Annotated in this window: 57 protein-coding genes and 1 pseudogene (1 of these 58 only partly in view); 42 read left to right on the forward strand and 16 right to left on the reverse strand. The window is 67.7% G+C overall.

Annotation, left to right across the window (positions count from 1 at the left end):
* The 3 genes from AB0M46_RS22920 to AB0M46_RS22930 form a co-directional block, all read left to right on the forward strand.
* The coding region (locus AB0M46_RS22920) for a 6-phospho-beta-glucosidase (RefSeq protein WP_363338982.1) at positions 1-1,245 on the forward strand (1,245 nt) is incomplete at its 5' end.
* Entirely contained in the window at positions 1,242-2,222 is a 981-nt protein-coding gene (locus AB0M46_RS22925) for a BadF/BadG/BcrA/BcrD ATPase family protein (RefSeq protein WP_363338983.1), read from the forward strand. The genes AB0M46_RS22920 and AB0M46_RS22925, both read left to right, overlap by 4 nt.
* A gap of 81 nt (positions 2,223-2,303) precedes the next feature.
* Positions 2,304-2,510, forward strand: coding sequence for a hypothetical protein (locus AB0M46_RS22930; RefSeq protein WP_363338984.1), 207 nt, complete (start codon positions 2,304-2,306; stop codon positions 2,508-2,510).
* Positions 2,511-2,784: 274 nt separating this feature from the next.
* On the opposite strand, the gene AB0M46_RS22935 is transcribed toward AB0M46_RS22930, so the two are convergent.
* Positions 2,785-3,474, reverse strand: coding sequence for a TetR/AcrR family transcriptional regulator (locus tag AB0M46_RS22935; RefSeq protein ID WP_363338985.1), 690 nt, complete (start codon positions 3,472-3,474; stop codon positions 2,785-2,787).
* An 85-nt stretch (positions 3,475-3,559) separates the two neighbouring features.
* Between AB0M46_RS22935 and AB0M46_RS22940 the strand changes: the two genes are divergently transcribed.
* Positions 3,560-4,489 (forward strand): zinc-binding dehydrogenase, encoded by a 930-nt coding sequence (locus AB0M46_RS22940; RefSeq protein ID WP_363338986.1) that lies wholly within the window; start codon positions 3,560-3,562, stop codon positions 4,487-4,489.
* Between the two features lie 116 nt (positions 4,490-4,605).
* On the opposite strand, the gene AB0M46_RS22945 is transcribed toward AB0M46_RS22940, so the two are convergent.
* Positions 4,606-4,851: a hypothetical protein gene (locus tag AB0M46_RS22945; protein WP_363338987.1), complete on the reverse strand. Its 246-nt coding sequence runs from the start codon at positions 4,849-4,851 to the stop codon at positions 4,606-4,608.
* 328 nt (positions 4,852-5,179) lie between these two features.
* Between AB0M46_RS22945 and AB0M46_RS22950 the strand changes: the two genes are divergently transcribed.
* Both AB0M46_RS22950 and AB0M46_RS22955 read left to right on the forward strand, forming a co-directional pair.
* The gene (locus tag AB0M46_RS22950) at positions 5,180-5,971 is read left to right on the forward strand and encodes a hypothetical protein (RefSeq protein WP_363338988.1); all 792 of its coding nucleotides are present in this window, start codon (positions 5,180-5,182) and stop codon (positions 5,969-5,971) included.
* Between the two features lie 588 nt (positions 5,972-6,559).
* Entirely contained in the window at positions 6,560-6,751 is a 192-nt protein-coding gene (locus tag AB0M46_RS22955; RefSeq protein WP_363338989.1) for a CsbD family protein, read from the forward strand.
* Here the strand turns inward: AB0M46_RS22955 and AB0M46_RS22960 are convergent.
* A complete protein-coding gene (locus AB0M46_RS22960; protein WP_363338990.1) occupies positions 6,732-6,995 on the reverse strand; it encodes an alpha-amylase family glycosyl hydrolase in 264 nt (87 codons plus the stop codon). The two genes, AB0M46_RS22955 and AB0M46_RS22960, sit on opposite strands and share 20 nt — an antisense overlap.
* Before the next feature lie 257 nt (positions 6,996-7,252).
* Here AB0M46_RS22960 and AB0M46_RS22965 point away from each other — a divergent pair, with 257 nt between their 5' ends.
* On the forward strand, positions 7,253-7,612 hold the full coding sequence (locus AB0M46_RS22965; RefSeq protein WP_363338991.1) for an enolase C-terminal domain-like protein: 360 nt from the start codon (positions 7,253-7,255) through the stop codon (positions 7,610-7,612).
* 57 nt (positions 7,613-7,669) lie between these two features.
* Here AB0M46_RS22965 and AB0M46_RS22970 read toward each other — a convergent pair whose 3' ends face one another.
* Complete coding sequence (locus tag AB0M46_RS22970; protein WP_363338992.1) at positions 7,670-7,996, reverse strand: low affinity iron permease family protein; 327 nt, start codon at positions 7,994-7,996, stop codon at positions 7,670-7,672.
* Between the two features lie 223 nt (positions 7,997-8,219).
* On the opposite strand from AB0M46_RS22970, the gene AB0M46_RS22975 reads away from it, so the two are divergent.
* Both AB0M46_RS22975 and AB0M46_RS22980 read left to right on the forward strand, forming a co-directional pair.
* Positions 8,220-8,462 (forward strand): hypothetical protein, encoded by a 243-nt coding sequence (locus tag AB0M46_RS22975; protein WP_363338993.1) that lies wholly within the window; start codon positions 8,220-8,222, stop codon positions 8,460-8,462.
* A gap of 351 nt (positions 8,463-8,813) precedes the next feature.
* On the forward strand, positions 8,814-9,575 hold the full coding sequence (locus AB0M46_RS22980; protein ID WP_363338994.1) for an SDR family NAD(P)-dependent oxidoreductase: 762 nt from the start codon (positions 8,814-8,816) through the stop codon (positions 9,573-9,575).
* A gap of 339 nt (positions 9,576-9,914) precedes the next feature.
* On the opposite strand, the gene AB0M46_RS22985 is transcribed toward AB0M46_RS22980, so the two are convergent.
* Together AB0M46_RS22985 and AB0M46_RS22990 are read right to left on the reverse strand one after the other, a co-directional pair.
* Entirely contained in the window at positions 9,915-10,748 is an 834-nt protein-coding gene (locus AB0M46_RS22985) for an SDR family oxidoreductase (RefSeq protein ID WP_363338995.1), read from the reverse strand.
* Positions 10,749-10,892: 144 nt separating this feature from the next.
* Positions 10,893-12,089: an ABC transporter substrate-binding protein gene (locus AB0M46_RS22990; protein ID WP_363338996.1), complete on the reverse strand. Its 1,197-nt coding sequence runs from the start codon at positions 12,087-12,089 to the stop codon at positions 10,893-10,895.
* A 494-nt stretch (positions 12,090-12,583) separates the two neighbouring features.
* On the opposite strand from AB0M46_RS22990, the gene AB0M46_RS22995 reads away from it, so the two are divergent.
* The 12 genes from AB0M46_RS22995 (at position 12,584) to AB0M46_RS23050 (ending at position 26,855) form a co-directional block, all read left to right on the forward strand.
* Entirely contained in the window at positions 12,584-15,304 is a 2,721-nt protein-coding gene (locus AB0M46_RS22995; RefSeq protein WP_363338997.1) for a branched-chain amino acid ABC transporter permease/ATP-binding protein, read from the forward strand.
* Positions 15,301-16,086 (forward strand): ABC transporter ATP-binding protein, encoded by a 786-nt coding sequence (locus AB0M46_RS23000; RefSeq protein ID WP_363338998.1) that lies wholly within the window; start codon positions 15,301-15,303, stop codon positions 16,084-16,086. Before AB0M46_RS22995 ends, AB0M46_RS23000 begins: the two co-directional genes overlap by 4 nt.
* A 4-nt stretch (positions 16,087-16,090) precedes the next feature.
* Entirely contained in the window at positions 16,091-17,146 is a 1,056-nt protein-coding gene (locus AB0M46_RS23005) for a hypothetical protein (protein WP_363338999.1), read from the forward strand.
* A 59-nt stretch (positions 17,147-17,205) separates the two neighbouring features.
* On the forward strand, positions 17,206-18,252 hold the full coding sequence (locus AB0M46_RS23010; RefSeq protein WP_363339000.1) for a phosphotransferase family protein: 1,047 nt from the start codon (positions 17,206-17,208) through the stop codon (positions 18,250-18,252).
* A 48-nt stretch (positions 18,253-18,300) separates the two neighbouring features.
* On the forward strand, positions 18,301-19,605 hold the full coding sequence (locus AB0M46_RS23015) for an amidohydrolase family protein (protein ID WP_363339001.1): 1,305 nt from the start codon (positions 18,301-18,303) through the stop codon (positions 19,603-19,605).
* Between the two features lie 110 nt (positions 19,606-19,715).
* A complete protein-coding gene (locus AB0M46_RS23020; protein WP_363339003.1) occupies positions 19,716-20,516 on the forward strand; it encodes an SDR family oxidoreductase in 801 nt (266 codons plus the stop codon).
* A gap of 145 nt (positions 20,517-20,661) precedes the next feature.
* Positions 20,662-21,171 carry a VOC family protein gene (locus AB0M46_RS23025; protein WP_363339004.1) on the forward strand — a complete coding sequence of 170 codons (510 nt, stop codon included), beginning with the start codon at positions 20,662-20,664 and terminating at the stop codon, positions 21,169-21,171.
* A gap of 12 nt (positions 21,172-21,183) precedes the next feature.
* A complete protein-coding gene (locus tag AB0M46_RS23030) occupies positions 21,184-22,020 on the forward strand; it encodes an SDR family oxidoreductase (protein ID WP_363339005.1) in 837 nt (278 codons plus the stop codon).
* A gap of 95 nt (positions 22,021-22,115) precedes the next feature.
* The gene (locus tag AB0M46_RS23035) at positions 22,116-22,340 is read left to right on the forward strand and encodes a hypothetical protein (RefSeq protein ID WP_363339006.1); all 225 of its coding nucleotides are present in this window, start codon (positions 22,116-22,118) and stop codon (positions 22,338-22,340) included.
* Positions 22,341-22,561: 221 nt separating this feature from the next.
* The gene (locus AB0M46_RS23040; RefSeq protein WP_363339007.1) at positions 22,562-24,220 is read left to right on the forward strand and encodes a thiamine pyrophosphate-requiring protein; all 1,659 of its coding nucleotides are present in this window, start codon (positions 22,562-22,564) and stop codon (positions 24,218-24,220) included.
* Between the two features lie 26 nt (positions 24,221-24,246).
* The gene (locus AB0M46_RS23045; RefSeq protein ID WP_363339008.1) at positions 24,247-26,430 is read left to right on the forward strand and encodes a malate synthase G; all 2,184 of its coding nucleotides are present in this window, start codon (positions 24,247-24,249) and stop codon (positions 26,428-26,430) included.
* On the forward strand, positions 26,427-26,855 hold the full coding sequence (locus AB0M46_RS23050) for a heme-binding protein (RefSeq protein ID WP_363339009.1): 429 nt from the start codon (positions 26,427-26,429) through the stop codon (positions 26,853-26,855). The genes AB0M46_RS23045 and AB0M46_RS23050 overlap by 4 nt, the downstream gene beginning before the upstream one ends.
* 147 nt (positions 26,856-27,002) lie before the next feature.
* Here the strand turns inward: AB0M46_RS23050 and AB0M46_RS23055 are convergent, their stop codons facing one another.
* Both AB0M46_RS23055 and AB0M46_RS23060 read right to left on the reverse strand, forming a co-directional pair.
* On the reverse strand, positions 27,003-27,254 hold the full coding sequence (locus tag AB0M46_RS23055; RefSeq protein WP_363339010.1) for a hypothetical protein: 252 nt from the start codon (positions 27,252-27,254) through the stop codon (positions 27,003-27,005).
* Entirely contained in the window at positions 27,254-27,766 is a 513-nt protein-coding gene (locus tag AB0M46_RS23060; protein WP_363339011.1) for a transposase, read from the reverse strand. Before AB0M46_RS23060 ends, AB0M46_RS23055 begins: the two co-directional genes overlap by 1 nt.
* A 166-nt stretch (positions 27,767-27,932) precedes the next feature.
* On the opposite strand from AB0M46_RS23060, the gene AB0M46_RS23065 reads away from it, so the two are divergent.
* From AB0M46_RS23065 to AB0M46_RS23075, 3 genes are all read left to right on the forward strand, one after another.
* Positions 27,933-29,255: an amidohydrolase family protein gene (locus AB0M46_RS23065; protein WP_363339012.1), complete on the forward strand. Its 1,323-nt coding sequence runs from the start codon at positions 27,933-27,935 to the stop codon at positions 29,253-29,255.
* Positions 29,256-29,364: 109 nt separating this feature from the next.
* Complete coding sequence (locus AB0M46_RS23070; RefSeq protein ID WP_363339013.1) at positions 29,365-29,754, forward strand: nuclear transport factor 2 family protein; 390 nt, start codon at positions 29,365-29,367, stop codon at positions 29,752-29,754.
* A 234-nt stretch (positions 29,755-29,988) separates the two neighbouring features.
* Positions 29,989-32,214 carry an acyl-CoA dehydrogenase family protein gene (locus AB0M46_RS23075; protein WP_363339014.1) on the forward strand — a complete coding sequence of 742 codons (2,226 nt, stop codon included), beginning with the start codon at positions 29,989-29,991 and terminating at the stop codon, positions 32,212-32,214.
* A 160-nt stretch (positions 32,215-32,374) separates the two neighbouring features.
* Here the strand turns inward: AB0M46_RS23075 and AB0M46_RS23080 are convergent, their stop codons facing one another.
* Positions 32,375-32,965, reverse strand: coding sequence for a cysteine hydrolase (locus tag AB0M46_RS23080; protein WP_363339015.1), 591 nt, complete (start codon positions 32,963-32,965; stop codon positions 32,375-32,377).
* A gap of 200 nt (positions 32,966-33,165) precedes the next feature.
* Here AB0M46_RS23080 and AB0M46_RS23085 point away from each other — a divergent pair, with 200 nt between their 5' ends.
* A complete protein-coding gene (locus AB0M46_RS23085; RefSeq protein ID WP_363339016.1) occupies positions 33,166-33,372 on the forward strand; it encodes a hypothetical protein in 207 nt (68 codons plus the stop codon).
* 56 nt (positions 33,373-33,428) lie between these two features.
* On the opposite strand, the gene AB0M46_RS23090 is transcribed toward AB0M46_RS23085, so the two are convergent.
* A complete protein-coding gene (locus AB0M46_RS23090; RefSeq protein WP_363339017.1) occupies positions 33,429-34,964 on the reverse strand; it encodes an aldo/keto reductase in 1,536 nt (511 codons plus the stop codon).
* Between the two features lie 115 nt (positions 34,965-35,079).
* Here AB0M46_RS23090 and AB0M46_RS23095 point away from each other — a divergent pair, with 115 nt between their 5' ends.
* From AB0M46_RS23095 to AB0M46_RS23110, 4 genes are all read left to right on the forward strand, one after another.
* Positions 35,080-35,532, forward strand: coding sequence for a DoxX family protein (locus tag AB0M46_RS23095; RefSeq protein ID WP_363339018.1), 453 nt, complete (start codon positions 35,080-35,082; stop codon positions 35,530-35,532).
* The gene (locus AB0M46_RS23100) at positions 35,533-36,756 is read left to right on the forward strand and encodes a CoA transferase (RefSeq protein ID WP_363339019.1); all 1,224 of its coding nucleotides are present in this window, start codon (positions 35,533-35,535) and stop codon (positions 36,754-36,756) included.
* Complete coding sequence (locus AB0M46_RS23105) at positions 36,756-36,968, forward strand: ferredoxin (RefSeq protein WP_363339020.1); 213 nt, start codon at positions 36,756-36,758, stop codon at positions 36,966-36,968. Before AB0M46_RS23100 ends, AB0M46_RS23105 begins: the two co-directional genes overlap by 1 nt.
* A 182-nt stretch (positions 36,969-37,150) precedes the next feature.
* The gene (locus AB0M46_RS23110; RefSeq protein ID WP_363339021.1) at positions 37,151-37,807 is read left to right on the forward strand and encodes a GntR family transcriptional regulator; all 657 of its coding nucleotides are present in this window, start codon (positions 37,151-37,153) and stop codon (positions 37,805-37,807) included.
* A gap of 181 nt (positions 37,808-37,988) precedes the next feature.
* Here the strand turns inward: AB0M46_RS23110 and AB0M46_RS23115 are convergent, their stop codons facing one another.
* Complete coding sequence (locus AB0M46_RS23115; protein ID WP_363339022.1) at positions 37,989-38,315, reverse strand: CoA transferase; 327 nt, start codon at positions 38,313-38,315, stop codon at positions 37,989-37,991.
* A 67-nt stretch (positions 38,316-38,382) separates the two neighbouring features.
* On the opposite strand from AB0M46_RS23115, the gene AB0M46_RS23120 reads away from it, so the two are divergent.
* From AB0M46_RS23120 to AB0M46_RS23130, 3 genes are all read left to right on the forward strand, one after another.
* Positions 38,383-38,541, forward strand: coding sequence for a hypothetical protein (locus AB0M46_RS23120; RefSeq protein WP_363339024.1), 159 nt, complete (start codon positions 38,383-38,385; stop codon positions 38,539-38,541).
* Between the two features lie 76 nt (positions 38,542-38,617).
* Positions 38,618-38,944: a ferredoxin gene (gene fdxA / locus AB0M46_RS23125; RefSeq protein WP_363339025.1), complete on the forward strand. Its 327-nt coding sequence runs from the start codon at positions 38,618-38,620 to the stop codon at positions 38,942-38,944.
* 11 nt (positions 38,945-38,955) lie between these two features.
* A complete protein-coding gene (locus tag AB0M46_RS23130; RefSeq protein ID WP_363339026.1) occupies positions 38,956-40,254 on the forward strand; it encodes an FAD-dependent oxidoreductase in 1,299 nt (432 codons plus the stop codon).
* A gap of 52 nt (positions 40,255-40,306) precedes the next feature.
* On the opposite strand, the gene AB0M46_RS23135 is transcribed toward AB0M46_RS23130, so the two are convergent.
* Positions 40,307-41,068, reverse strand: coding sequence for an aldolase/citrate lyase family protein (locus AB0M46_RS23135; RefSeq protein ID WP_363339027.1), 762 nt, complete (start codon positions 41,066-41,068; stop codon positions 40,307-40,309).
* Between the two features lie 149 nt (positions 41,069-41,217).
* On the opposite strand from AB0M46_RS23135, the gene AB0M46_RS23140 reads away from it, so the two are divergent.
* The 6 genes and pseudogenes from AB0M46_RS23140 to AB0M46_RS23165 all read left to right on the forward strand — a co-directional run bounded on the left by AB0M46_RS23140 (position 41,218) and on the right by AB0M46_RS23165 (position 46,924).
* Positions 41,218-41,958, forward strand: a complete 741-nt coding sequence (locus AB0M46_RS23140; protein ID WP_363339028.1) for an SDR family oxidoreductase — start codon at positions 41,218-41,220, stop codon at positions 41,956-41,958.
* Positions 41,959-41,998: 40 nt separating this feature from the next.
* Entirely contained in the window at positions 41,999-43,222 is a 1,224-nt protein-coding gene (locus AB0M46_RS23145) for a cytochrome P450 (RefSeq protein ID WP_363339029.1), read from the forward strand.
* Between the two features lie 23 nt (positions 43,223-43,245).
* A complete protein-coding gene (locus AB0M46_RS23150) occupies positions 43,246-44,124 on the forward strand; it encodes a hypothetical protein (RefSeq protein WP_363339031.1) in 879 nt (292 codons plus the stop codon).
* A gap of 40 nt (positions 44,125-44,164) precedes the next feature.
* Positions 44,165-45,232: pseudogene (locus AB0M46_RS23155) on the forward strand (aldehyde dehydrogenase family protein); the annotation flags it as partial.
* A gap of 55 nt (positions 45,233-45,287) precedes the next feature.
* The gene (locus tag AB0M46_RS23160; protein WP_363339060.1) at positions 45,288-45,650 is read left to right on the forward strand and encodes an aldehyde dehydrogenase family protein; all 363 of its coding nucleotides are present in this window, start codon (positions 45,288-45,290) and stop codon (positions 45,648-45,650) included.
* Positions 45,651-45,679: 29 nt separating this feature from the next.
* The gene (locus AB0M46_RS23165; protein WP_363339032.1) at positions 45,680-46,924 is read left to right on the forward strand and encodes an FAD-dependent oxidoreductase; all 1,245 of its coding nucleotides are present in this window, start codon (positions 45,680-45,682) and stop codon (positions 46,922-46,924) included.
* Between the two features lie 401 nt (positions 46,925-47,325).
* Here the strand turns inward: AB0M46_RS23165 and AB0M46_RS23170 are convergent, their stop codons facing one another.
* Positions 47,326-47,694 carry an SDR family oxidoreductase gene (locus AB0M46_RS23170; protein ID WP_363339033.1) on the reverse strand — a complete coding sequence of 123 codons (369 nt, stop codon included), beginning with the start codon at positions 47,692-47,694 and terminating at the stop codon, positions 47,326-47,328.
* A 235-nt stretch (positions 47,695-47,929) separates the two neighbouring features.
* Here AB0M46_RS23170 and AB0M46_RS23175 point away from each other — a divergent pair, with 235 nt between their 5' ends.
* Positions 47,930-48,631 (forward strand): GntR family transcriptional regulator, encoded by a 702-nt coding sequence (locus AB0M46_RS23175; protein ID WP_363339034.1) that lies wholly within the window; start codon positions 47,930-47,932, stop codon positions 48,629-48,631.
* Positions 48,628-48,795, forward strand: coding sequence for a hypothetical protein (locus tag AB0M46_RS23180; protein ID WP_363339035.1), 168 nt, complete (start codon positions 48,628-48,630; stop codon positions 48,793-48,795). The genes AB0M46_RS23175 and AB0M46_RS23180 overlap by 4 nt, the downstream gene beginning before the upstream one ends.
* Here AB0M46_RS23180 and AB0M46_RS23185 read toward each other — a convergent pair.
* Positions 48,767-50,863 (reverse strand): tetratricopeptide repeat protein, encoded by a 2,097-nt coding sequence (locus tag AB0M46_RS23185; protein ID WP_363339036.1) that lies wholly within the window; start codon positions 50,861-50,863, stop codon positions 48,767-48,769. The genes AB0M46_RS23180 and AB0M46_RS23185 overlap by 29 nt on opposite strands.
* 91 nt (positions 50,864-50,954) lie before the next feature.
* Between AB0M46_RS23185 and AB0M46_RS23190 the strand changes: the two genes are divergently transcribed.
* A complete protein-coding gene (locus AB0M46_RS23190; protein ID WP_363339037.1) occupies positions 50,955-52,526 on the forward strand; it encodes a recombinase family protein in 1,572 nt (523 codons plus the stop codon).
* A gap of 98 nt (positions 52,527-52,624) precedes the next feature.
* Here the strand turns inward: AB0M46_RS23190 and AB0M46_RS23195 are convergent, their stop codons facing one another.
* The gene (locus AB0M46_RS23195) at positions 52,625-52,870 is read right to left on the reverse strand and encodes a hypothetical protein (protein ID WP_363339038.1); all 246 of its coding nucleotides are present in this window, start codon (positions 52,868-52,870) and stop codon (positions 52,625-52,627) included.
* Between the two features lie 283 nt (positions 52,871-53,153).
* Between AB0M46_RS23195 and AB0M46_RS23200 the strand changes: the two genes are divergently transcribed.
* Positions 53,154-54,359, forward strand: a complete 1,206-nt coding sequence (locus tag AB0M46_RS23200) for an IS110 family transposase (protein WP_363339061.1) — start codon at positions 53,154-53,156, stop codon at positions 54,357-54,359.
* A 363-nt stretch (positions 54,360-54,722) separates the two neighbouring features.
* On the opposite strand, the gene AB0M46_RS23205 is transcribed toward AB0M46_RS23200, so the two are convergent.
* On the reverse strand, positions 54,723-55,665 hold the 3' portion of the coding sequence (locus AB0M46_RS23205; RefSeq protein ID WP_363339039.1) for a replication-relaxation family protein. 47 nt of this gene lie beyond the right edge of the window; the window shows 943 of its 990 coding nt (coding positions 48-990); its start codon lies beyond the right edge, outside the window; its stop codon occupies positions 54,723-54,725.

Consider the following 55,665-nt stretch of genomic DNA (forward strand, 5'->3'; position numbering starts at 1 on the left):
AGGTTGAAAATCGCCGTCGTCGGGGGCGGATCCACCTACACCCCAGAACTCATCGACGGGTTCGCACGACTCGCACCATTCGCCTCGGAGATCGTCCTGCTGGACCCAGCGCTCGACCGGCTGTCCCTCGTGGGCGCCTTCGCACAGCGGATCCTGGCCCACCACGGCTCACCCGCCAAGCTGCGCTGGACGTCCGATGTGGACGACGCGCTCGCCGGGGCGTCCACAGTAGTCATCCAGCTACGCGTCGGCGGGCAGCGGGCCCGGATCAGCGACGAGACGTTCCCGCTGGCGTGCGGCTGTGTGGGTCAGGAGACGACCGGCGCGGGCGGCTTCGCCAAGGCGCTACGCACAGTCCCCGAAGTGCTCGACATCGCCCGCCGCGCCGACCCCGGCGCGTGGATCGTCAACTTCACCAACCCGGTCGGCATCGTCACCCGCGCGCTGCTCGACGCCGGCCACCGCGCCGCCGGACTGTGCAACGTCGCGATCGGGTTCCAACGCCGGTGGGCCGCGGCCCTGGGCATCGAGCCGTCCGCCGTCACCCTCGACCACGTCGGACTCAACCACCTCACCTGGGAACGAGCCGCCTACGTCGACGGCGTCGACCGCCTGCCGCACATCCTCGAACAGGGCCTGGCCGACCTCGCCGCCGGCGTGCAGATCCCGGCCGAGATCATCACCGCTCTCGCCTGCGTGCCCTCGTACTACCTGCGCTACTTCTACTGCCACGACGAGGTCGTCGCCGAGGAGCGCGGCCGGCCCACCCGCGGCGAGCGGGTCGCCGAACTCGAGGAGCAGCTCCTGCGCATGTACGCCGACCCCGCACTCACCGAGAAGCCCGCACTCCTCGGCGAGCGCGGCGGCGCCTTCTACTCCGAGGCCGCCGTCGGCCTGATCGCCTCCCTGCACCACGACGACGGCGGCATCCACGCCGTCAACGTCCGCAACCGCGGCTTCCTGCCCTTCCTGTCCGACGACGCCGTCATCGAGGCCACCTGCCGCGTCGGCGCCGACGGCGCCCACCCGCTGCCCGCGCCCCCGCTTCGCCCCGAGTTCGCGGGCCTGGTCGCCGGCGTGTCGGCCTACGAGGAACTCGCCGTGGACGCCGCCCTGCACGGCGGCCGCGACCGCGTCTACCGCGCCCTGCTCACCCACCCCCTCGTCGCCCAGCACGACAAAGCCACCAGACTCACCAACGACCTCCTGGCAGCCAACCGCGACCACCTGGCCTGGCTGTCGTGACCGCACGGCTCTACGCCGCAGTCGACGGTGGCAACTCCAAAACCGACGTCGTACTCGGCGACTTCGACGGCCGCATCCTCGCCCGAGTCACCGGCCCGACCACCTCACCGCACGTCCTCGGCCTACCCGGCGCCGTCACCCAGCTGGTCACCCTCATTGCCCAGGCCCGCGCCGCGGCCGCCCTACCACCAGATATCGAACTGTCACAGCTGTCCGTCTACATCGCCGGCGCCGACCTGCCGATCGAGGTCGAACGCCTCAACACCGCCGTGACCAGCCTCGCCCTCGCCACCACCAGCACCGTCGACAACGACCTGTTCGCCCTGCTCCGCGCCGGCACCTCGACCCCCGACGCAGTCGGCGTGGTCTGCGGTGCCGGTATCAACGCCGTAGGCCGCCGCCGCGACGGCACCACGTCCCGCTTCCCGGCCCTGGGTCAGTTGTCCGGCGACTGGGGCGGCGGCCACCTTCTCGCCGCCCTCACCCTCTACCACGCCTGCCGTGCCGAAGACGGCCGCGGCCCCGCCACCACCCTCACCGAAGCGGTACGCAACCACTTCGCCCTACCCACCGTCGAGGCCGTCAGCATCGCCCTGCACCTCGGCGACCTTCCACAGTCCCGACTCGACGAACTATGCGAACTGCTGTTCGAGGTGGCCGCAGCGGGTGACGCCGTGGCGGGCCGCGTCGTTCGCCGCCTGACCGACGAGATCGAGGCCCTCGTCCGCGTGTCGGCGTCGAGGCTGGACCTGCTCGCGGCTCCGTACACGGTGGTCCTCGGCGGCGGCGTCCTGACCGCACGACACCCCCAGCTACACGAGGGCCTCCTGTCCCGTATCGCGGCCTTGTCGCCCCGGGCGACGGTCACGGTACTGTCCACGCCTCCGGTGGCAGGCGCGGCGCTGCTCGCCCTGGACACCCTGCACGACGGCGCCTGCCCGCCGAAGGTGGAGGCCGCCGTCCGCGCCGCCCTGTGACCGCGCCGCGTTGATGACCATCTGGCCCGCGGCTTCCGCCGCAGCGGAAGCCGCGGGTATCGACGAACTCGGAGGGCGCCCGTGACCGCGGCCGAAGCCGCAGACGCACGCGCGACGATGAGCCGTCGGGATGCCCGCCGGCTCGTGGCTGTGGCCGGGGATCTGTACCACGACGTGATGGCGCTCGGCAGAGTCCCGGATGAGCGCCGCACGACCCGCCGCTCGTCGCCGGTGTCGATCCGGCGCAGCGTGCGCGGCAGGGTGCGGGCGGCGTCGGCAGTCATGTAGGCGTCGCTGAGAACGCGACCGTTACCCGGCCACGCGCCGTTTCGGGCACGGCTCCAGCAACGTGGGTCGCGACGGCCGCGTGCAGGGCGTCCGTGTCGACAAGCGTGCCGTCCGTCAACGAATATCGCCGGTGGCATGAGCAGAGCGTCGCCGAACAGCAACGCCCGGACCGCCGGTCGGCCGGCCGGCGAAGCGGATCGTCGGCTCTGCCACCCCGAGACGGGGCCGGTGTCTCTGCGCTGTGGCGATGCGGCGGCTGAACCAACTCAGCAGGTCAGTCGTCCGTCCGGGGCGTGCCGGGGAACTCTTGGCGGGGTGAGCGTGTGACGGGCTGCGGGACCGTCATGGTGATGATGCCCGGAACCGCGCAGAAGGCTTCCCGTAAGCGGATGGCCAGGCCGTCGCGGCCTGCCGGCCCGGACTGGAACGTCCATCCTTCCAGCGCGCAGTGGAAGGCCGCTACCACCACGTCGAGCGCCAGCCGCGGTCGCAGGTCATGCGGATCGAACCCGAAACGTTCCTCCAGGATCTTGATCGCGGTACGCGTGGTGCGGTCACAGAAGTCCAGGCCGTGCGCGTTCATCGATGGCGTGTCCGCGGCCAGTCGGCGACTTCGCAGGACGCGGTCCGCCCAGCCCTCGGCGGACATCCGGTCCAGCGCTGCGAGCAGCGCGTCCTGGAGCAGTCCCAGCAGTGGGCTGCCGTTCGGCTCCCGCGTCTCAAGATCGGCCAGGAAAGCCGCCCACAGGTCCTGCGTCGGCGCCATCGCGACGTCTTCCTTGGTGGTGAAGTAGCGGAAGAACGTGCGCTTGGAGACCTCGACGTCAGCGCACAGTTCGTCGAGCGTCGTGCCGTCAAAGCCCTGCCCGGTGAATCGCCGCAGCGCGGTGTCGATCAGCGCCTGGCGGGTGCGCAGCTTCTTGCGCTCACGCAGCGTCGGCTCGGTAGGGGCCATGGCGTCCATCGAGCCTCACTGTACCCCGTGAGCGAACGCCACTCGTGGTAATATGCCACTCGGTGGCATAAGTTCCTCGGTGAAAGGTGAGACAATGCGCGCGCTGCTCGTCGACCGCTCTGCACCCGGTGGCCTGCGGCTCGGGGAGGCACCCGATCCCGTGCAGGCCCCGAATCAGGCGCTGGTACGGGTGACCGCAACCTCCCTCAATTACGGCGAGGTCGCGTTCGGCATCGACAACGCCCCGGAGGGGACCGTGCTCGGCTGGGACGCCGCCGGGATCGTCGAGCGGGCTGCCGCCGACGGGTCCGGCCCCGCCATCGGTACTCCCGCCGTCACCCTCGCCCCGGACGGCGCGTGGGCCGAGTATCGCGTCGTGGACACCGACTTGATGGGTGTCGTCCCGCAGGGTGCCGACCCGGGTGCCATCAGCACCGTTCCGGTGGCGGGTGCCAGCGCGCTGCGCGCGCTACACCGAATCGGGCCGATCCTCGGCAGGCGCGTGCTGGTCACCGGCGCCACCGGCGGGGTCGGCCGGTACGCCGTACAGCTCGCGCACTTGGGCGGTGCGCACGTCGTGGCTTCCACCGGCGATCCAGCAGCCCACGGTGAGAGCCTGCGTGCGCTTGGCGCGGACGAGGTGGTGTCCGGTCCTGCCGAGGCCAACGAGCCGGTCGACGGCGTGGTCGACATGGTGGGTGGTGAGCAACTCGTAGCCGCCTACGACCGCCTCGCCGAGAGCGGCACGCTGGTCTCCGTCGGACACGGGACCGGCGGGGCAGAGACGTTCCCGTTCGGCGCCTTCTTCGGCGACCAGGGCCGCCACGATCGCTCGATCGTGACCTTCTTCCTGCTCGCCTGCCGCGGCCTGTCGCCCGATCTGACCTGGCTGGCCGGTGCCGTCGCCGGCGGGAGACTGGATCCTCAGATCTCATGGCGCGGCGCATGGGATGCGGCCGGCCAAGCGATCGAGGCCCTGCGCGGCCGCCGTCTGCACGGCAAGGCAGTCCTCGACATCGCCTGACCGTCGCGGTACTCAGGGATCGCCCACACCGGGAACGCAGTAGCCCCGCGTCCATAACCGAGGTGGGTACGACGAACGCAGGAATCTCCTGTGCTACGTCGAGGGGCCGCGCGGCGTCACGGCTGGCCGGTCGGTCTGGTTGTCGAGTGCAGCGTCAGTGCTTCGTGGTAGTCGTTGAGGGCGTCGGGGTAGCGGTATCCGGCGGTGAGGATCATCGCCCGGTCGGTCAGCGCGTGGATGAGCGACGGCCGGCCGGTTGCAGCGGTTTGGGTGTGGAGGCGGCGAGCGACGTCGACGCTGTCGTTGAAGGCGGGGAGGGCTGGTTCGAGGAAGCGGTGGCCGTGGCGCCACAGCCAGTACACGCCGGTGCGGATGGCCAGCCGGCGTCGCAGCGCGGCGAGTTCGGGCAGGCGGTACTCGCGGCGGGCCGTGTCGCGTAGGGTGCCGGGCCGGTCGGAGGCGGGGGCCTCGCGCCGGGCGATTCCGGCTTCGTCGAAGTAGCGCTCCCGCAGGTCGGGCGACCAGTGGCCGGGGTCGACGCCGAAGGGGGGGCCGGGACTGGCCGGCGGTGTGCGGCTCGGCGTTGCTGGCCCGAACGGCCAGTAGCACGCCGGCGTAGGAGAACTGGTACCCGCTCCAGTTTTTGGGTTCTCCGGTGGCGGCCAGTCGGCGGAGCAGGTCGAGTGCCTCGTGGCGGGCCGCGTCGGCGTCCTCGGCGCGGCCCACGCGGTCGAGGAGCAGTGCGTGCCAGATCAGGGTGTGGAACACGCCGCTGAGGGAGGTCCCGTCTGCGGCCAGTTTGGCGCGGTCCTCGTCGAGGATCGCGCTCAGTGTCGTGACCGCGGCGTCTGTGCGGCCGGCAGCGTCCAGTTCGGCGGTCAGGCTCAGCCGATCCCAGGTGCAGGTGCCCCAGGCGTCCTCCGGCAGGGTGACGTCGAGGAGTTCGGTGAGGGCGGCCGCCGCGTCGGCGTGCCGGCCCTCCTCGGCCAGCCCGTGTGCCCAGGCACGCAGACCCCATTCGACCCAGCCGCGTTCCCCGGCCGCGAACGCCAGGCGGTTCGCCGTGGCCATTTCCTCGCGGACCGCGAGCCCTTCAGCGCGGCGGCCCAGCTCATACAGGGCGCGCTGGTACGAGTCGAGGATCCGCACGACAAGTTTGCCGCGTCGTGGCTCGTCGCGTCGCACGTTTCGGGCGGCGTCGGCTGCCTCCTCCAGCAACGCCAGCCGGGTCTGCGGCGAGGCATGGTGGCCGCCCTGGTAGCTGAGGTCGAGCAGCGCCTCTGCCAGGTGGGCCTGGTAGATGTGGTGGTTGGCCCGGTTCAAGATCCGGTACGCCTTGACCTTCTCGTAGGGGCTGGGCCCGCGCGATCCAATCAGGATCGTGCGTGCCCACGTCTCGAGTTCGTAGCCCACGGTGTCCTGGCCGCCAACGGTCATCCGTTCTCCTTCCGCCCTGGTGGCCCGGCGAGTTTAGGCGGATGAAACCGCAGGTCAACAGGCCTGAATGACCGAATGACCGGTGACGATGTCCGCGGTATGCTGTTGACAGCACCAACCTCGGCGCGTCACCGGGTACACCGCAGCGGATGCCGTCGCGCGGAACAGCGCCAGCCACGTTCGACGACCGGTCGGCATCATGGACCGCGAGGAGTGTGGCGGTCGCCGCCCCGCATGGGGACCCGTGGACAAGACGACCCCGGACCCGGTCGCGCTGGCGCGTTCACCGGATACCTCATCGCCCGGGTGGTCGGCGGTGGCGACGCATGACCCGGGCGTCGGACGCGTCATGCGGCTATTGGAACAGTTCTTCCTTCAGCGGGCCCCGAGCCGTCGCAACCTGCGTCGGGGTCTACCCAGTGACGCGCTGGCCAAGCCGGACCTACGGCGGACACCGCAAGGCTTTCATGTCCCCGGCAGCCCCTGACTGGAAAGACGCCGGACGCGTGACGACCGAGCGGTGGGGTATGGGAACTGGGGTCGGTTCGAGCCGGTTTGGCGCCGGCCAGTCTGGGCACGGAGTACGGGTGCGTCACCCCCGCACCGCCCGAACTCACCGCTACGGGAGGCGTGATGAGCTTCAAAGATAAAATCAAGCACAAGAGCGAAGAGGCCAAGGGCGCGGCCAAGGAGCAATACGGCGAGGCCACAGATGACGAGCGTCTGGAGGCCGAGGGGCGGACCGAGCGCGGCGCTGCGAACGTCAAGCACGCCGGGGACAAGGTCAAAGATGCCGCCCACGACATCAAGGACGCCCTGGACTGACCGGTAGTGAAGCGTGCCCGCTGCGGCACTGCTCAAACGGGTTCGGTTCGCCGCCGCCGAACGGTTCGAGCAGGTGTGCCATCAACCAGCCGTCATGCGGCCGCCTCGGATGGATGGGGCTGAGCCACAGCGTGTTGATGCCAAGCCGGCTCAGGTAGTCGATTCGGCTGGTCACGCCCTGCAGGTCGCCGATACCGTCGTCGTTGGAGTCCTGGAAGGTCCGCACGTCAAGGCTGTAGATCACTGCATTGCGGTACCATCGCTCGCTCAACGCTGCCCTCCCAGGTTGACTCTCGTCAATCCTCAGGTGGTACCCCCGTTGGGTCGCGCCTACGCGTCGGCGCGCGATGGGTGAAAGGGATCTCAGCGCCCTCAGGGGATGCGGGCGATGAGGTGCTTGCGGCTCGAAGATGACCAAGTCCGAGCTTGAGCGGGCGTTGCGGTAGCGCATACCGCAAGCAGAGGGGGCCGGCGGTGATCCGCTGGTCCCCTCTGCGCTGTATGGCAGTGGTTCAGGCCCGGACCGCGTCGAGCGCCTTCTTGAGGGCGGCGGGCCGGCTGGGCTTCGTCGGCGCCTTCGGCTTGAGCGCGAGCATGCGCGTCGCCGCGCTCGCCGCCGTCGGCCTCGAGCTGTCCGGGCACTGCGCCCCGGCGCTGCACCTCGACGTCGCCGCGGCGGTGCCGAACCTGCGCCACCTCGAGTACTTCCACGACCACGTCCGCATCGAATCCATGCTGTTCGACGGCGTCGCCTCGCCTACGGCCGGCGGCGTCCTGCGCCCAGACCGATCAGCACCCGGCCACGGACTGACCTTCAAGACCGCCGACGCCAACCCATACCTCGTCGCCGCGGGCGGCTGAGCGTCGACCGGGCGGCCACCTGCGGTTTCGTCGCGCCACTTCGTCCGCCCTAAGGGTTCAGGAGCTCTCGCGGTTCTCCAGCCCGACCGCATCGCGTAGCTCGGCTACCGCCTCAGTCAGGGCGTTGAGCTTGTCCTGGGTCGACTGGTCGTTGCGGGTTTGGGTGTTCTGCAGGAGCGCGACCAGCAGAAAGGTCACGATGGTGGTCGCGGTGTTGATGATGAGCTGCCAGGTGTCGACATTCTGGATCACCAGGATCGACGGCGCCCAGATCAGCACCAGCAGCAGGCAGGCCGCGAAGAACCAGGCCCGTGACACGAACTCCGCAGCTCGGGTCGCGAACTTGTCGAACAACGACAGCTGGGGCGTGACGTCGCTCGGCATGTGGGGTTCCTGCCGTTGACCGGCCGCGACAGGTTGGCTGGTACTCATGCGCATGCTGATACCCGCAGGTGAGCCGCCGCGAAACGGGGCCGACCCATTCGAGTGCGGCGATCTCCAGCCGGTCGAGGTGTGCCAGGGGCCTTGTCAGAACGTGAATCGACAGGGCAGCAACCTCTTGCCCGCTGATCGGAGCTCGTGGCGGCAGCTTTGGATCAACCGCTCCATGATTGACGGGATCGCGATGCCGGCGAAGTACCGTCTCGGGGCGGACCAGCAGCCGCACCTGATGCAGTACGTGCCGGGGGAGCCGGTGCAGCAGCGCTGCCAGGAGGACGCGGTCAGGCGGGTGGAACCGGAACCGGACCTTCGTGCCGCCCAGTGCGCAAGCATGGTCGTCAAGGGCTTTCGGCCGACTGGTAGCCGTCGTCGCTGGCGGGGTGTCGCGATGCTCGCCCGGCGACATTGACACCGAGTGGGCCAGGATTAATACTGCTTCTCGCGGATTGCATGCACAAATGCAGGCAAACGCTCGGGGTCGGCAGCGGACGATCCCGCTGCGGGCGGGGGAGGGTTTGCCTATGGGGCCTCCGAATGCTCTTCTCCAGGCCGGCGCCCGCGACGGGCCATGGGGTGGCATCTGAGCGGGGAGTTCGCTTGCCTCATCCCAGTATCCGAGGAACGCCGATGCCCGTCGCACTCGTCACAGGATCCTCATCCGGCTTGGGCCGTGAGCTCGCCCGCGAGTACGACGCGTGGGAGTCCGTCACCACAGCCACGGACTGATTTCCCTTCACACATCGCGCAAAAGGATGCATCCATGAGCTCAAGCACTGAACCAACGCAGCGTTTCTTCGGGCGTCGCGTCGTCGTCGCCGGTGCGGCTTCCGGGATCGGGAAGGTGACCGCGGAGAGGTTGGTAGCCGAGGGCGCCGAGGTCATCGCGGTCGACATCGATGCAGCCGGCTTGGACGTCCTGTCGGCGGTGTCCGGGGCGATCACGCCGGTTGTCGGCGACCTGACCAACGCGACCCACATCGAGCAGATCATCCAGGTGGTCGGCTCGGACGTCGACGGCGTTGTCAGCGTCGCAGGCATCCATGACGGCTGGCTCCCTCCCGCGGAGATCGACGACGAGACCTGGCAACGGGTCTTCGCGCTCAACGTGGAGGCTCCGATGAGGCTGACCCGGGCGCTGCTCCCCGCGATGATCGCGCGGGGGAGAGGCTCCTTCGTCTACATCTCCTCAGAGGCGGGCCTCCGGGCGTCCCTCGGCGGCGCCGCTTACACGGCATCTAAGAATGCCCTGCAGGGATTCGCGAAGTCTGTCGCCTTCTACTACGGCCGGGCTGGGGTGCGCTCGAACTGTGTGGCTCCCGGTGGGGTCACCACCGACATGGATACTCGCTATCGGTCGGAGTACGCGCGGGAGATGACCGTGCCAAGGCTCAAGCCAGAGCTCAGGCCCGCGGCAGTCGCGCCCTCCGTCATCGTCCGCCCTATTCTCTGGTTGCTGTCCGATGAGGCTGCCCACATCAACGGAGTGGTCCTGCCGGCCGACGCGGGCTGGAGCGTGATCTAACGGGGCTAGTGCGGCGGCCCGGGTTCGCGGCGATCGCGGGGCGGTTCGCGCGGGTGGAGCCGCGCTGGCAGGCCCGCGCGTTTCTGCTCGGGTTGTTGTCCGATGTGGACACCCGGTCGGGCTGGCAGTTGGTGGCCGGCACTCTGCGCCGTGATCTGCAGGCTCAGGGTACCGGCTTCGTCCTGGCCGTCGCCAGGAGCCATCGGGTCACCGCCCGGCCGGTCGACGGACCGATCCGCGCGGACCGCCCCGCCGCCGGCCTGCCCGCCCGCGCGTGGAGGTTGTGGACACGGGCAGCCATGGCCTGGCCGGGAGCCAGGACCACCACCGCCTCCGGCTTCAACGACCCAGTGGGTGCAATCGGGCGGCGACAGCGCCCCCGTCTACCAAGAGGTCGCTTCCATAGATGAACGATGCCGAGGAGCTCAGGAGGAAGGCCACTGCCTCGGCGATCTCCTCCGCGGCCGCCACCCGGCCGACTGGGCTTTCGGAAATGAGCCGCTCAACGTTCTGGTTCCCGGCGGCGCGTTCGCTTCTGCCCATGGGGGTGGCTGTCACACCGGGACTCACCGAGTTCACCCGACACCCCCCTGTGGACCATGGGACGGCGGCGGCTTGCACGCGGAGCTGAACAACCCGCTTGGCGAACCGATAGGCCGCGCTACTGGACTCGAATCGCTCCTCCGAGAGGAGCGGCAGGTGCATGAGCTCCGCTGCGGGGGTGCCCGTCAAGGCTGTGCGATCATCCGGGGACAGACATCGATCATCCATGTGGCCGGCATTGCTTGCGATGACCACGGCGGACCCTCCCGGCATCATGACTCCAGCGAAGGTCTCCAGCATGTGGGCTGGGCCCAGGACATTGACGGCCAGGATGTCCGCGAGGGACCCCTGTGCGGGAGACAGTCCCGCAGTGTGGACGACATGCGCCACCGGACCCAGAGAATGCGCCAACTGGCTGAGCTGCTCCATTGACCTTGCGGACGTGACATCCGCGACCGTCGCCTCTACGAGCAGACCCTCCTCACGCATCCCGACCGCCAGTGCCTCGATGCTCTCCTCGTCACGATCCGCAATTAACAGGGTTCTTCCGTGACCGATCCGCCTGGCAATGGCTCGGCCCATGCCGCCCATCCCGATGATCACACACACCTGGCGCTCCGAAACCGCCACCGCACCTCTCCTCTGCCTCATTGTGCTCCGGGCCCGCTGATGTCGACTTGACGAGGGGAGAAATCGAGCTGGGTGCTCCGTGCCGACAATCGCACGGAGCACCCAGTCGTTGTCTTTGCGTTTGTTACCGACTAGGTCGAGGTCCTACTCTGCGACGGAGTAGTAGCCCTTGCCTGCGAGCTCGGAGCCATCACCCACTCGCTTATAGAGGTAGGCTCCTGGGTGGACGAGGTGCGGGTAGCCCTGAGGTGCCTTTGACGCATCCAGGACGGGGCCCATGAACTGCTGGACATTGATTTCCGACAGGAGTTTCGGCATATTCGCGGCAGTGATCTGGTCGCCACCAACCTTCTTGGCCAAGCGCTGGAGCGTCATCAGGTTGGAGAAGCTCATGACTGCGAAGCCGGACTTCCCGGCCGGAGAGTCCGGCGCATACTTGTTCATCACAGCCCTGAACAGTGCTGCTTCCTTGTCGTTGGGTTCCTGTGCATCCTTCAGGTCGGCCCACTCGATCATGCCTTCACCTGCCTTGCCCACGGCCTTCCAGAAGTCGGGGCGCTGGACGGAAGAGATCCATTGCGGTTTGTAGCCGAGCTGGGCTGACGAGAGCACCGTCGACTGAACCATCTTCTCGCCGCCGATGACCCACACGGTCTTGGCGTTGGTCCCCTTGATCCTGGTGGCGTACTGCGCCAGGTCGTTGGCCGTCGTCGGCACGGGAATGGTCTCTGACTCGACACCTGCCTTCTTGGCGAAGTCGCTGAAGAACTTCACGCACCGTTCCTGGAAGGCGGCAACCTCCTGGTAGACGCACGCCGCCTTGCCGCCGTTCTCCTTGGCGTACGAGACCACCGCCGCCGCACCGGTAAGGGCCGCGCCCAGCCAGGGGTAGGCGTTCTCAGCCGTCAGCTCGGGACCCGAGATGGGCATGGTCTGGTTGACGATGCCTGCCTTGCCGATGATGGAGACGCCCACTCCACCCCAGGTGCCATCCAGTCCGTATACGGTGACGACCTTGTTGTCGACGAACTCGTTGGCGCATCGCGCGGCGCTTTGGGGGTTGTTGGCGCCGTTGCAGGCGACGATCTCGAGCTTCCTGCCGTCCATCCCACCCTGGCTGTTGATGAACTCGGCTGCGGCCTTGGCTGCGTCCTTGATCTCCGGGGTGACCCCGACCGGGTTGGTGTCCGTGTAGAGCACCCCCACCTTCACCGGGTTCGCGTCGGAAGGAGCTGGTCCGGTGTAGGCGGGTATCGCCCCGGCATCTGCCGAAGCGGGGGTGTTGTTGGGTGGCTTGCTCGCGCCGTCGGCGCTACTGGAGCCACAGGCTCCGGCCGCCATGACGACAGTGGCAGCGAGAGCGACCACGGCCAGGCCGCGGCTCCTCCGCGATGAGGGTCTCCGCATCGTTGTGTGCCCTTTCGCGCGTCAGTTGGACCGACATCCAGTGCGTTTGCGTCGGCAGAAGTGCATACACTGGTGGATGCGGAAACTACAGGTGCGACCCAAGCCGGTCAAGAGTCCGGGGGAGGTCGAACATCCTCGTCGCCGGGCTTCTTGGGGCTCTGGCGACGGCTGGTGGCGCCGGCGCCTGCAAGCCCAACGAGCTCGAGCAGGTGCCCTGCGCGCGGGGCGGCGCGAGGGGTCCCGGGAGGACGCCCTGGGCCACGTCGTCCGGGTGCACCCTTGTCTTAGCCGCCGAGAGTGCATACATTCATGCATACTCGACGGAGCGGCCTGACGATTACCAACACATGGTGCTGATGGGGGTGACGGTGACCATGTCAGCGCGCTCGGCAATGGGGCCAACTCGCGACACCGAAGGATGACAGCTGATGAACGACGTGGTGCTCTTTGCCATTCTTGGGCTTGGGGCCGGGGCTGCATATGCCTTGGTCGCACAGGGCATGATCCTGGTGTACCGGGCCACGGGCGTGGTGAACTTCGCCCAAGGTGCAATCGCTTTGACGGGCGCCTCGACCTATACCTGGCTGACGAATCATGTAGAGCTCGCGCCTGTGTGGGCGACTGCCATCACCCTTCCGGCCACGGGTGCGCTCGGCTGGTTGGTCCAACGCCTCGTGATGCGTCCGTTGGGGAGGGCACCCATGTTGGCGAAGTTGGCGTCAGTCCTGGGTCTCATCGTCCTGCTCCAGGGACTGGTTTTGTTTGCGTTCGGGTCGGATGCCCAAAGCGTCACGCCGCTGTTACCAACGGACAGCATCGAGGTTCTCGGGCTGACGTTCGGGCGTGACCGTGCCTACCTTCTTGCCCTTGGTCTCTTGCTCGCAGCTGCCGTGAGCTGGTTCAGTCGGAGAACTACCCAGGGTGCTCTCTTCCGTGCAGCGGCTGATTCTGAACAGGGCGTTTCGATCCTTGGGTACTCCTTGAATGGGATCGCCACGAGCGCTTGGGTCATGGGCTCAATGCTGGCTGGCTTCGCGGGTATCGTTGTTGCGCCGATCACCGGGCTGGTCTCCACCACCATTGTGCTGCTAGTGATTCCTGCAGTGGCTGTCGCGTTGCTCTCGGGCTTCGAGTCCATCTGGATCGCCACCGGGGCAGCACTCCTGCTGGGTGTCGTTCAGTCGGAGATCGCGCGCTTCTGGACGGTGTCGTCACCCAACATCCAGGGAATGCAGCAGGCGCTGCCCTTCCTGGTGATCATCTTCGTGATGGTTCTTCGCGGTCGTGCACTCCCCGGACGAGGCGCGATCACGCTGGGCCGGCCCCCCCTTGCTCCTCAGGTGAAAGTGAATCCTGTCGTGATCACGACCGTGATCGTTGCTGTTGTCGCGGTCACTTATGCGATGAGCCGGTCGTACCAGTTCGCCATGGCCACCGGTTTCATCTCGGCCATCGTTGCACTTTCACTGGTCGTGCTGACGGGCTATGTGGGCCAGATCTCCCTCGCTCAGATGAGTTTCGCGGGACTGGGAGCCTGGCTTACCTCGTGGTTCGCCAACAGCCTGGGCTTGCCCTTCCCGTTGCCGATCATCGCGGCCGGGCTCGCAGTCGTCCCGTTTGGGATCCTGTTGGGAATCCCAGCCTTGAGGGTCCGGGGTGTCAGCCTGGCTGTTGTCACGCTTGGCGCAGCCGTGTCGATCGATGCCTTGGTCTTCAGTGACGTGCAACTCACCGGGGGAACCGATGGGATCAGCCTGCCGTCGCCCTCCTTGTTCGGGCTCTCGATCGACAGCGTCAATCACCCCTTCAGGTACGCCATGTTCGTTCTCTTCGTGCTGGCTCTCTGCCTCGTGGGCGTCGGCTGGCTCAGGAGGTCACGACTGGGCCTGAAGATGTTGGCGACCCGTGACAACGAGCGGGCAGCTGCTGCTGAGGGCGTCTCCACGATGCAGACGAAGCTCATCGCCTTCGGGATTGCATCGTTCTTGGCTGGTGTCGCTGGTTCCCTCTTCGGGTACCTCTACGGACATTTGGCCTTCGAGTCGTTCGGTCCGATGGCGTCAATTGTGTTCGTCACGACCGCGTACATCGGGGGTATCGCCAGCATCTGGGGAGCGGTCATCGCGGGCTTCATCTCCGCGGGGGGACCCCTCTTCCAGCTGCTCTCGAGCAGCCACGCTGTGGACAAGTTCCAACTCGTCATCGCTGGCCTCGGGGTCATCCTCACCGCCATCCTGAACCCGGACGGTATCGCGCCCAAGATGGGCGCCGACTTCCGCCGCCTTCGACAGCGGCTCACGCGGACGGCGGCGCCGGCAGCTGCGCCACCCGCATCGGACAGCGATGCTACGCCGGCCGTGGCCGTGGAGTCGTTGGACCGGCCCCCCGTCGGTGCGCCCCTGCTTGATGTCAAGGACGTCAAGGTCCGGTTCGGCGCTGTAACAGCCGTCGACGGGGTCGACCTCACCGTGCGCCAAGGCACCATCCTCGGCCTCATCGGGCCGAACGGTGCCGGTAAGACCACGCTCATCGACGCTGTCTGCGGATTCGTCCCATCGACCGGCACGGTCACCTTCGACGGTGAGGTCATCGATGGCATGCCGGTGCACCGTCGGTCGAGGCAAGGCCTTCGTCGTTCCTTCCAGAGCGTTGAGCTGTTCGAGGACCTGACCGTCCACGAGAACCTGGTGGTGCCGGAGCACGGGGCCGACCAGGAACGGCAGGAGTCAGGCACGTGGCCGGTGGACGATGTCCTCGACTTCTTCGGTCTCCAGGGCAAGGGCGAGCTGTATCCGCGTGAGCTGTCGACCGGTGAGACCAAGCTCGTCGGTCTCGCGCGAGCGGTGCGCGGGAAGCCCAAGCTCCTCCTTCTCGACGAGCCCGCGGCCGGACTTGACTCGTCCGAGAGCCAGCGGCTCGGAGAACGCCTCGTCCGGCTCGCAGCGAAGGGCTTCACGATCGTCCTTGTCGACCACGACCTCGAGCTGGTCATGAACGTGTGCGACGAGGTGGTCGTCCTCGACCGCGGGCGAGTCCTTGCGGTTGGCCTCCCGAAGGACGTTCGCAGCAACCCCGAGGTCCGTGCGGCCTACATCGGCTCTGACATTGCGACCGAAGACCACCCGACCGAGTTGGAGTCAGCCCGATGAGTGCCGAGAGCCAAGAGACACTGCTCCGCATCGAGGGCCTGTTCGCGGGCCACGGCGGACTGGCCGTGGTCCGGGACCTGGACCTCGAGGTCCGGTCCGGAAGAGTCGTCGCGTTGCTCGGGCCCAACGGAGCCGGCAAGACCACCGTCCTGGAGACCGTCGCGGGGCTGCTGCCCTCCTTGCAGGGGACCATCGACCTGTTGGGACAGGCGCCCAACGTCAAGCGACCGCACCTGGCGCCCCGGCGCGGCCTCGCCTTCGTACCGGACAACAGATGCCTCTTCCAGAGCCTGACCACCAGGCAGAACCTGACGCTCGCTGCACGCAGGCACCGGGTACCGCTTGACCTGGTCTTCGGCTACATGCCGGAGCTGGTCGAACTGCAGGATCGCCCGGCCGGTCTGCTCTCCGGAGGCCAGCAGCAGATGCTGGCGATCGGGCGCGCGCTGCTGATGAAGCCACGCCTTCTGATGATCGACGAGCTGAGCATGGGCCTCGCCCCGATCATTGTCGAGCGGCTCCTGCACGTCGTCCGTAATGCTGCCGATGACCTCAACCTGGGCGTGCTGCTCGTCGAACAGCACGTCCGCCTCGCCCTCGACGTCGCCGACGACGCCTATGTCATCAGTCATGGCGTCGTGACCGCGTCAGGCCACGCTCGCGACGTGGCCGCGCAGGTCGCCGAGATCGAGGCCTCGTACCTGGGGCAGGCGCACGAAGCTGCACCCGCCACTGACACCGCAGAAAAGCCCGACCTCTCTGTCGCCACGCAAGGAGCCTGACAACGTGTCCACCAACTTTCAGCACCGGGTCGCGGCCGTCGATGACGACCTTCACGATGTGCCTGCCGACGTGCCGCTCTGGAGCGAGAGCGCGCTCATCACGTGTCACGACCCCGCTACCGGAATCTCCGTCTATGGCCACCTCGTGCTCCTCGGCAACGAGGTCTGGGAGTCGATCTTCTCGGTGTACCTACCGAATGGCGAGATCCTCACCGACCGGTCGTACAGCCGGCACGACCCCAAGGACCGCAGGACCGGCCAGATGGTCATCCGCCCCGTCGTCCCTCTCGAGCGTTGGCAACTCGCCTTCGACGGGGTCGCGCGACGCGTGCTCATGACCGATCTCGCGCGTGGCCCGCTCGGCGGTGGGCCCGTGACGAGGCTCGAGGTCGACCTCGACTGCGTCGGCACGTCCCCCACCTGGGGACGAGGCATGCGGACGGATCCGTCCACGATGAGTGCAGACGACTCCAACCCGGCCGTGAGCGGCAGCGGATTGCATCTGGAGCAGTCCCTCAAGGTCCGAGGCACAGTTCGCTTCGACAACCACACCGTGGAACTCGATGCGGTCGGCCATCGGGACCATTCGTGCGGCCCTCGGGCGCGGAGCAACCAGTGGCGGGTCTCGTGGGTCAACGGTTCCTTCCCGAGCGGTCGGACGTTCCACGGGCTCAACGTGTGGGTCGTCGGACGCCCGACCTACGCGAGGGGCTACGTGTGGGACGGAACGACGATGGAAGACATGACCGACTTCGACGGTCCTGCACTCATCGGGGCGACGGGCGAGCCACGGGACTTCGAGGCCCGGTTCAGCGTGCCGTCAGGTGACCATGTGCTCAAGGGCCAGCTTCTCGGCAGCATGCCCACCACGGGCTACATGCCCCAGGGTGCAACGGTCGGTGCCGAGGCCACCGGCCACGTCGCCGTCGACGGTCCGGGGCGTTGGGAGTGGGACGGCGAGGTCGGCTACGGCTGGGTCCAGCGCACGTGGATCCGTGGTGGCTGGGACGAGGTCCGCGAAGCCGACCGACCCAGTGTCCTGGCCAGCCGGCGGGCATGATGCCTGCTCCGGGATCGAACGCGTTGCTGGACACCTCGTGGCGCCCGGAGGTCGCCCCGATGGTCGAGGCCCTCACGCAATGGGCCAAGCAGCACGCGACCTGGCTGGGGAACATCCAATCGGCACGATTTCCCGGAGAGGGGGGTTCGAGCTACAACCTCCTGTTCAAGACGGACGGGCCATCAGGCAACAACGAGTTCGTCGCCAAGCTCGGAGCCCTCGCACCTCATCTGGTGACCTTCCCAGACGAGGACCTCGAAAGGCAGCGAAGGGTGATGGGGTTGACGCGCGATCGTGCGCACGTGCCCGCACCGGAGGTGCTCTGTCACGAGGACGACGCCAGCTGGCTCGGGGCGCCCTTCTTCGTCATGCCCCGCTACGAAGGCCGGCCGTGGCCGAGCGATCCGCCGTACAACTACTCCGGGTGGGTCATCGACTCCTCTGCCGAGGAACGGCAGGAGATGGAGGATGCCTTTGTCGACGTGCTGGTCAAGATTCACAGCATTGACGTCGATGGAGCAGATCTCGACTTCCTCGCGACACCGGAACGCGGTTCTGGTTCGTCGGCACTCGCCGGTCAGGTCCGCTACCTCGAGCACTACTACGCGTGGAGTCGGGGGAAATGGACGTTCCCGCTCCTCGAGCGTGCACTGACCTGGCTCCGGGGCAACATCCCGTCCCGGCAGGATTCGGCATGCGTCACCTGGGGTGACTCACGCGTGGGCAACCTGCTGTTCGTCGGCACATCCGTCACCGCCGTGCTCGACTGGGAGTGTGCCGGTCTGGGATACCCGGAGGTCGATCTTGCCTTCGCCGAGGTAATGCACGCCTACTACCAGGACCGTGCCGTCAGTGATGGCCGTGCCGGGCTCCCCCGCCAGTTCGAGGGGGCCACGATGGCGCAGACGTACATGGACCGTGGCGGCCGATCCATCGGTGACCTGCACTGGTACCGAGTTCTCGCTGCAGCGCGAGCCGCGGCCATCCAGGTGCGCTTCATCTGCCGACCAGTTCCCGGGCAGCAGCCCGTCGGGGACATCGGCGACTCGCGAATCACCATCCGCCCGCTTCTTACTCGGCTCCTTGACGGATCCGACACGCCCTGACCAGCCACTCACCAACGATTCACGAAGGTAAGACCCAGGAGAGCCGTCATGACCCTGAACGACAGCACACCCCCCGATTCCAGCGATGACTACCGCTATCCGGTCATCTCGTCGGACAGTCACGCAGGCGCAGATCTGCGAGACTACAAGCCATTCCTGGAGAAGAAGTGGCACGACGACTTCGACGTGTGGGTTGACGCCTACACCAACCCGTGGGACTTTGTCGACCCTCGGCTGGAGAAGGACGGCTTCGACTTCGGCGACGAGGAGATCCTCACCGGCGCTGCATCATGGCACAGTGCTCTCAGCTGGGACTCCGAGCGCCGCATCTCCCACATGGACCAGGACGGCATCGCCGGCGAGGTGATCTTCCCGAACACTGCCCCGCCCTTCATGCCGGGCTCGGTCTTCGCCGGCACCGGCCCCGCATCACGGACCGAGTACGAACAGCGGTTCGCGGGTCTGCGTGCCCACAACCGTTGGCTGGCGGACTTCTGCGCGAAGGCGCCGGAACGGCGAGCGGGAATCGGGCAAGTCCTGTTGGACGACATCGACGAAGCCCTGGCGGAGATCCGCCAGATCAAGGCGCTCGGGCTTCGCGGGGGAGTCCTGCTGCCCATGGACAGCCCGTCCAGCGACGCCCCCCCGATCTACGTCTCCGACCTTGACCCGGTCTGGGCGCTCTGCGAGGAACTCGACCTCCCGGTCCACAAGCACGCGCCTGCACCGCCACAGCTCAGGGGAGCCGAGCGTGGTGGGCCCGGCATGGTGGCCATCAGCATGCTGGAGAACCACTTCTACCACCGTCGCGGCATCGCCCACTTCATCTTCTCGGGCGTGCTCGAGCGGCACCCCGGTCTCAAGGTCATTCTCACCGAGGGCGGGGCTGGATGGATTCCAGACCACATCAAGGGCCTGGACCAGATGTACGAGGCCGGCCTCGACAGCTCGGGCTTCCGTCGCTTCCTGCACCCGGCGAGCGAACAGCTGTCGATGAAGCCGAGCGAGTACTTCGCTCGCAACTTCTACCTCGGCGCCAGCCTCTTCCTTCCCTCCGAGGCCAAGCAGCGCCACGAGATCGGCGTGAAGAACATCATGTGGGGCGTTGACTACCCCCACTCAGAGGGCACCTTCCCCTACTCACGGGAAGCCATCGCCGTGACCTTCCACGACACGCCGCCGGCCGAGGTGTACGAGATGCTGTGCGGCACGGCGGCGAAGGTCTTCGACTTCGACGTCAAGGCGATTCAAGCCGTCGCCGACCGCATCGGGCCCTCGGTCCGCGACGTCCGCACCGTGCCCAGCGAACTCCCCCGCGTTCCGGAGCAGACCATGAGCCCGGTCTTCGCCTGAGGCGCTCGACAGGTGGCGGGCTCGTGAAGCGTGTATGCCGTGGGCCCGCCACCTGCGGTCGATGTGGCGACCATGCCATGACTCTGACAACTACTGACACATTCAGGAGGATGAAGCTCGTGCTCGACAACAAGGTGATCCTGGTCACCGGCGCCGGCCGTGGACTGGGACGCGAGATCAGTCGTCTGGCCGCGCGCTCAGGGGCGAAGGTCATCGGTGGCAGCCGGACGCGGTCGGACCTGGAGTCGCTGGAGGCCGAGCTGGCTGCCGATACCGCGGCGGTCGAGGCCGGGGGCATCTTCGTCGGGGTGCCGCTGGACGTCACGGATCTCGCGAGCATCGACTCTTTCGTCGGGTCGGCTCGGCAGCGGTTCGGCCGAGTCGATGGACTGGTCAACAACACGGGGGCCGGAGTCAGCGTTTCCTCCCTGGAGCTGACGACCGACGAATTCCGCCAGACCTTCGACTTCAATGCCCAGGCGATGTTCTTCTGTTCTCAGCGTGCGGCGCGGGTCATGGTGGAGCAGGGGGAGGGCGGTGCCATCGTCAACATCAGCTCGAACTTTGCCGTTGCGGGTGTCGGGATCCGGTCGGCCTACTGCGCCGCCAAGGCAGCCGTCGACAGCCTGACCAAGTCCTTCGCCGTGGAGTGGGCCCCCTTGGGCATCCGGGTGAATGCCGTTGCTCCCGGCACGATGAACACGCCCGGCTACCAACGCGCGCGAACCAGTGCGCCACGGATGGTCGAGGATCTCATCGCCCTCACGCCATCAGGCCGGATCGCCGAGCCCGAGGAGGTGGCCGCCCTGACCGTCTTCCTGCTGAGCAACCAGTGCGGCGCCATGACCGGTCAGGTGATGGCCGTCGACGGTGGACAGTCGATCCCCCTCGCAGCGCTCTCCAAAGGGTGACGACCGGCTCGAGGTCAGCCACTTGCGAATGCCCGTGCTTGAGAACTCCAACGTTAAAACCTTTCGAGTATCCGGCCAATCACTGTGTGGCGCATGAGGGCGGGTCTCGGGCCCCAGCGGAACATTCGAGAGAACGGAAACCGGCATGGAACCCGGCAACGACAACTTGACGAGCCCCGATCGCGTTGAAGGAGGCGCGCCTCCAGCCGATGTGGTCGCGCGCCTCAGCCACTTCGGTATCTGCGTGGCGGACCTCGACAGGAGCAAGCGCTTCTACACCGGAGCCTTCGGGTTCCAGGAGACGTACAGTCGCGTTGTCGGCAACGACTTCGCCCGACTGATGCAGCGACTCACCTATGACGTCGAGATCTGCATCATGTCCCTGGACGGGCGTCTTATCGAGCTCATTCACCACCGCACCCCGCCGGCCTCGGTGGAGCCGCTTCGTCCGACCAACACGGTGGGCCTTACGCATGTGGCCATCTACGTTCCTGAGGTGAAGCCGGCCATGCGTCGCGTCGACGAGTTCGGGGGCCGGGCCCTGCCGGACACCTTCACCCGGTTGGTGGTCAACGGTGAAGAGCGCGAGTACGTCTGTGTCCTCGATCCGGACGAGGTCCGGATCGAGCTCATTCAAGGTATGCCGCTTGGCTGACAAGGAGCCTTCATGACCGTCTCCGACACGACCCTCGTCCCACGTTTCGTCACGCGCCTTGGGCTCGACGGGGCCTATCTCGTCATCGGTGCCGGACAGGGAATCGGACGTCAAGCGGCCCATGCCCTCGTCCAGCAGGGAGCTGACGTCATCTGCGTCGATGTGGATCAGGCGCGCATCGACAGCGTCCTCGGCGAGCTCGGTGCAGCTGCCCGGGGGTGGATCGGTGATGTGACCAAGGCCGAGGAGGTGCGTCGTCTCGGTCGGTTCGTCGAGGAACGGTACGGGACGCTCAGCGGTGTCGTGGACATCGTGGGTATGGCGGCTCCGCGTGCCATCGCTGACCTGACCGAGGACCTGTGGGACCAACAGTTCGACATCTCGCTCCGGCACGTGATGTTGACGCTCCGTCATCTCAACCAGCTGGTCTCCGGCGACAACCCCTCGTTCACCTTCGTGTCCTCCGTCGCCGCGATCCGCGGCTCTGCCTACAACGCCGCCTATGGGGCAGCAAAGGCCGCCCTTGACTCGCTCGTCCGCTCTGCGGCGGTCGAGTTCGGGCCCCGCGGCATCCGGGTCAACGCGGTCGCTCCGGGAATCGTCTGGACTCCGAGGTTCGCTGAGATTCTCGGAGAGCGGGGAAGGCAAGCCAACGTCGACAACACACCGCTCGGCCGAATCGCGGAGCCGGCCGACATCGCCAGCGCCCTGCTCTACCTCGCCTCGCCGATGGCCCTACAAGTGTCTGGACACGTCCTGGTCGTCGACGGGGGAGTGAACGCGAAGTTCCCATACCCGACCCTGAACTATGGCAAAGCGGACCCGGCTCGTGCCGATAGCGCCCCGTGACTCGGTTGGCGAGACGTAGGGCGTGGGAGTCTCGCCGACCCTTTGACGCCTGACGGCTGGAGCGTCATCGACGCAAGACCACGGTCGTTGTCCTCGTGTTCATCGACGCCGACCTGATCCAGCGCAGCACGCAGTTCGTGACCGGTCTTCTTGGACCGCTCCTCGCCGATGAGCAGGTCAGGCTGGTGAAGGGCTTCTACGATCGAGTCCTCGACCTCGGGGCCTGCGCCGAGGGAGGGCGTGTCACTGAACTTGTCGCGTCCGCTGCTCGCCATCCACCGACCCTCGCTGTCGAGGGCCGTGCAGCCGCTCGCGGGTGAGTGGCCGGTGTGCCGCTCCCTCTTCGAGTCGGGCGCGCAGGCGAGTCGACGACAGCGTGGTCGGTGCGTCGGATCAGGGTCTCCCATTCCACAAAAATGTATGCAAAGATGGAGCCAGTCTAGAGCTGGCACCGAGCTGGTCCGGCTGAGGTCAGACGCGCGCCCGTGAGCGCCGTATCGCGGACGCCTGACATCTGATTCCGCGAACGAAAGGACCTGTGATGCGAGCGAGTCTGGCTGTGGCCGAGGTGCTGCGACGAGAAGGAATCGAGGTTGCCTTCTGCATTCCCTCGAACAAGATGATCGACGCCGTCGCCGAGGTCGGCATCAAGCCGGTCGTCGGACGTCACGAGCGCGCGATCGTCAACATGGCTGACGCCTACAGCCGCACCACCAACGGTGAGAAGATCGGCGTCGTGCTCGTCCAGCAGGGCCCGGGCGCCGAGCATGCGTTCGGCAGCATCGCGCAAGCGTACTCCGACTCCGTGCCGCTGCTGTTCATTCCCCAGGGGGACCCACTCGCCGCACGTGGCCTGCGGACAAGCTTCGATGCCGTTGAGGCATACAAGCCCATCACCAAGTGGTCTGCGCGCCTCGACAACCCCGCGACCATTCACCACCAGCTTCGTCGTGCCTTCCAGCTGATGCGGTCTGGTCGACCGGGTCCGGTGCTCCTCGAGCTTCCGATCGACGTCGCTGACAGGGAGGTCGACGACTCGATTTTCGAGTACGAGCCCCCACGTAAGCACCGCAGCGCCGGCGATCCCGCCGACATCGCCCAGGCTGTCGACCTGCTCCTGAAGGCAGAGCGGCCACTCATCCGCGCCGGCCACGGCGTCCTGTGGGCCGACGCCACCGAGGAGCTGGTGCGGTTCGCGGAACTCCTCAACGCGCCGGTTGCAACCACCTACGTCGCGAAGAGCGCCTTCCCGGAGCACCACCCGCTGTCGATTGGCACCGGCGGCACCGGCGTCAGCGCGGGCATCAAGGCTTTCGTTCCCGAGGCTGACACGATCTTCAGCATCGGTGCCAGCCTGCTCAACACCCTTGCCTCCTTCCACCTGCCCGCGGGGCGCACCATCATCCAGTCGACCAATGATCCGAACGACCTCTCGCTGCAGTACCCGATCGCGAGCGGCATCGTGGGTGACGCCAAGCTCGTCCTCGAGCAGATGACTGAGGAGCTCGGCAAACGCCTCGCCACGAAGAAGCCGGTCAGTGCATCCCGAGACACCAAGTCCGAGGTCGCGGCAGTCGCGGCGCAGACCGCCGCCGATTGGGCCGAGCGATTCGCCTCCGACGAGGTTCCGATCAGCCCGGTGCGCCTGGTGAAGGAAATGATCGACGCGATCGACCCGGACACCAGCATCGTCACTCACGACTCCGGCTACCCGCGCGACCACCTCGCTCCGCACTACGTGGCCACGAAGCCGCGCGGCTACCTCGGCTGGGGCAACTCGACCCCGCTCGGGTCGTCGCTGGGCCTGGCCATCGGGGCAGCCGCAGCCGCTCCGGACAAGCTGTCTGTGTGCTACCTCGGTGACGCCGGTTTCGGGCAGTGCGGGCTCGAACTCGAGACCGCCGTCCGGAACAATATTCCGGTCCTGGTCGTGCTGACCAACAACTCCCAGATGACCGGCTATGACCACCACCATCCGGTGGCCCAGGAGAGGTTCGGACACAAGGAGCTGTCCGGGAACTACGCGGAGATCGCCACCGCTCTTGGCGCCACCGCGTACAAGGTTAAGGACCCAGCTGAGCTGGGCTTGACGCTCAGCAAGGCCATTGCCGAGGTTCGTGACGGCAGCGTCGTCCTGCTGGAGGTCATCACGTCTGCACTACGTCACCGGTACCCGGCGGTCGAGGTGATTCCGTTCTGAACTGGAAACGTGGCGAGGAGCAGACCATGTACGTAACCGTTCGTGGCCTCCGGGTCGATGCCGACCTGCATCGATTCCTTACCGAGGAGGCCTTCCCCGGATCGGGTGCCGAGCCGGACGAGTTCTGGGACGGTCTGTCCGTCGCTGTCGCGAGGCTGGAGCCGCGCCGCCAGGCGCTGCTCCGGCGCCGCGAGGAGCTGCAGGCGCAGATCGACCAGTTCCATCGGGACCGTCCGGGCCCGCTGGACCGGGACGCCTACGAGAAGTTCCTACGTGAGATCGACTACCTCGTCGATGTACCGCAGCCGTTCGAGGTCACGACCTCCGACGTGGACCCCGAGATCGCGACCCTGGCTGGGCCACAGCTCGTGGTGCCTATCGACAACGCCAGATTCGCGACGAATGCTGCGAACGCGCGTTGGGGTTCCCTGTACGACGCCTTTTACGGGACCGACGTCATCGCGTCCGACGGGGAGATGGCTGCGGGGGCGGCGTATAACCCGCTACGTGGTGCCGAGGTGATCCGGCGCGCTCGTGCGTTTCTCGACGAGTGGGTCCCGCTCGCGGGTGCCAGCCATTTCGAGGTTGCCGGCTATTCGGTCGACTCCGACGGACTGGCCGCGATGCTGTCGTCGGGTGCAGTGGCGCGGTTGGCGGACTCGGGCCAGCTGGTCGGGTATCGCGGCGAGCGAAGCGAGCCGAGCGCCCTTGTGCTGCGACACCATGGTCTGCATCTGGAGATTCTGGTCGACCGTGGCCACCGCATTGGGGCCGTCGACCCGGCTGGTGTCTCCGATGTGCTGCTCGAGTCTGCGCTGACGACCATCATGGACCTCGAGGACTCGGTGGCGGCTGTAGATCCGGCCGACAAGGTCGCGTGCTACCGGAACTGGCTCCGCCTGATGCAGGGCGCGCTGGCCGAGGAAGTTACGAAGAACGGTGAGACCTTCCTCCGCACGATGAACCAGGACCGAACCTGTGTGTCGCTCGCGGGTGAGCCCGTCACGATCCCCGGGCGTTCGGTGTTGTTCGTGCGCCATGTCGGCCACTTGATGAGTACTAGTGCGGTCACTGACGCCTCCGGGGAGCCGATCTCCGAGGGCATTCTGGACGCGTTCGTGACCGGGCTGGGCAGCTGCCACGACCTGCGTGGCAACAGCCGGCTGCAGAACTCGCGCACCGGCTCGATGTACGCGGTGAAGCCGAAGATGCACGGTCCCGACGAGGTGGCGCTCACGGTTGACCTGTTCGAACTCGTGGAGCGCTCGCTCGGGTTGCCGGCGAACACCATCAAGGTCGGCATCATGGACGAGGAGCGCCGCACGACGCTCAACCTGGCCGCGTGCATCGCGGCTGCCCGGGACCGGGTCGCGTTCATCAACACCGGATTCCTGGATCGCACCGGCGACGAGATCCACACCTCCATGTGGGCCGGCCCGGTCGTCCGGAAGAACGCCATGCGGTCCGAGGCGTGGATCAGCGCCTATGAGCAGGCGAATGTCAACGTCGGCCTCGCCTGCGGCCTCGCTGGTCGAGCCCAGATCGGCAAGGGCATGTGGGCGGCGCCGGAGAACATGGCCGACATGCTCGAACAGAAGATCGGCCACCCACAGGCCGGCGCGTCGACCGCGTGGGTTCCCTCGCCGACTGCCGCGACGCTGCACGCCATCCACTACCACCAGGTCGACGTCGCGGCCCGCCAGGCAGAGCTCTCGACAGGGGGTGCGCGCGCCGAACTGGGCGAACTGCTGTCCGTCCCGCTCGGCGACCCCGCGGAGTGGACGGCCGAGGAGCGCCGGGCCGAGCTCGACAACAATGTCCAGGGCGTCCTCGGTTACGTCGTCCGGTGGATCGACCGTGGCGTCGGTTGCTCCAAGGTGCCCGACATTACCGGAACGCCGCTGATGGAGGACCGGGCGACCTGTCGGATCTCCTCCCAACACATCGCCAACTGGCTGCACCATGGCGTCATCACCATCGACCAGATAGACGAGAGCCTCATGCGGATGGCCGCAGTCGTCGACGGGCAGAACGCCGATCAGGACGACTACCGGCCGATGGCTCCGGCCTTCGAGGGCAACGCCTTCCTTGCTGCGCGAGCCCTCCTCGTCGAGGGTGCGTCCCAGCCCAGCGGGTACACCGAACCCATCCTGCACAGCTTCCGTGCCCGCGAGAAGGCTGGCGACCGAGCCCTGGAGACCACGACATGAGCCTCACCCTTGACCAAGCGCGCACGATCGTCGCGGCCGCCCGGGAGCACGGCGCGAAGAACGGGCTGAACCCGCTGACCGTCGTCGTCCTCGACGCAGGCGCTCACGTCATCGCGGTAGAGCGCGAGGACGGCGCCGCCATCAAGCGCTTCGAGATCGCCTTCGGCAAGGCGCATGGGGCACTGGCCCTGGGCATGGGCTCGCGGGCCATCATGCAGCGCGCCGAGCAGCAGGCGTACTTCATCGCTGCCGCGACTGCGGCCGTCGGAGGTGCGCTGGTCCCGGTGCCGGGGGGCGTCCTGGTCCAGGACGCGGCTGGTGCGACGATCGGTGCTGTCGGCATCTCCGGCGATACGTCGGACCACGATGAGGAAGCCTGCGTCGCAGCAATCACGGCAGCAGGTCTCGCCTCGCTCACCGGGTGACCAGCTGGCCGCACCACGTGCAGGACGGTGTCACACCGGCACGTAGGTGGACGGCAGGAGGTTGCGCACCGGCCGTCCACCCGACTACGCGTCGATGTTCTCGACGAGCTCAGCGTTGTCAATCCCCTGGAATCGTGGAGGACTCCGTTATGCGACTTGGGCCTCTAGCGGCCAAGCTGTTGATCTTTCGTAGTCGATAGGTGAGAGTCTGTCGCAGACGGAGTGCCGGTGCTTGCCCTCGTCGGTGACGATCTCGGTCATGTCGCCGCGCCAGGCCACGTCCGGCGCGGGCGCGGTGAACTTCCGCTTGATCAGGTCCGGGGTGGCCGGGCGCTTGCCCTGCCGGGTTAGCCCACGCCGGCGCCGCTTGGCCCGGGCGACCAGGCCGAGTTCGGCCATCAGCGCCGCGATCGTGTTGTCCGACACCCCCTGCGCCCGCAGGGGGTGTGTCGGACCGCGTCCGTCAGCCTGGTCCTACGGTCCTGGCGGGGTGTCCGCGGACGGTCCCGCCACCTGTAGAACCACGACTCCGACACCCCCAGGGCCTGGCAGTCCACCGCGTGCGGCACGTCATGCTCGGTCCTCTGGGAAGCGATGAAGGCGGCCACGCTCACCGGGCCGTCGCTTTCTTGACCCGCAGGACCATGGATCGCTTGAGGACTGTCACGCTCCATCGCCAGCTCGGCGTTCTCCCGCCGCAACCGCGCCAACTCCGCCCGCTCGTCCTCCGCCAGCTGCCCTGCCGCCGCCTCGCTGCGGGCCTCGCGGTCCTGCTGCACCCAGTTGGCCAGGGTGCCGCTGGTGACCCCGAGGTCGCGCGTTACCTGCCCGATCGACTTCCCGGCCTTTCGCACGATCCGGACCACGCCCGCACGGAATTCCGGATCGAACCGCCGTCTCGTCTCCGCCATGAACCTTTATCCCTCGAGTCCTGGCCTCCACGTTACGGGGGAACCACATGTGACCCGGCGATCGCGATGCCGCAGCGGTCGGGGTGTGCTCATGGTTGCGCTGGCACGCCAACGCGCGGCGCAGGGACTTTTGTCTGGTCGGGGGTTGACGTAGGGACTCAGTGACGTGATTCTGAACACAACAGTGTATGCAAGAGAGCCTGAGGAAATCATGTCAAAGCTGATGGTGATCTCTTCGGATGGTCACGCGACCGCACGAATGCGTGACTACGCGCCCTATCTTCCGGCGTCGCTCCGAGAGGAGTTCGAAGACTTCTGCAAGGTATACGACGAGGGGGGAACCCACACCTTCGAGGAGCGCGCTCTGTCCCAGCGCCTGGACCCCTACCTCGTCGAGGAGTGGAAGGAGAAGGTGATCGATCCTGGCCGCCTTGAGGGCAACTTCGACCCCGCAAAGCGTCTGGTCGAACTTGACAAAGAGGGTGTCGCCGGCGAGGTGCTCTTCCCCGACTTCGGACTACCCTTCGAGCTCTACTCACCCCTTCTGGCCGCTCAGCTCGGTGAGCCGCCGAGGCGTCACCCCCATGAGGGCAACCAGGCCTTCAACCGCTGGCTCGCTGACTTCATCAGCCACGCGCCCGACCGGCTCGTCGGACTGGCCTCCGTCGATTTCAGCGACGTCGATCGAGCGGTACGCGAGATCAAGTGGGCCAAGAACGAGGGCTTCCGCGGAATCATGCTGCCCATGTTCGAGGAGGATGTCCCCCTCTGGTCCCCGGTGTACGACCCGATCTGGGCGACCCTGGCTGACCTCGAGCTCGTGGCCAACAGTCACGTGGCCATCTCCGCCACCACGTCTCGATGGGTGGCCCCCAAGTATGCGCCTCCACACCCGGTTTGTCTGGGGCCCCTCTTCGTTGCCCAGGTGGAGTTCTTCTGTCGCCAGATTCTGGATCACATGATCTGGGGCGGGGTCCTCGAGCGGCACCCGAAGCTGCAGCTCGTCCTGACCGAGCAGGGCTCTGGCTGGATCCCGGCAAAGCTCAAGGGTATGGACTACTCGTACGACGGCAGCTTCCTGCGTCGTGACATCCGCACCGCCATCAAGCACAAGCCGTCCGAGTACTTCGCGCGCCAGGTGCACATTGGGTCCTCCCTCCTCACCAAAGCCGAGGTGGAGATCCGCGAGGCTATCGGCGTGGACAAGATGATGGTCGGCGTCGACTACCCGCACCACGAAGGCACGTGGAACGGCGGAACCCAGGACTACTTCCAGGCCACCTTCGGCGCCAACGAGGTTCCCCTCGACCAGGCCAAGAAGATGCTGGGGGAGAATGCCGCGAAGGTCTTCGGCTTCGACGTGGCGAAACTTCAGGCAGTGGCGGATCGCATCGGTCCGGAAGCTGAGCACATTCTGGTGCCACCAGCAGAGGACAAGTTCCCACGCGGCGATGTCCACAAGCCTCTCGGAGGCGCCAACATCGGCTGATCCAGCTCACCGTCTGCGCCCGGACTTCGCGACTGAGCGGGTCGGGGCGCAGAAATCCATCACATGACAAGAGCATCGCAAGCCACCTATCGCATAGGGATTAGGGACTGTGGACGCTGCTGACAAGATCGAGATCCACGAACTCGTGACGAGGTATACCCACATCTTGGATAACCGCTTATGGGATCAGTTGGAAACGATCTTCCTCCCCGAGACGGTCATCGACAGCGGCCCCACGCTGGGTGTGTACGACGGCCTCGACGCAATCGCGGCCTGGTGGGAGGGTTACCCACATCCGGACGGCCACCACGCACTGAACGTCATGGTCGAGGAAGAGCTGCCCGACGGAACCGTGAAGGTTCTCACGAAGGGCTTCTTCGCCCGCTCGGCGGGGTTCAACGGCGGCGACTACCACGACGTGGTCCGGAAGACGCCGGACGGCTGGCGGTTCGTGAGCCGAACCTACGTTCCCCGGTGGAAGGTGGACGTGGCCGGCTGAGAACCACGTCCGAAAGCGGCCTCGCTGTGGTCCATCACGGGAGTCGATGGGCCGACCTGCTCATCGCCGATCGGCACGGCGCGTGATTGACCAGGTCGACCGGATCGTTCCGTCCGCAGCAGCCCATGGGCCGGTCACGATCCCCGGGTACCACGTCGACGAGATCGTTGAGATCCCGTTCGGAGGTAACCGCATGTCCAGCGCCCCCATCAGCCCCAACCGGGAGGAAGGCCAATGACCATGACCCACAGCCGCGCCGTGTTCTCACCGGTTCAACTCGATGAGGGCGAGGTGGCACTTGTCGGTGAGGTGAGACGGTTCGCTCGATCCGCACCGTTCCCCCCATCCTCGGCCAGCCCGACCCGCGGCGGCTTCAGCCGGACGTTCAGCGAGCAGATCGCCGATCGGGGATGGGTCGGAATGACGATCCCACGGGAATACGGCGGCACGGACCGCACCGGTGTCGAGCGCTGCCTTGTCATCTCCGAGCTCCTTTCAGCGGGCGCACCGCTGGGTGCGCACTGGGCAGCCGATCGGCAGACGGCCCCGAGTCTGTTGAAGAACGGTCCCGAGACCCTTCGCCGGGAACTCCTGCCGATGATTGCTGGGGGGCGCTGCCTGATGGCAGGCGGGTTCAGCGAACCGGACGCGGGATCGGATCTCGCTGCCGTCTGCACCCGGGCGGTCAAGGTTGATGGGGGGTGGCGCATCACCGGCCGCAAGATCTGGACCACCGATGCCGACCAGGCCGACTTCATCGAGGTGCTCTGTCGGACCGAGGACGCCCCTAAGAAGCACCAGGGTCTCAGCATCATCATCGTCCCGATGGACGCGCCGGGCATCGAGGTGTCGCCCATCGAGGGCATGGATGGCGAGAGACACTTCAACGAGGTCGTCCTCGAGGACGTCTTCGCACCGGACGACTGGCTCGTGGGCATACCGGGCACCGGGTGGGAGCAGCTGACCGCCGAGCTGGCCCTCGAGCGGGCCGGGCCCGAGCGTTACCTGACCACGTTCCCGCTCTTCGACGCTTTCGTCCGCTCTCGGGCGCTGTCCCCAGACCCGGAGCGATCCTGGGAGCTCATCGGCGACATCGTGGCGCAGCAGATGGGGCTGCGCGAGATGACTCTCGCGATCGCCCGGCTCGTCGACAACGGCGGTTCCCCGGTGGCCGAGGCCGCCATGGCCAAGGACCTGGGCACGGCACTCGAGCAAGTGCTCGTCGACCAGCTCTGGGAGTTTGCGAACGAGCCATTGCAGGACGGACCGGAGGCGACGCGTTTCCGGGAGTTCCTTGAGATCAATCGGCTTCGCTCCGCCGTGTTCACCACTGCGGGTGGCACGAACGAGGTGCTGCGCATGCTCGTCGCGCGTCAATTGGACGGCTGGGCGGCGCATCGTCGTTCACTCACCGTCTCGAGCGACATTGCCCGGACGGTGGCTGAACGGGCCCAGGAGATCGCCAAGGACGGCGAGGTTTCGGTGCCGCGCGGTGCTGCTGACCCGTACTCGATCGCGCTCACGAAGAGGCTGCGTGAAGCCGGCTTCCTCGGCGTGTCGATCTCCGAACGAAAGGGTGGCAGCGGGGGGACGGTTGACGATGCCCTGGAGGTCCTGGCCGCTGCCGCCTTCGAGGGCATGAGTGTTCCAGTGGTGGAAGGACCGCTCGCCGCGGGTTGGCTACTGGCCGAGGCCGGGATCGGTTTCGACTGGTCAGAGCAGCTGGCCGTGCTGGCCGGCCACCAGTCGACCCGGCCGGGAGGAGTAGCCGATGCCCACTGGGTGGCCGAGTCCGACGCGGTCGTGACCGCCCGGGTCCATGAAGGGCAGGTGGTGGTGACTCTCTGGAGCGCCTCCAGCGAGGCGATCCTCCCCGGCGCGGATCTGGCCGGCGAACCGCTGGTCCGCGGCTTCTCGACCGACGGCCGGGAGCATCTCCAGGTCGGCATGATTCGGCGTTCCGCCTCGAAGGTCCTGGCAGAGCTCGACACCCGGACCACTCTCGCCCGTGCCGTGGCTCTCAGCGCGGCCATCCAGCGCACCGCCCAGCTCACCATCGAGTACGCGGCGCAGCGACAGCAGTTCGGCCAACCGGTCGCACACTTCCAGGCGGTCCAGACGCACCTTGCGCTCATCGCCTCAGAGGCTGAGCGGGTCGGCGTCCTGGTGGCCAAGGCCCGGCTCCTCCTGCGGGACGGTGACCCCAAGGACGCCAAAGCGAGCGCCATCGCAGCCCGGGTGCTCGCCGGCCGGGCCGCCATCTCCGTCGCCCGGGCTGCCCACCAGGTTCATGGTGCCATCGGCGTCACGATGGAGTACCCCCTGCAACGGTTCACCAAGCGTCTCTACGAGTGGTCACTGCGGGAGGAGCCGACGTCCTCGTGGGCTGCGCGACTGGGCCAGTGGGCCTGTGCCCATCAGCAGGGACCCTGGGCGCTGATCACCGGGATCACCACCTGACGCCCCAGCACCGTTTCCCACTCACGTGTCTCCGGCGAAGATGACCTACACATCAGGTCGTACGGAGTCCTCCACATGAGGTCGTACGCCGAGATCCCCGCATGGCGCTCGGGCCCGGATCCGTGTCTGGATCCGGGCCCGAGCGGTTGTGCTGCCGGTGTCAGGCCAGGAGTCCGATGACCTCGTCGGTCGAGGCAACGTCCGCCTGACGGGGGAAGACCTTCTCGACCAGGACCGAATGCACCTCGGGGTCGGGGTCGGCACAGGCATCCGCAGCGACCACCACCCGGTAGTCGAGGTCGGCCGCCTGGCGCACCGTGGAGAGCACGACGCCGGCCGTGGTGAGACCCGCGAGGATGACGGTGTCGACACCGCGGGACCTGAGCTGCTGGTCGAGGTCGGTGGAGCTGAACGGACCGACGCGGGTCTTGCGGACCACGATGTCCCCATCTTGGGGGGCCACCCGGTCGTCGATCTGGGTGGTCGGGGCATCGGCGTGCATGGCCGCTCGCATCTTCTCGTCAGCGGCGATCGGGGCGAAGCGGCTGTGGGACGGCAGCGCGTCGTAGTCGGCGTCGTCGAAGCCCACCCTGACGTATCCGGCGTGGCCTCCCTTGGAGCGCACGGCCTCGAGCAGCTGCGTCGCGCGACCCACCAGCTCCTCGGCGTCAGAGCGACCTCCGAGTATCCCTCCTTGGTAGTCCATGACCAGAACAGCGGAACGAGCGGTCTCAATTGGTGCGTGGCTCAAGGCAACTCCTCAACTAGGGGGCAATTTTGCACTCACGATTGTACGCATTCCTCGATACGATCGACTAGTCAGAGCAGTGGTTCGCGGGCTCAGGCCCGAGCGCAGGCGCCGTGTTGGGACCGGCCACCTGCCGCTCGTGCCCGCGTTGGCCATGACGGCTTGGCTGATCGCCTTGCTCGTCGTCCTCACCCGAGGGCTCGGTGTGGGGCTGGTCGTCGTGGCGCACGATCCTCGTTCTCGGGATCCTGCCCCTCACTGTCGTCTGCTGGGTCCGCGCGATGGCCGGACTCCTGGAAAGCTCCGCCGGTGAGACCGGCTATCCCGCCGCGATCGGCTACGTGGTGGGCTTCTACCTCCTGAGCGCAAGCATGGTCCTGGCAGCTGTCACCGCGCTCTGGATCCCTTGAGCGCGGGTCCGCGCTCGCCGAATGGCTCAGGCCGGCAGCCCGTCCGCAGGCGTCAGCTAGATTTCACGGGCCGAGCTCTCGGCAGCCACTCGCGCGACGGCCAGGCGGGCGGGCCGTCCACTGTCGTTCCGCCAGGCGTGGGCCGTCCCGCGCTGCACCACCGAGTCTCCCACGGTGAGCTCGAGCTCTTTGTCGTCGAGGACCAGGACGACATCACCCTCGAGGACGGTGACGAGGTCTACCGAACGCGTGACGTGCGTTCCGGGCGCCGAGCCCTCGACCAGGTCGAGGGTGTCCGGGACGGGGCTGCCACTCGCCGGCGCGCCGTCGCCCACCGCCGTCGGCATGACTACCACTTGGAGAAAGCGGAGACCGCCCGGCTCGACGCCGACGTGGGCGGCGGGGCTCGTGCCAGCGACCGGGGTGTCGTCCGGAACGCTTGGGAGCTCGTCGCAGGCCCAGATGACCTGGCTGGAGAAGCCCATCGAATTGGGAGCGGGCAGCGCATCGACCAGGGCATCCCGACTGACGGCACTTCGGCCATCGGCGCCGAGGCCGGTGACGATGATCCGGGGGCGGGCCACCGAGCGCTCGGTGGGCAAGGGCGAGACCCAGTCGGCGGCCTTGGCGTCGCCGCCGTAGCGCGAACCCTCCACCCGGTGGGCCAGCTGGTCGAGGGCGTCGACCTGGTCCGGCGTCAAGGTGATGTTGGCCGCGCCGCTGTTGTCGCGAACGTACGCGCTCCGTCTGCTTCCGGGGATGGGGAGCACTCCCTCGTGCCGGAGCAGCCAGGCCAGTGCGACCTGGCTCGGGGTGCAGCCGATGTCGCGGGCGATACGCCCCACCGAGGCGGCCAGCTCGTCATTGGCCTGCCGGTTCTCCTCCGCCAGTCGAGGGAAGCGAGCGCCATTGCGGGTGTCGGACGCGTCATCTGCCTTAGGACGGGTCCCGGTGAGAAGGCCGCGGCACAGGGGTGCGTAGGCCAGCACCCCGATGCCCAGCCGGGCGCACAGCGGGAGCAGCTCGTCCTCGACGGTGCGTTCGACGAGCGAGTACTCGTTCTGCACGGTGGACACCGGATGCACCCGGTGCGCCCGCTCGATGTCCGAGGGGCTCGCCTCCGAGAGCCCGATGAAGCGGACCTTGCCCACGCGGACGAGCTCGGCGAGGGCGCCCACGCTCTCCTCGATCGGGACCCGGGGATCGACCCGATGCAACTGCAACAGGTCGATCACCTCCACGCCGAGGCGTTGCAGGCTGGCATCGCAGGCGGCAAAGAGGTACTCGGGGCGACCGTCGATCCCGTTGGGGCCTACGGGCTTGCCCTGGCGGTCACGGGCGAAACCGGCCTTCGTCGCGATCGTGACGTCGTCCCGCCGGGAGCTCAGTGCCCGGCCCAAGAGTCTCTCGTTGCCCCCCATTGCGTAGACATCGGCCGTGTCGAAGAGGGTGATCCCAGCATCGAGAGCGGCATGAAGGGTGTCCACGGCGTCGGCGGCGTCGACCGATCCGTAGAGGCCTGACAAGGGCATGCACCCGAGTCCGATGGCCGAGGAGACCAGTCCTTGGGAACCGAGGGAAACCTGCCTCATGGGGACACCTTCGTCGACGGGTGGATGTGATCACGGCACTGCCGGCCGCTCCGCAGCATGCTATTCTGCATTCCAAAATGAATGCAACTGCTCGGAATGCCTCTGGAGGTGTTCGATGGACGCGGATCTTCCGCTGCTGCTTCGTCTCGCTCTGGGATCCATGCTGTTGGCCCACGGGGCCAACAAGGTGTGGGGTGGGGGCGGCCTGCCGGGGACGGCGTCGTGGTTCGAAGGCCTCGGGATGCGCCCGGGGTGGCTTCACGCTCGCCTTGCTGTCGTGGCGGAGCTCGGAGCGGGGGCCCTCATGTGCCTCGGGCTCCTCACGCCCCTGGCCGGAGCGGCCTTCGTGGGGCTCATGGTCACCGCCGCGCTGACGGACCACCGGGACAACGGGTTCTTCCCAGTCGTCCTGGTCTGGCTGGGTCCCGGGCGCTGGTCCGTCGACCACCTGCTGGGTGCGGCGCTCAGTGGCCCCGTCGTCGCGCTGAAGGCCGGGACGCTCGGCCTCGTGGCCAGTCTCGGGCTCCTCACGTCCGTCGGGCAGCTCCGGCGCAAGGCGGTGGCCTAGGTGGTCGACGGGCTGAATGATTTCGAGGGCGAGGCAGTCGACCCGGGCGGGCCGCTCGCAGGCGTCCGGGTCGTCGACCTCACCGTCTGGATGGCGGGCTCCGTTGCCTCCATGCTCCTTGCGGACCTCGGTGCGGACGTGGTCAAGGTGGAACCCCCACGGGGTGACCCGACCCGCGCCCACGTCGCCCCGACGGCCGGTGCCGAGCCTGCAGGGTCCGGACAGAGTCTGTCCTTCACCGCGTGCAACAGGAACAAGCGCTCCCTCGTGCTCGACCTCAAGCAGGCCCACAACCTGGAGGTCATGCATCAGCTCCTCGCGCGGGCAGACGTCTTCGTCACCAATCTGGCTGGTCCGGCCCTCACGCGGCTGGGGCTGGACGAGGCCACCGTGGCCGAGCGACACCCCGACCTGATCCACGCGCGGTCGGCCGGGCTCGGCACGGTCGGTCCGCGAGCCGACGACTTCGCCCAGGACATGACCGGGATGGCCTACGGCGGCATGCTGTTCACGGCATCCGGGGAGCCGGATGAGCCGTTCGCGCCACCGGGCTCGATGAATGACGTGCTCACCGGGACCATGGTCGCCTTCGGGGTCCTGGCCGCCCTCGCGCAGCGCAGGCGCACGGGGAAGGCCCACGCCGTGTCCGGGTCCCTGCTGCAGACATCCCTGTGGAGCCAGATGTTGCTCATCGGGTCGGCGGCCAACACCCAGGGCGCCTCCACGGAGGGCCGCCCGAGACGCAACCCCCGCAACGCCTTGCTCAACCAGTACCGTGCGGCGGACGGGCGCTGGATCGCCGTCGCTGCGATCAACGCGAACGCGTGGCTGCCCTTCATCAACACCCTGTGCCTCGAGCCACTGCTGTCGGACGAACGGTTCGCGACGTTCGAGTCTGCCCTCCAGCACTCTGCAGAGCTGAGGGTGGTGCTCGACGAGCACTTCGCCACGAAGGAGTCCGATCACTGGCTCGACCTGCTGCGCAGCGGGGGCATCTGGTGCGGGCCCGTGAACCAGCTCACGGATGTCGTCGTCGACGAGCATGTCGAGGCCGAGGGCTACCTCTCGACGCTCTCCGACGGGGTCCGCACGGTGACCATGCCCTTTCACCTGTCCGGCTACACCGTTCCACAGGTCGCGGGACCCGCCCTGGGTGCCGATGAAGAGCGCATTCTCCACGACTGGGACATCGTCATGGAGTCGAGCAACGTTCAGGAGGACTGATGAACGCGCACGTCACTGTCGATCCCTCTCGCTGTGAAGGCCATGCCATGTGCGTCCTCGAGGCGCCGGGGGTGTTCGAACTGGACGACGACGGCTTCTCCACCGTTACCATGGCGTCGGTCGAGGGTGCGGACGCGGCAGCGGCCGAGCGCGCAGCTCGTGCCTGCCCCGCGGTGGCGATCTCGGTGGTCAGATCAGCCGACGCGGGATAACAAACCGCGAGGCCAGGTGATGCGTGCCGCCGTCCTCAGAAGCACATTCTGACGCTAAAGAGTGTGTACAATTGAGGGGCCCTGCCACTACAACCGAGGATCGGTGCGTTGCTCGCATCATGTCGTCACCCCGGTTCCCGGTCGTCAACAGATTTCCCGCTCCCGCGCGGTCGGAGCGCGGCATGAGCGCGGTGGGGGAGGCGACCCAGCTCACGGATCAGGCCGCTGCGCAGATCCGTGGTCTGATCATCGACCGGGTTCTGTTGCCCGGCGAGAAGATCCGGCAGGTCGAGCTCGCCGAGACGATCGGAGTGTCGCGCAGCCCGCTGCGTGAGGCGCTGCGGACTCTCGAGGCGGAGGGCGTCGTCGCCTACCACGCGAACCGCGGCTACGTCGTGTCCCGTCTCGACGACGAGGACCTGGCCCAGATCCACCGGATGCGCTCGCTCCTCGAGTCAGAGCTCCTGCGAACCGTCGTCAAGCCGACCCGGGAGCAGTTGGCTGCGCTCAAGGACATCAACGACCGGCTCGCGGACGCGGTCAAGGCGCATGAAGTCGCGGAGATCGTCCGGCTGAACCGGCTCTTCCATTTCTCCCTCTTCGAGCTGTCGCCGCTCAACCTGATCCGCCGCGAGGTCACCAGGATCTGGCAGCTCTCCGATGTCTACAGCGCGGCGTGGTGGTGGCGGACCCCTGCAGCAGGGGCGAGGATCATCTCGGAGCACAAGGCCATCCTCACGGCCCTGCGCAAGTACGACATCGACGGGCTCATCGACATCTCCGAGAGGCATCGCACCGGGGGCTACGAACGCGCCGTGAGCGGCACCCCCAACCGCTGACGGAGTCCGCCGAGGGTTGGGGGTGGCGTGGCGGCGCGTGGGCGCGCCTACTGTCGAACTGCCTCAGGTGCCGGTGTAGACCCGAGGGCGGCCCTCGCGCCTGGCAGCCAGGGCCTCTTGGGCGTCCGCGCTGCGAGCGAACTGGTCGTTGCCCGTGCGATAGATCCCGACCCGGGCCGGCTCAGGGCGCCTGCCGTGGTGGGGATCTGAAGGGCTTCGCGGCGAGTCGGGGCTCCATCGTCGCCGGCGCGCAGTCGGCGATGGCCACATCGAGGTGACGGGCGGCGAAGGACTCCGGGTGGCGTGCCTTGTCCAACAGGGCGATGACGATGCCGAGACTGGCATAGAGCGAGCTCCTGATGTCGGCGGCCGGCAGGGTGCCGGGACATCGGTCGCGTCGGCGCCCTCCGGCGGGCGCGGGATCTCCCCCGACAAGCGATAGGTACTGCAAGTCGTGACCCGCGACGTCGCGGTAGGCACCGTGGGCGCCGTATCCAGAGATCGACACGTATACGAAGCACCTGCGCTCGGGTGACCGCAACGAGGAGTTGTGGTAGTAGTGTATGCAGTATTTAATGCAGACGCTCCATGCCGCGGACGGACCGGCCCGGTCGTTCCTCGGCCTGCCCGAGATCGCGGAGATCGAGATCAACCCGCTCCGCGTCCTCAGGGAGACGGACCGGACGGCGACCGTGGCGCTCGACATCGTGGTGCTGTCTGCCGCTGTCGGGTGAAGTCCGTCGGGTGGCCTTGACGGAAGCGCGTTCTGGCAATAATGTATGCAAACTTGCACGCATAGAGAGTAAAGCCATGGCCTATGTGATCACCCAGAACTGTGTCGACACCAAGGAGGGCAGCTGCGTCATCCAGTGCCCTGTCGACTGCATCTACGAGGGCAACCGGATGATGTACATCCATCCGGACGAGTGCATCGACTGCGGTGCCTGCGAGGCGGCCTGCCCCGTGTCGGCCATCTACTACGAGCCCGAGACGCCTCAGGACATGGAGCAGTTCGTCGACATCAACCGCGAGTTCTTCGACGAGATCGGGTCCCCGAGAGGTGCGCGGAAGGTCGAGAAGGGTATCCGGGATGTGCCGGTCGTCGCGGCGCTCCCGCGGCGGGTCGTCGAAGAATGAGTCTGCGGCGCGTGGCCATCGTGGGTTCCGGACCGTCCGGTGCCTACTGCGCGCAGGTCCTGGCCGAGCACGAAGGGCTCGACGTCGACGTCCACGTCATCGAGCGGCTGCCGGTGCCCTACGGGCTCGTGCGCTACGGCGTGGCGCCCGACCACCAGCGGATCAAGTCGATCGTCGCTTCCTTCCAGGAGATCTTCGAGCACCCACGGGTGCGCTTCTTCGGCAACGTTCAGGTTGACCGAGACGTCGGGCTTGAGCAGCTCCTCGCCGGCTACGACGCGGTGATCGTTGCCAGCGGAGCCACTGTCGACCGGCGGCTCGGCGTGCCGGGAGAGGACCTGAGGCGCGTCTACTCGGCCACGCACTTCGTGTCCTGGTACAGCGGTCACCCCGATGCGGCCGACAGGATCTTCGAACTCCAGGGTGATCGCGCCCTGGTCATCGGCGCGGGCAACGTCGCACTCGACGTCGCGCGGATGCTCTGTCGGACACCCGACGAGCTCAGGCGGACCGACGTGCCCGAGCATGTCATCGAGGCGCTCGCCGCGAGCAGCCTTCGCGAGATCCACGTCGTCGCGCGTCGCGGCCCGGCCTTCGCCAAGTACACCAACAAGGAGCTCATGGAGCTGGCACACCTCGAGGGCGCGGACCTGGTCGTTCGGCCCGAGGACCTCGAGCTCGACGAGCTGCAGCAGGAGGTCGTGACGCGCGACCCGCTCGTCGGTCGTAGGATGACCTTCCTGCGTAAGGCTGCCGCCACAGAGCCGCGCGGGGCGGCGCGCTCCATCCACCTGCGCTACCATCTGGCGCCCCAGCGCATCCTCGGCAGCGACGCAGTAGAGTCCGTGCAGTTCAGCAGTGCCGCCGGCGAGCAGTCGATTGACGCCGGCGTCGTCTTCCGTTCGGTCGGGTACCTCAGCGCGCCGATTGCCGGTATGCCGTTCGACCACGTCCGTGGCACCGTCCCCCACCAGCTCGGCCGTGTCGTGGGCGCCGATGGCGTCCCGGTGCCCGGTCTCTACGTGGCTGGCTGGCTCAAGCGAGGCCCGAACGGGGTCATCGGCACCAACCGCATGGACGCCATGGAGACCGTCGGGTCGCTCATCGAGGACTTGGCCGCCAGGACCCCGGACGAAGCCCGCGAGCGGGATGCGACCGCGGGTCCCGTTGCCGATTTCTCGGGAGCCATCGGCTGGGAGGGGTGGCAGGCGATCGACGCGCAGGAGGTGCGCGACGGTGCGGCCCAGAGGCGCGACCGCGTCAAGGTGCACCAGTGGGAGCGCATGCTCGAGGTCGCACGGGATCGGTGAGTCCCGGGGCGGCCCGCGGCCTCTCGCCGGAGCCGCCCCAGGGGCATGAGCCTCAGGCCCGCAGCTCCTCGGCCAGTGCACGTGCACGGGCAAGCCCCTGGTCGAGGTACTGCAGGTCGGCACCGATCACGATGAAGGCGGCCTGCCGGTCGGCCCACTTCCTGGCGGCCGCCTCCGCGGCCGCAAAGATCCCGAACGGCACGCCGTGGCGGCCGCAGGCCGCGTGGATGCTCTCGATCGCGCCCTGAACATCGGCGTGGCCGGGCTCGGTGAGGTGGCCCAGGGACACGGCCAGGTCGGCTGGGCCGACCATCACGGCATCGAGACCGGGGGTCGCCAGGATGTCGTCGAGGTGCTCGAGGGCGTCTCGACTCTCGATCATGACGACCACGGCGATCTCTTCGTCGGCCCGCGCGAGATACTCCACGCGCCCTCCGTCGAGGCGGGCCGCGCGCCGCGGGCCAAGGCCGCGCGTGCCGGCATACCGGGCGGCGGCGACGGCTCTGTGGCAGCTTTCGCCGGAGACGACCGCGGGGACGATGACACCTTCAGCGCCCAGGTCGAGCGCCATGCCGATCAGCGCCGGGTCGTTCGCGGCCACCCGGACCAGGCTGGTGGCTCTCGCCGTACGCAGCGCGACGAGCATGGTCTGCAGGTCCGAGCTCGAGAGCGGGGCGTGCTCGGCGTCGATCATGAGGAAGTCGGGCGCGCCGGCGCCGACCATCTCGGCGACGAGCGGGTCCGCGATCGTGAGGGCGACCCCCAGGGCGGTCCCCCCGCCCCGGGTCACGGACTTGAAGTGGTTTGTTCGCATGGCGCTCCTCCTTGGAGGCTCTTGTCAGCGGGCTCAGGCGCCAGCAGTTGACGCACTTTTGGACTACATCTACGATATTAATGTATGCATTTCTGCACGCGAGGGCGAGTATTGTGAACCAAGAATCCTCAGGTCGGCTCCACGGGCGAGTGGCACTGATCACAGGTGCAAGTCAGGGCATTGGCGCTGCCATTGCCCGGCTCTTCGTCGCCGAGGGGGCCCGGGTGCTCGTGACGGCGCGCAAGGAGAGCGAGGGGGCCGCCCTTGCCGACAGCCTCGGGCCGTGCGCGGCCTTTGCTCCACTTGACGTCCGGGACGCCATGGCATGGGCTGACGCGGTGGGAGCGGCGGTTCGCGCCTTTGGTGCTTACCCCACCATCCTCGTCCACAATGCCGGAGTCATGGTCCCGGGGACTGCTGAGCACCCCGACCTGGAAGCCCTCGACCTGGCAATGGGCGTCAATGTCATCGGGCCCCAGCTGGGCACGGCAGCCTGCATCCCCGGCATGAAGGAGGCCGGTGCCGGCAGCATCGTCGTGGTTTCCTCGATTGCCGCCCTGGCGGGGGCCTTCAACTTCCTCCCCTACGCGATGAGCAAGTCGGCAGCCGTGACCTACGCCAGGTGTGCCGCGCGCGAGCTGGGCGTTCACGGCATCCGGGTGAATGCATTGTTGCCTGGCGGCGTGGAGACACCGATGAGCACCGGCTCGAACTTCGACAGCCTCGACCACGCTGCGTGGTTCGGGTCCATGCCGATCCCACGCATCGGTCGCCCGGACGAGGTGGCCGCCGCGGCGCTCTATCTGGTCTCCGACGAGTCCAGCTTCGTGACCGGCACCACGCTCGTCGTCGACGGGGGTCAGGTGCACGGCCCGGTCCGCCGATCGTGACCAGCTGCCCCTTGGGCGTGAAACGGGAAGAGATGACGAGATGACAGCCCTTACCACCGATGATGTCCGACTCGAGGATCCTGAGTTCTACCAGGGCGACCGGGAGACGATGTACGCCCGACTGCAACGTGAAGCGCCGGCGTTCTACTATCACCCGCTCGACATCTTCGTGCTCTCGCGGCTCGAAGACATCAAGGAAGCCGCGCGGACTCCGGAGATCTTCTCCTCTGCGCACGGGCTGCACCTCGGGGAGCTGAGGCTCGATCCCGACGAGCGGGCGGTGTACAAGACGCTCTTCGGGACGGAGGGCGAGCAGTTCGCCTACGCTGACCCACCGCGGCACCGTGACCTGCGCAGCATGGCCTCTCGCAGCTTTGCACCGAAGGCCATTGCCTATCTCGGCGAGCAGATCGAGAAGCATGTGGCCGGCATGCTCGGTGAGATCGAGCTCGGGAAGCCCTTCGACTTCATCGAGCAGGTGGGTGGGCCACTGCCCTTCCGGGTGGCCGAGGACCTGATCGGGCTTCCTCGGGGCCATGAGGCGCAGATTGCCGCCTGGAGTGAGGCCCTGGAGAACCTCAAGCTGATCCGCGGCGCGGAGAACCTGCGGAAGCAGATCGAGACCTTCAGGACGATGAACGACTTCTTCCGAGAGCGCATCGCCTACAAGCGGCAGCACCCTGCTGAGGACCTCATCTCCAACCTGCTCGAGGCACAGCTCGACGGTGAGCCCGTATCCGAGGCGAACCTGCTCATCATGTGCAGCACCTTCCTTGCCGCGGGTAGCGACAACACCCGGGCCCTGCTCGCCAGCATGGTCCGGGCGTTCGCGATGAACCCGGAGCAGTGGGACATCCTGCGGGCAAACCCGGAACTGCTCGACAACGCGGTTGAGGAGAGTCTCCGGTGGGCGACCCCGGCTCGCGGATTCGCGCGAACCGTCATGTCCGACACCGAGATTGCGGGCACGAGCATCAAGCAGGGCCAGCGGGTGTACCTGCTCTTCGATGCGGGCAACCGCGACGCCGATGCCTTCGAGAGCCCGTGGACCTTCGACATCCGACGCCATGAGCCACGCCGTCAACTGTCCTTCGGCTACGGGGTCCACCAGTGCATCGCCGCGCACCTGGCCCGGCTCGAGGCCCGCATCGTGCTTCGGCGTCTCGTCGAGCGCTATGAGCGGCTCGAGCTGGCCGGTGAGCCCGAACCGATCCGCCAGGTCCTGCGGTCCGGCTGGCTCGACATGCCGGTCACTTTTCACTGACCGCGCGTCCAGGAGGGGATTCGATGTTTGCCTTCAGTACCGACTCCACGCCCTACGAGCGGGTAGTCCGCGCGGCCCGACCCGGGATCATCCACCGCAAGTTCGTCCGCGAGAGCGAGGTCCTGCCGGGCGTCGGCTTCACCGCCGACCTCGTGAAGTACCAAGGCGGGAACGGCACGTTCTCGGCGCCACGCCACCGGCACGACTTCGACCAGATCCGGTTCATCGTCAGCGGCAGGGCCGACTTCGGCCACGGGTTGCTCGGCAAGGCCGGCCACGTCATCTTCTTCCCGGCCGGCACGCACTACGGCCCTGAGGAGATCGAGGACTCGGAGGTCATGCTCATCCAGTGGAGCAAGTCGTGGGTCTGGCGCGCAGACAGTGACGCCGCTCATTCCGAGATGTCGAAGGTCGGGGAGTTCAAGGACGGGTGGTACGTCACGCGCGGTGACGACGGGATCGAGCGCCGTGCCGACGCGCGGAATGCCGTCTTCGAGTTCGCGACTGGCAAGAAGCTGGTGTATCCGACCCCGCGGTATCCGCAGCCGATCCTCATGATGCCCGAGGGCTTCGCCTGGCGCCCGCACACCGAGGGCGTGGACGTCAAGATGCTCGGGCGCTTCACCGAGGACGACGTCTACGTCGGGAACTACCGGTGGTCCGGCACGGGCCGGTTGGCGCTCACACCCGAGCGAACCCAGCTGTTGTGGGTGGTCGCGGGGCCCGTCCGCGTCGGCGGCGAGGAGCATCAGGCACGCTCGGTGATCTTTTCGGACTTTGACGAGTCGGTGGACGTCGAGGCCTCCGAAGGGGCCGAAGTCGTGGTGTTCGGGCTGCCGCTGCCCGCACCGGCACAGGTGGACCTGCCCACTGACGTCGAACCGTCCGCTGCCCGCGCCTAGAGCGCCTCTCGGACACAGATCCATCGAAGGAGAACGAGCAATGAGCACTATCGGCAGAGTTGAAGTCCCTGTCGGCAACCTGGACCGCTTCTTCATCGGGGGCGAGTGGGTCGAGCCCTCGAGCGACGACCGAATCGATGTCATCGAGCCGGGCACCGAGGAGGTGTGGGCGCGGGTCGCCGCCGCGCGGCCCGCGGACATGAACCGCGCAGTGGCTGCGGCGCGTGAGGCCTTCGACAACGGCCCGTGGACCCGTATGTCCCACGCGGAGCGGGCCGGCTATCTCCGGGCGGTGGCCCAGGGACTGCGGGACCGCGCCGATGACTTGGCATCGATCTGGACCTCGGAGATGGGAATCCTCCACGTGGATGCCGTCACCCGTGGAGCACGGATCCCGGGCATCTATGACTTCTATGCCGGCCTCGCGGAGTCGTTCGAGTTCGTCGAGCGCCACGAGCCCATGGGCGGTGGCTACGGCTGGCTGGTCCGCGAACCCGTCGGCGTGGTGGGGGCCATCATCCCGTGGAATGCCGCGGTGGTCGCCATGAGCTGGAAGATCGCCCCGGCGCTGCTCGCCGGGTGCACCGTTGTGCTCAAGACCGCGCCCGAGGCGCCGGTGAGCGGATACCTCCTGGCCGAAATCGCCGACAAGGCCGGACTGCCGCCCGGCGTCCTCAACATCGTGACCGCCGACCGCGAGGTCTCCGAACTGCTTGTCCGCAACCCCGGGATCGACAAGATCTCCTTCACTGGATCAACGTTTGCCGGACAGAAGATCGCGACGATCGCGGCAGAGCGCACGGCCCGGGTCAACCTCGAGATGGGTGGCAAGAACGTCGCGCTCATCCTCGACGACTACGACCTCGAGACCGCGGCGGCCTCGCTGGCCCGCTCTACGATCGAGCTCACCGGTCAGGTCTGCTCGGCGCTCTCGAGGGTCACCGTGAGCCAGCACCGTCATGATGCGCTCGTCGAGGCTCTGGCGTCCGAGTTCGCCAAGATCCGAGTGGGCGACCAGTTCGATGCGAGCTCCCAGATGGGCCCTATCGCGATGAAGCGCCAGCTCGACAAGATCAACGACCTGATCTCCGCAGGCGTGCAGGAGGGCGCTACCCTCGCCCAGGGGGGGCCGCCGTCCCGAGGGCCTGGACAAGGGGTGGTTCATCGAGCCCACCGTTCTCGGCAACGTGGGCAACCGGTCGGTGACCGCCTGCAACGAGCTCTTCGGGCCGGTGGTGAGCGTCATCCCCGCGAAGGACGAGGAGGACCAGATCCGGATCGCCAATGACACCAACTACGGCCTCAACTCGGCGGTCTTCACCAACGACGAGAACCGGGCCTGGGAGTTCGCCCGGCAGATCCGCTCGGGCACCGTGGGCCACAATGCCCACCGCAACTCGCACGCCTTTGCCTTCGGTGGGTTCAAGCAGTCCGGTATTGGCCGCGAAGGCGGCCGGGAGGGACTGATGCCCTACTTGGAGACGAAGGCGATCATCCTGGACCGCGAGCCGACCGCTGCTGCCTGAGCAAGCGTGCACGGCCTGACAGTGACGACATGAGCGACGGGATCTGCATGAGCCGAACCATCGTGGTCGTTGGTGCCTCAGTGGCCGGGGTGCGCGCGGTGCGCGCACTCCGGTTCGAAGGCTTCAACGGGGAGCTGATCCTGGTGGGTGAGGAGACCGAGCTTCCCTACGACAAACCGCCGTTGTCGAAGGCGATCCTGACGCAGGACGACGAACCGCCGACGTTGCGGCTCATCTCGCACGACGAGCTCGAGCAGCTCAGGGTGTCTCTGCGGCTCGGTTCGGCGGCCGTGGCGCTCGACCCTCGAGAGAGGTTGGTGCACCTGGCGGACGGCGCGAGCGTCTCCTACGACGACGTAGTCATCGCCACGGGAGCCTCGGCCCGCCAGGCGCCATGGGCGACGTCGTCAGGCGTGCTCACGCTGCGGACCTTGAGCGATGCGCGGGCACTGCGCTCCCACCTGGTGCCGGGCGCGAGAGTCGCGCTGATCGGGGGCGGCTTGATCGGCGGCGAGGTTGCCGCCGCGGCACGGAGCAGGGGCTGTAGGGTGACCATGATCGACATGGAGGAGCTGCCGCTCCAGCGTGCCTTCGGCCCATTGGTCGCCGACCGCATCGGACGTCTCCACGCGGACCGGGGCGTCGCGGCCAGACTGGGGCGCGGCGTCCGCTCCGTGACGGGCGAACTCGGGGCGCTGGCGATCACCCTCGATGACGCGAGTGTCGTCGAGGCGGACGTGGCCCTCGCAGCGCTGGGCGCCCGCCCCAATGACGGGTGGTTGAGCGGCTCGGGCCTGACCGTTGCCGACGGGGTCGTCTGCGACGGCGATCTCCGCGCCGCGCCGCACGTCTTCGCCGTCGGTGACGTGGCCCGCGTGCCACACCCAGCCTCCGGGCGCTATCGCGCAGAGCACTGGACGAATGCCGTCGATCAGGCTCGACACGTAGCTCGTGTCCTGGTGGGGGCGGACATCGAGGAGGGAGGCTACGCACCGAGCGACTACGTATGGAACGACCTCTACGACTGGAAGCTCCAGGCGGTCGGCAGTCCGCGCTCTCATGGGCCGACGGCGGTGGTGCGGGACCTTGAGGTCGACCGTCCGGTCGCCGCCGTCGTCCACGCAGATGAAGGGGGAGTGGCGACAGGAGGCGTGGCTATCAACTGGCCGCGTGCGCTCGTCACCCTCCGACGCGCTGTTGACGGGGTGAACAGCGCCCAGCAGGTGGCAGAGGCGCTGTCGGAACTGCCCGCGCCGGTGATGGTCTCCGACTAGAGATTGTGCCGACAAAAATGTCGATGACCAATATCTTGCATATCTTCGACGGTAGGGGTTGCAAGGCCTTGGCTCGCAACGAGGCGGCCATTCTCCGAACGGCATCCCAGGCGCTTGAATGTCAAGCAGCTGCCTCGTTGAGGTGATGCGCGGACCAGTGTCTCGTGCATCCGGGTGACGACCTGACCACCTCGGCCGAGTCGGCGGCGACCGGGCGCAGCTGGTGCGAGCTGATGCGCACCATGTCCGCGAGCAGGTGCGCGTCGGCTGCGTCGCTCTCGGCCCCGGACAGCGCCAGGCGTTCCCGTAGCGGGACGCCTGCAACGGCTTGACCGCGTATACGGTGTACCCGGCGTTCGTTCGTCTTGGCCTTGACAGACGGCCCGGAGCGGAATGCGCGGTTACACGAGGCCGCGCGAGCTGTCCTTGCCGAACACCGGCTCGACCCAGGGTATGGCGTCGAATGCCCTGACGAGTGTCTGGCCGCCGTCGACGGCGATCACCTGGCCGGTGACCCGGTCGGCGTCGGGGCCGACGAGGAACTTGACGATCGCGGCGATGTCGCGCGGTGCGCCGAGGCGGTGCATCGGGATGATCGACAGGAAGCCCTGCTTGATCTGCTCGGGCAGGTCTTGGCGTGGTACCTCGACAAGCCCAGGCCGGATCGCGTTGACGGTCACGTTACTCGGACCAACCTCGTGGGCCTCCGCGTAGGGTCGCCAGCCGTCAGCGCTGCGTGGGGCCTGCGGTCCGGGCCCGGCGTTCAGCACGCGCTCCCATCGACGTTGAATTATGTAAATCGCCGGGGTATTCGGCTACAGCGGGTTTGCCTACCTATTCGCCGGGTGAGCATCCTGGTCGGCATTGAATGGTGGAGGTGTCCGACGGGGCGCATGCTATCTTGAGTGCAACTTTGTCTGCAAGTGTTGGGAGCCTACATGGTAGACGTTCATCGGTCGCCTGGCGTGACATCGATCGGAGGCGCCACCCGCCTCGAACTGGCCCATGTCTCTCAAGCGTGAGCCCGCGCCGGCTGTCGCAGAGCCGCTGCAGCTGACTCTGGAAGCTACCGCGCAGATCCGTGGTCTGATCATCGACCGGGTGCTGCTCCCGGGGGAGAAGATCCGCCAGGTCGACCTGGCCGAGCGTATCGGCGTTTCCCGTAGCCCACTGCGCGAAGCGCTCCGGACCCTCGAGTCCGAAGGCGTCGTCAGCTACGAGGCCAACCGAGGTTATGTGGTCGCCCGGCTCGATGACGACGACCTCGCCCAGATCTACCGGATGCGCGCGTTGCTCGAGGATGAGCTGCTCCGGACGGTGACGCGCCCCGACCCCGCCGTGCTGAGCGCTCTGAAAGACCTCAACGAGAGGATGATGACCGGGATCGACGAGCGCAACGTCACCGAAGTGTTGCGATGCAACCGCGAATTCCATTTCCTCATCTTTGATCTGTCACCGCTCAATCAGTTCCGTCGCGAGGTTCGCCGGCTCTGGCAGATGTCGGAGGGCTACAGCGCTACGTGGTGGTGGCGCCAGCCGGAGGCGCGGAAGCACATCGACACCGAGCACAAGGCCATCATCAGTTTGCTGCGGAAATTCGACCTGGACGGGCTGGTCGACATGTGCGCCAAGCACCGGGTAGGCGGCCTCGAACGTTCGGTCAGCGGGGTGAAGGGCGGCGCCGCGCGCTGGCGGATCGGCGGTTGACGGCCAACGAACCGCGGCTGGCGCCCGAGCTGCAGGTCGCGGAAGCCTTGAACTGCGGTGGGCAGTGCTTCTTCGCCATCGTGTTCCAGACTCCTATCCACCCGGCCGCGCAGGGATCGGCCCTTGCCGGTGTCGTCATCGAGCTCCCCGCAGCGCCGCGCTGACCCGCTCGGCGTCGGGCAGGCCCAGATCGGTGTAGACGGTCAGGGCGTGCCGCCACGCGCGCCGGGCGCCGGCCCGGTCGCCGGCCGCAGCGTAGAGGCCTGCCAGGCCCTCGTGGGCGACGGCCTCTTGGAGCCGCTCGCCGGTCTCCGCGGCGAGGGCGAGGGCCTCGGTGTAGCGGTCCCGCGCCGCGTCCGGCTCGCCCGCGGCGGCCAGTGCGGCGCCCAGCCCGTTGAGCGTGTCGATCTCGCGGGCGCGCGCCCCGATCTCGCGGAACAGGCTCAGGGCGCGATCGTGGTGCACGATCGCCTCCCCGGACCGGCCGAGGACGAGCAGCGAGCGGGCCAGGTTGTGCAGCGCGTCCGCCTGTCCGGCGGGGTAGCCGATGTCGGCACAGATCGCGTAGGCCTGCTCGTGACACTCGACGGCCCGTTCGGCGGCGCCGGACTCCTGGCGGAGCAGGCCCAGCGTGTCCAGCGCGTAGGCCTCGCCGTGCCGGGCGCCGAGCTCGCGCAGCAGTATGAGGGCCCGGTCGAGGCCCTCGGCCGCGGCCTCGAGGTCGCCGAACTGCCGGCTGCCGATGCTGATGTGGACGAGCTGGATCGCCTCGCCGAGCCGGTGGCCGGCCGCCCGGAACGTGTCGAGGGCGGCGTAGTGGTACTTGCGGGCGTTCTCGTAGTCGCCGAGGCGCCATGCGGCGTTGCCGATCAGCTCCTGGCTGCGCCCCTCGCCGGCGGCGTCACCGGCCGCCCGGAACCGTTCCAGCGCTTGGTGGTGCAGCTCGGCGGCGTCGGCGAAGCGGCCGAGCCGCAGGTAGGTGACGCCGAGATGGTTCAGCGCGGTGGCCTCGGCGGTGGGGTCGCCGTGCTCCCGGGCGGCCTCGCGGGCCCGGGAGTGCAGGTCCTGTGCCTCGGTGTAGTAGCCCAGGTCGAGGTACCGCTGCAGGGTCCGGGCGATGGCGATCGTCTCGGCGGGCCGGCCGTGCCCGGCGAGCGTGACGGCGTTGGCGCGTTCGCGGTCCAGCCAGGCCCGGGCGGCGGCCACCTGGTCGAACAAGCCGGTCGGGGCGGCGTCCGACTCGCCGGGCAGGACGGTCGCGATGGCGGCCGTGGCCGTGTCCACGTAGTACTCGATGAGGCGGCCGAGGGCCGCGACCCGCACGGGGCCGGGGTCCTCCTCGCGGCCGCGCTCGGCGGCGTACGCGTGCAGCACGTCGTGCATCGTGAAGCGGCCGGTTTCCGGCTCGGCGAGCAGGTGCGCGCCCGTGAGCTCGGCCAGCAGCGGCGCGACCTCGGCCTGGCTGTGCCCCGCGAGCCGGGCCGCGCCGGCCGCCCCGAGGTCGGGGCCGGGATGCTGGCCGAGGAGGCGCAGCAGCCGGGCGGCGGCCGGTGTCAGCTGCCGGTAGGAGCAGTCGAGGACGGCGCGCACGTCGGTGCCGGGCTCGTCGCCGTGCAGCGCATCGAGGCGGTCGGCCAGTTCGGCCGCGAGACTCGCGAGCGGCAGGCCCGGCCTGGTCGCCGCCCGGGCGGCGGCGACGGCGAGGGCGAGCGGCAGCCGGGCGCACCGCTCGACGATCGCGTCGACCGCTTCGGCCTCCGCCCGGATCCGCTCCGGGCCCAACCGGCGGGTCAGCAGCGCGCGGGCCTCGTCGGCGGGGAGCAGATCCAGCAGTACCGGTTGCGCGCCCTCGGTGGCGACCAGCCCGGTGAGGCGGTGGCGGCTGGTGACGAGGGCCACGCAGCCGGGCGCGGCCGGCAGCAGCGGGCGGACCTGGTCCGCGTCACGGGCATTGTCGAGCAGCACGAGCATCCGCCGGCCGGAGAGCAGCGTCCGGTACTGCGCGGCGCGCGCCTCGAGATCGCCCGGCACCCGCCCCGGCGGCAGCCCCAGCGCGGTCAGGAAGCCGTGCAGCGCCCCGGCGGCGGTGACCGCGTCGCCGGTGGGGTGGAAGCCGCGGAGGTTGACGTAGAGCTGCCCGTCCGGGAACCGGGCCCGCACCCGGTGCCCCCAGTGCACGGCGAGCGTCGTCTTGCCGGACCCTGGATTTCCACACATTAGGCGTGGCACCATGGTTGACATGGGGAAACGACGCACACAGACGGTTAAGCCTGTCGGGAAGCCGCAGAACGCGGTGGCGATGGCTCGGTTGTCGGACCTTCGCATGATCGATCTGGACGAGGGCGGCAACGCGAAGGGCAACGTTGATCAGACCCAGCGTATCTACGATTACGCCAAGTTGCTGGGGTGGACGATCACGCTGGTGTTGATCGAGAACGACATCCCGCCCGATGAGGTGAAAGTCGACGCGCAGGGGCGGAAGAAGCGCGTTCGGGGTGTGTCGGCGTTCAAGCGGCGAAAGATCCGCCTGCCGAACGGCCGTTACGAGTTGCGTACGGTGCGGCCGAAGCTGCGTCAGGCCCTCGATCTACTGGCCAGCGGTGAGAAGGACGGCTTCCTGGTTCTGGATCTGGACCGGGCGTTTCGTGACCCGCGTGATCTGGAAGACCTGATCGATGTCGTGGAGCAGACTGGCGTGCCGGTGGAGTCGGTGACCGGTTCGCTGAAGTTGGACAACGACGGCAATATCACGATGGCGCGGGTGCTGACCGCGATGGCGAACAAGGCTTCGCGGGACACGGCGCGGCGGGTGTCGGCCGCGCGTGAGCGGCAGGCTTTGGCGGGCGAGTTCGGTGGGGGCCGCCGCCCGTACGGGTTCGACGACGACGGGATCACGGTCCGGCCGGACGAGGCGAAGGTCGTCCTGGATTGTTCGGTGCGGGTGGTGCAGGCCGCCGAAGCCGACGACACGAAGGAGAAGGGCGCGTCGCTGCGGCAGCTCGCGTTGGAGCTGCGGGAGAAGAAGGTCCCAACCGTGACGGGGGCGGAGTGGTCGGCCGAGACGCTGCGCGACATCCTGCTGCGTCCGCGTAACGCGGGGTTCATGGTGTTCCAGGAGGAAGAGGTCGGCACCGCGCCGTGGGAGCCTCTGGTGCCCTTGGAGACGTTCCGTGCGGTGCAGCGGATTCTGACCGACCCGAACCGGCGCACCGGTCCTGGAGCCGCGCCGAAGTACCTCGGGACGACGTTGTTCAAATGCGGTATCTGCACTGATGAGTTGTTCACCAAGCCGGTCGGGGTGGAGGTCACGTTGGGTGGGCGGGCTCCGCGTTACAAGTGCAAGGACGAGGCGCACATGACCCGCAGCGTCGAGCACGTGGACCGCCTCGTTGTGGCGACGATCCTGGCTCGGCTGGCGCGTAAAGACGCGGTGGACCTGCTGCGTCCGGCGTCGCCGCAGATCGACGCTCCAGCGTTGCGGGCGCAGGCGGCGGCGATCCGGGAGAACTTGAATGACATGGCCGCCGATCAGGTGTTGGGGAAGGTGTCCAAGGCGCAGTTGCACTCGGCGAGCGCGGCGGGGCAGAAGCGTATCGACGCGATCGAGCGTGAGTTGAACAACGCGCTGGTGGACTCGCCGCTCAGGCCGTTGATCGGCGCGGCCGACATGATGGCGGCGTGGAAGGCGCTGCCGTTGTCGCATCAGCGGCTCGTCGTGGACACCCTCGTGACGGTGCGACTGCTGGCGTCGGGCAAGGGCGGGCGGACGTTCGACCCGACGAAGGTCGAGATCCGGTTCAAGGAGCAGCGGGCCGCTGAGGCCACGCCCGCGTTGGTGGGGGTGACGGTCACGCCGCGCCGCAGGAAGGCGAAGCAGCCCGCCGCTGCGGCGTGAGAGCTGTTGTCCGGCAACGGGTTGCGGGTGAAGAAGCGAAAGGGCGTGGCCGCCGAGACAGTCTCGGGTGCCACGCCCGTTGCGGTTGTGGTGGTGCTCTATTGGGGTGGGGTGTAGGCGAACAGTTCGGCGATACGGCGGCGTTGTTCGGGTGACAGGGGTGGGGCGTCGGCGGCCAGCCGTGCGGCGTGCTCGGCTATCGCGGCCTCGATACGGGCCTTGCCGGTCAGCCGTCGCGGTCTGCGCGCTCGCGCCGCTGTGGCGGTGCTGGTGGCCTCCGTGGTGTGGTGGGTGGTCGGGGCTGGGGTGGGTCCGGCGTCAAAGGCCGGGGCGTCTTCGGCCATGTTTCTCCATAAGGTGTTGCAAGCCTTGAGGTGGTGCTGTCAACGCGGTCATGGAGGACCTCCTTAAGGTTGTTGATCGTCTGGGGCCTGGTGCCCCGGATGCTCGGGGGCGGTGGGGTGTGGCTGATGTTTCTCTGCCCTTGGTGGCCTCTGCGGAGTGGCCGCCCCGCCGTCCCTGGACACCCGGCTGCTGATTGAGATCTGTGCGCTGTTGTCGCTGTTTATGGAGCTGCTGCCCGGGGTGATCCGAGAGCAGGAATGCCGTTACGTAGAAGGGACGTCGGTGAAGGTTCGCGACAGGATCTGGGTCGGTATTGATGTGGGTAAAAGCTCCCATCATGCGTGTGCGGTGGACGCCACCGGCAAGGTGGTGTTCTCCCGCGCGCTGGTTAACGGCCAGGCCGAGATCGAGGCGGTTATCGCCCGAGCCCGCCAGGCTGCCGACTCGGTGTGCTGGGCGGTCGATATGACCTCTGGTGGTGCCGGGCTCCTGCTGGCCGTCCTGGCGGCGAACGGTGAGCGGGCTCTCTACGTGCCCGGCCGCCTGGTCAACCGGATGGCCGGTGCTTACTCGGGCGAAGGCAAGACCGACGCCAAGGACGCCCACACGATCGCCGAGACCGCACGGCTGCGTACGGATTTGACGACTGTGGCTGCGGCGCACCCGGTGATTTCCGAGGTCCGAGTTCTGACCGCGCGCCGCACCGATGTGGTGGGCGACTGGGTGCGCAACGTCAACCGGCTCCGGGACATGCTGGCGGCGGTGTTCCCGGCGCTGGAGAGGTCGTTCAACTTCTCCACCCGATCGGCGCTGATCCTGGTGACCGGGTTCTGCACGGCAGAGGCGATCCGCGGCATCGACGATGACACGCTCGCCGCCTGGCTGCGTCACCGTGACGCACGGTCGGCCGCCGCGCTTGTGGCCAAGGCGAAAGCCGCCGCGCGCCAGCAGCACATCGTTGTTCCCGCCGAGGCGGCAACCGCGCCCCTGGTGTCCCAGCTCGCCGCGCAGCTGCTCGACCTCGACCGCGAGATCAAAGAACTCGACAAGCAGATCGCCGGCCTGCTGGACGGCTACCCTCTTGCCGCCTCGATCACCAGCGTGCCGGGCTTCGGACCGCTGCTGGCCGCCGAGCTACTCGCCGCGACCGGCGGCGATGTGCAAGCAGCGTTCGGCACCTCGGGCCGGTTGGCCGCCTACGCGGGGCTGGCACCCGTCCCGCGCGACTCCGGCCGTATACGAGGCAACCTGCACAGGCCCAAGCGATACCACCGGGGCCTGCGCCGCGTGTTCTACATGGCCGCGCTGTCGGCCACCCGGCCCGAAGGCCCGTCACGCGCCTTCTACCAACGCAAACGAGCCGAGGGCAAGATCCACGTACAAGCGCTGATCGCCCTCGCCCGACGCCTGGTCGATGTGATCTGGGCGCTCCTACGCGACGCCCGCACCTTCCAGCCCGCCGCCGCAGAACTCACGGCTGCCGCTTGACAAAACCCATTGAGACTCCGCTGGTGCGCGTGGCTGGCTGGGGGTCAGGTATGCGTTCATCGGGTGATCCCTTCTGCGCCAAAGGCGGCGCGACGCCTCCGCAGCCCCGGACGGGCGTGGAGGTGGTGACTTGGTCTGCGTGGGTGGGCTCCGGCGTGCTGCCGGGCCACCTGCTCTGCTTGCGGCGCTGCAAGCGTTGCTGTGCATGGATTTTTCGGATGTCCTCTTTATGAGTCCCCTTTCGCAGTGGTGGCGTGTGAGGCCCGTTGTGCTGGGCTGTCAGGTCGGGTCGGGGCGCAGCCTCACCCGGCGGGTGTGGACCGGGTGAGGCTGCGGCAGAGGGTTGGGGCGAGGGGCCGGGGGTTAGTCCTCGTCGGGCTCGATGCCGGGTTTGGCGGTCCAGGGGCGCGGGTTGGCGACGTGGTGCCGCTGGTCGTGTTCGGGGTCGAGGTAGGGCAGGTCGATCAGCGGCAGGACGCCGAGGGGCCGCAGCGGGCCGCCTGCCCGCCAGACCCTGCCTGCGGGGCCGAGCCCGGAGGCGGTGAGGTGTTCGGTGTTGGCGGTGAACCACAGGGCGTTGGGTGGGCGGAGGTAGGTGGCCATCTCGTGGTGCAGGTTGTCCTCGCGCCGTTGCGAGGGCAGCAGGAACAGCGCGGGCCACGCCCACACGGCGGCTCTGGCGAGGGTGGCGTATTTGAAGACCTTCTCGGCGAGGACTTCGAGGCGTTCGGTGCCGGTGTCGTACTCGACCCAGAACGGCACCGCCCGCCCGTCCTGCCGCCACACTCCGGCTCCGTCCGGGCGTGGCAGCCGTACACCCTTGGTGGCGGCCATCGCCATGCTGTCTCCGGGACGGAGCAGGTTGATGGGTGTGTGGAAGGCGGCAGCCGGCCGCCACGTCTCCAGCGCGGCTCCGGGTGTGGTGCGGGCCTGCCCGGCGAGGTCGATGAAGAACTGGTTGCCGCCGAGCAGGTGCCGCAGGTCCGGTCGGGTCATCACCGACTGCTTGCGCCTGCGGGCCTCGTCGCGTCGGGGCAGCCCTTCGTCGCGTTCGCCGAGGATGTAGACGAACCCGAGTTGGTCGAGCAGGTAGTGATAGGGGTAGGAGCCGCCGTCGAGCTTGTTCGGGCGGAACCGGCTGATGGCTTGCAGCTCGGTGAGCAGCCGCAGCCTGCGCTGGGCGTAGTCCAGCGACGGGAACAGGGCGTGTGCGATCTGTGCCGAGGTGAGCGCGTGGTGGTCGTAGAGCCACGACAGGATCAGAAGGTCGCGGTCGTTGATGTGGTTACGCAGCCTCGTCAGCGGG

The organism is Dactylosporangium sp. NPDC051485 (genome assembly GCF_040682015.1).
GTDB lineage: Bacteria > Actinomycetota > Actinomycetes > Mycobacteriales > Micromonosporaceae > Dactylosporangium.

Excerpts from the sequence above, each read along its gene's own strand:
- AB0M46_RS22935 (WP_363338985.1), bottom strand. The coding sequence starts at position 3,474 with ATGGACGCCATGGCCCCTACCGAGCCGACGCTGCGTGAGCGCAAGAAG.
- AB0M46_RS22940 (WP_363338986.1), top strand. The coding sequence starts at position 3,560 with ATGCGCGCGCTGCTCGTCGACCGCTCTGCACCCGGTGGCCTGCGGCTC.
- AB0M46_RS22955 (WP_363338989.1), top strand. The coding sequence starts at position 6,560 with ATGAGCTTCAAAGATAAAATCAAGCACAAGAGCGAAGAGGCCAAGGGC.
- AB0M46_RS22965 (WP_363338991.1), top strand. The coding sequence starts at position 7,253 with ATGGCAGTGGTTCAGGCCCGGACCGCGTCGAGCGCCTTCTTGAGGGCG.
- AB0M46_RS22970 (WP_363338992.1), bottom strand. The coding sequence starts at position 7,996 with ATGCCGAGCGACGTCACGCCCCAGCTGTCGTTGTTCGACAAGTTCGCG.
- AB0M46_RS22975 (WP_363338993.1), top strand. The coding sequence starts at position 8,220 with ATGATTGACGGGATCGCGATGCCGGCGAAGTACCGTCTCGGGGCGGAC.
- AB0M46_RS22980 (WP_363338994.1), top strand. The coding sequence starts at position 8,814 with ATGAGCTCAAGCACTGAACCAACGCAGCGTTTCTTCGGGCGTCGCGTC.
- AB0M46_RS22990 (WP_363338996.1), bottom strand. The coding sequence starts at position 12,089 with ATGGCGGCCGGAGCCTGTGGCTCCAGTAGCGCCGACGGCGCGAGCAAG.
- AB0M46_RS22995 (WP_363338997.1), top strand. The coding sequence starts at position 12,584 with ATGAACGACGTGGTGCTCTTTGCCATTCTTGGGCTTGGGGCCGGGGCT.
- AB0M46_RS23000 (WP_363338998.1), top strand. The coding sequence starts at position 15,301 with ATGAGTGCCGAGAGCCAAGAGACACTGCTCCGCATCGAGGGCCTGTTC.
- AB0M46_RS23010 (WP_363339000.1), top strand. The coding sequence starts at position 17,206 with ATGGTCGAGGCCCTCACGCAATGGGCCAAGCAGCACGCGACCTGGCTG.
- AB0M46_RS23015 (WP_363339001.1), top strand. The coding sequence starts at position 18,301 with ATGACCCTGAACGACAGCACACCCCCCGATTCCAGCGATGACTACCGC.
- AB0M46_RS23020 (WP_363339003.1), top strand. The coding sequence starts at position 19,716 with ATGAAGCTCGTGCTCGACAACAAGGTGATCCTGGTCACCGGCGCCGGC.
- AB0M46_RS23025 (WP_363339004.1), top strand. The coding sequence starts at position 20,662 with ATGGAACCCGGCAACGACAACTTGACGAGCCCCGATCGCGTTGAAGGA.
- AB0M46_RS23030 (WP_363339005.1), top strand. The coding sequence starts at position 21,184 with ATGACCGTCTCCGACACGACCCTCGTCCCACGTTTCGTCACGCGCCTT.
- AB0M46_RS23040 (WP_363339007.1), top strand. The coding sequence starts at position 22,562 with ATGCGAGCGAGTCTGGCTGTGGCCGAGGTGCTGCGACGAGAAGGAATC.
- AB0M46_RS23045 (WP_363339008.1), top strand. The coding sequence starts at position 24,247 with ATGTACGTAACCGTTCGTGGCCTCCGGGTCGATGCCGACCTGCATCGA.
- AB0M46_RS23050 (WP_363339009.1), top strand. The coding sequence starts at position 26,427 with ATGAGCCTCACCCTTGACCAAGCGCGCACGATCGTCGCGGCCGCCCGG.
- AB0M46_RS23055 (WP_363339010.1), bottom strand. The coding sequence starts at position 27,254 with ATGGCCGAACTCGGCCTGGTCGCCCGGGCCAAGCGGCGCCGGCGTGGG.
- AB0M46_RS23060 (WP_363339011.1), bottom strand. The coding sequence starts at position 27,766 with ATGGCGGAGACGAGACGGCGGTTCGATCCGGAATTCCGTGCGGGCGTG.
- AB0M46_RS23075 (WP_363339014.1), top strand. The coding sequence starts at position 29,989 with ATGACCATGACCCACAGCCGCGCCGTGTTCTCACCGGTTCAACTCGAT.
- AB0M46_RS23090 (WP_363339017.1), bottom strand. The coding sequence starts at position 34,964 with ATGAGGCAGGTTTCCCTCGGTTCCCAAGGACTGGTCTCCTCGGCCATC.
- AB0M46_RS23095 (WP_363339018.1), top strand. The coding sequence starts at position 35,080 with ATGGACGCGGATCTTCCGCTGCTGCTTCGTCTCGCTCTGGGATCCATG.
- AB0M46_RS23105 (WP_363339020.1), top strand. The coding sequence starts at position 36,756 with ATGAACGCGCACGTCACTGTCGATCCCTCTCGCTGTGAAGGCCATGCC.
- AB0M46_RS23110 (WP_363339021.1), top strand. The coding sequence starts at position 37,151 with ATGAGCGCGGTGGGGGAGGCGACCCAGCTCACGGATCAGGCCGCTGCG.
- AB0M46_RS23120 (WP_363339024.1), top strand. The coding sequence starts at position 38,383 with ATGCAGACGCTCCATGCCGCGGACGGACCGGCCCGGTCGTTCCTCGGC.
- fdxA (WP_363339025.1), top strand. The coding sequence starts at position 38,618 with ATGGCCTATGTGATCACCCAGAACTGTGTCGACACCAAGGAGGGCAGC.
- AB0M46_RS23135 (WP_363339027.1), bottom strand. The coding sequence starts at position 41,068 with ATGCGAACAAACCACTTCAAGTCCGTGACCCGGGGCGGGGGGACCGCC.
- AB0M46_RS23145 (WP_363339029.1), top strand. The coding sequence starts at position 41,999 with ATGACAGCCCTTACCACCGATGATGTCCGACTCGAGGATCCTGAGTTC.
- AB0M46_RS23150 (WP_363339031.1), top strand. The coding sequence starts at position 43,246 with ATGTTTGCCTTCAGTACCGACTCCACGCCCTACGAGCGGGTAGTCCGC.
- AB0M46_RS23165 (WP_363339032.1), top strand. The coding sequence starts at position 45,680 with ATGAGCGACGGGATCTGCATGAGCCGAACCATCGTGGTCGTTGGTGCC.
- AB0M46_RS23175 (WP_363339034.1), top strand. The coding sequence starts at position 47,930 with ATGTCTCTCAAGCGTGAGCCCGCGCCGGCTGTCGCAGAGCCGCTGCAG.
- AB0M46_RS23185 (WP_363339036.1), bottom strand. The coding sequence starts at position 50,863 with ATGGTGCCACGCCTAATGTGTGGAAATCCAGGGTCCGGCAAGACGACG.
- AB0M46_RS23190 (WP_363339037.1), top strand. The coding sequence starts at position 50,955 with ATGATCGATCTGGACGAGGGCGGCAACGCGAAGGGCAACGTTGATCAG.
- AB0M46_RS23195 (WP_363339038.1), bottom strand. The coding sequence starts at position 52,870 with ATGGCCGAAGACGCCCCGGCCTTTGACGCCGGACCCACCCCAGCCCCG.